Origin of the sequence: Streptomyces pseudovenezuelae (assembly GCF_029892565.1) — a bacterium.
Lineage (GTDB): Bacteria > Actinomycetota > Actinomycetes > Streptomycetales > Streptomycetaceae > Streptomyces > Streptomyces pseudovenezuelae_A.
Map to the genome: position 1 here is coordinate 1 of NZ_JARXVH010000025.1, position 57,671 is coordinate 57,671.

Consider the following 57,671-nt stretch of genomic DNA (forward strand, 5'->3'; position numbering starts at 1 on the left):
TCCACGGCCGAATGCTCACACCATCCCGAACGGCCGAATCAGCACATCGGTCACGCCCGACTAGGGCACTTCAACAAGATCGTGTTACGAGCTCTTTGGCCTGCGGCCTCATCTGCTGGAGGAGGCTGAAGAAGGCCCGATCATGATCGTGTTACGAGCTCCAAGCCGTGGCCTCGGCCATAAAAATTTCGAAGGTAAAAGATGGACGTTGTGTGGTCCATGACATCGGTGCAGTCGGCACTCTTCGATTCCACCGAAAGGCGCTCGGAACTGAGTGACCTTGTGGATGCCTTCAGGGAGCTGCGCGGCAGCGGTCGGGGGCATCTGGAAGTCAATTTGCCAGATAGTCTGTACCCCTATCTGACCCTCAGCTTCCTGGATGATCATGCAGTCGTTCATCTTTTCACCTCCGAAGACAGTGTTTCCCTTCTTGTTGGGGACGGCTCTGTTTCCCCGGAGGGACAAGTCGACGTTCCGGTCATGGATGATCTGGGAACCTTTACAGGTGACTTCGTGATGCGAGTCGATCGCGCATGGGATGTCATCGAGAATTTCGTCCGAGCGGGAACGGTCGAAGGGCTCGGAGAGTGGTATGAGCTGTAGGAGCCAGAAGGTTGCAAGGAGGAAAAGAGTCTCCTAGGTGCTCCATTGCGACGCTGGGTGGATAGCGTGGCCCGAGTCGCCAACTCACGGGATGCCTCCTACGCGCCTCGCGACGGTCCCGGGCGCCCGATTGGGAGCGCGGGATCATCGCAGGCGGTAAGGGCGGACCCGTGTCCTGTCGAGACGGTCATGTGGTGCTGGTGGGCTGGGGTGGGTAGCCGTGGGCGCGGAGGTAGGCGTCGAGGGCCAGAGCGGCGATGTCACCGTGCTGAATGGCTGTGTCGGCGTTGCAGCGGCGGATGTGTTGCTGGAGGAGCTGGAGGAGCTCGGAGGCGGCGTAGTTGAAGACCAAGGAGCAGGCCCCGGCGACCACGCCGAAGGAGAACTTGACCAGGTCGAACAGCGTGCTGTAGTCGACGCAGGGCTCGTGGTTCAGGGCCCTGGGCGCCAAGCAGGTCCCACGCGGTGAAGAACACCGTGGCGGCCGGTAGGAGGGCGGGGGAGAAGGACAGAGCGAGGACGGTGTCGAGCGGCCACAGGCGCAGGCCTCGCCACTCGGACCGGCGCCCAGGCAACTGTGGGCTCACACCTCATCAGGACGGTCCTGGGCCGCTGCCGGATGCACGGAAGCGGGGCGGTCTACTTCGGCGGTGTGTCCTACGTTCCGCGCCGTGCTGGTGCATGGTGGAGGTGGTTCCGGCCCGCCGCTCTCCCCCGTAGCGGCGGGCCGGACTTCCGTTTCAGCGGGCGAGGGCGACCTCGATGGGGCTGTTGGGGCACGGGCCGAGGATGTCGGTGAGTGCGGCCTGCTCGGACGGGTCGATCGCCAGGGACCAGCGTGTCTTCACGGCGATCCAGTCGGTGGCGTAGGTGCAGCGGTAGCCGGTGGAGGGTGGTTGCCAGGTGGCCGGGTCCTGGTCGCTCTTGGACCGGTTGCTGGCCGCGGAGACCGCGATCAGCGCGCGGCTGTCTCCGAGGTCGTTGGCGTACGCCTCGCGTTGCTTGGCGGTCCAGGCGGAGGCGCCGGAGTCCCAGGCTTCGGCGAGCGGGACCAGGTGGTCGATGTCCAGGGCGCGGGCGACGTCGAAGGAGGCGTCGTCGTAGGGCGAGTGCCAGGAGCCCCCGTTCAGCTGGCAGTTGGCGCCCTGCTCGGGGGCGGTGACGGCTTCCTCCAGGAGTACCTCCGCCCGGGTGCTGCAGCCGTCGCGGTCGGCGTCGATCCAGTGCCGGAACTTGCTGCGCTCGTACCCGGTGCGCTCTTCGTCTCGTACGGGGAGCGCGGTCAGGGCGTCGCGGACGGGCAGGGCGATCGTGTCGCCTGGGTCGGCTGCTGCGTGGGCGGTTGTAGGGGCGAGCAGGGCGGCGAGCGTGCACAGTGCGAGGGCTGCGGTCCGTACGGCGGTGGAACACGTGGAAGGCAACAAGACCCCTTCGAAGAGCACGGAAGACGAGTGATCTTCGTATCGGGCGGGGTCCGTGACGCGCCCGGTGATCGGCCGTCAGTTCACCCGCACGGTCGGTAAGTCACACCGCCGGCGGTGCGGCTGGGGTGTGGGGAGGAGCGTGCGGGGTGGTGTGAGCGCCGGTATGTGCCTGGCGTGCGCGGGGTGTGATGCAGAACACGGCGAGGGTGCGCAGGTGTGTTCGCTGCGTCCCTCGGGAGGGTTGGGCCAGGTCAAGGGCCTACGGAGAGTGACTAGCGGTGCTTGTTGAAGGTTGCACTGCGCCTTCGGACGGGCACGCCCCGTGATTTTTTCGAAGGAGCGTGAGTGTTCCGCCCTGCAAATCACTTAGCTGTTGTGCAGGCCCAACGGCCTGTCGGCGCAGGCAAGTTGGTGCCGGGTCCCCGACCGCCTCAATGGAGAGGATCTTTACTCATGTCCCCTGCCGACGGGAGCAGCGCGTGAGGTACGACGACGCTCCGGAGGGCGCCTCGCCCGCGGAGCACGGTGCCGGGCTGTCGCAGTCCATGTTCGTGCCGCTGGAGCTGCCACTGGACTTCGAGGCCTTCTACCTCGGCCACCAAGAGGTCTTCCACGCTTACGCGGAGGTCCACTTCGGTACCCGGGAGGCGGCCGAAGAAGTCATACACGAGGTCTTCCTGGAGATCCACGCCGGCTGGTCGCAGCTGCTGAGCGCGGGCAACCTCGAACAGGGGGCGTGGGCGATCGTGCGGCGCATCGTCCACAACCGCCTGGAGCAGGAGGGGCGGGCGCCGGCGTTCATCATCAACGGCCCCATCGCCCAGGCCCTGGACAAGGCCCTGGTCACGGCCCGCGACAAGCTCCACAAGATGGAGTCCAGCAGCGGCCTGTACGAGGCGATCGCCGAACTCCCCGACCGCCAGTTCGAGGTGATCGTGCTGCGCTACGTGCTGGGCTACCCCACCGCCAAAGTCGCCTGGTACATCGGCATCGACGACCGCACCGTCGGCCACCACCTGCGCCGCGCCAAGGAACGCCTGCGCATCAAGCTCGGCCTGCCAGAGGCGCCCAAGAAGCCCAAGAACAAGGGAGCAGGAGCATGACCGCCACCATCGACACCCTCCTCGCCGACGCCCGCCTACCCGCCACCCCGCGGCGCGGCACCGATGTCGCCGCCGGCCTGCGACGCCTGGCCGCCGACGCCGCCCGCCGCACCCCCACCACCGACGTCACCCACGCCGCCCAGGCCGGGCAGCGCCTGAGCGTGGTGTGCCGGTGGGTCCTCAACGAACCCGACGCCGCCGCACACGTAGCGAAGATCGCCGAAGGCCCCGACCGCGGACCGATGACCGAGGACGAACTCGACGTCGACGGCGCCCTCGTCTTCGCCTGCCTGCTCCACCTGACCGGACACCCCGAGTCCGCGCAGTTCTGGTGGCAGCTCGCCGCCGGCGCCAGCAGCCGCGCCGCCGCCTACTGCCTGCACCTGCACCACCTGTGCCTGGGCGAATCGCGCCGAGCACGGCACTGGTTCCACCAACTCACCCACTCCATGGCCGACACCGCCCCACCGGACGCCGCGTTCCTGGACGGCCTGGAAATCTTCGCCCGCTACGTGCGCGTCAACGGCTCCCGCGCACATCCGCCCACCGGCCGCCTGGAGAACGAGGTTGAGCGGCTCGCCGCCCGCGCCCACTGCTCCGTCATCGTCGCCCGGCCCGACCGCCAACTCGTCGCCCGGCTCCAAGAGTTCACCGAAGGCCGCTGACCCGCACACTCCACCCGCGATACGACGAAGGGGAGTCCATCACCGGCCACCGGTTCCGAGGCCACAGGCCGGACGGACTCCCCGTCAAGACGCCATCCAGAAAGGGACGTCTGCCATGAACCCTAGCCCCCGCACGCCCCGCACATGGCGGGAACGGCTCACCACTGTGTGGAAGTGGATCGCGCGACGCCGGCGCACCGCCCTCGCACAGGTGCTGCGCGGCGCCTGCTACGGCGCCGGTACCGGAGCCGTAGGCCTGATCTTCATGTGGGCGCAGCACTGGCTGTGAACACCACAGCTCCGTGACCAGCCGCTGCCCTCCTGCATTCCGATCTGCCTGTGGCCGGGATCCACGGGTCCGCCGCAGGCAGATCGGGGTCGAGACTCTCGGTGAGGACCTGGTCCGCGACGTTCGCCGGCGGAAGCCAAACGCGCGTTCCCTAAGTCGGAGATCGGATCAGACAGAACGGCGGCCCCGATCGGCGCCACCGTGAAGAGGTCGGCGCCTGCGGCCTGAAGCGGACGGGCCGTCAGGCAGCGCTGTGCCGTGCACATGGTGCTCATATCAAACACTAGGTAGTCGTGTAGCGGTCCGCCCGGAAAGAGATCTCCGTCGACGGCACCCGGCAGGCGAGCCTTGCGAGTTCGGCTCAGCCTGGCACCTGCATGTGGTGTGCGATCGCCAGCCGTGGGTGGCTCGCCAAGGCCGTACGCCCGACGGCCGGCAGCGACCGTCCTGGAGCCGTGAGAAAAGGAGTGTGGGCGCCAGGGTTGAGCCGTTCGAGATCGCATCGCCGATCGAGGGCTTCGGGTCAGCCGGAGGCGGGCCTGGACGTGCATCTCCTGATCACCGGGTTTTCTGTGAACGTGGAGATGGATTCAATTCAGGCCATGATCTGCCCCTGCCAAATCCGGCAGCTCGAAAGCGTTGACTTGTCCATGCCGTGTCGACTTAGATCTTCACCTTGTAAAGATCTTTTAAAGACGGGGTGGGGGCTATGGGGTGGGGTGTGTCGCGCCGTCATGTAGGCGCGCAGGGGGGACACAGCAAATACGCCGGACACGACAGATGGGGTGCAAGACGGGTCTTCTCGGCTGTGACGGTGACGGGGTTGCTGGCGGGAGTGCCGGTGTTGGGTGTGTCGGCGCCGGCCGCGCACGCGGACGCGATGTCGGAGGCGCAGGCCGCTGCGGCGCAGGCGGCCGAGTCCGGCGAGCGGGTCGAGGTGGTGGGCCAGCGCACTGAGTACTCAACGACATTTGCGAACCCTGACGGACTGACGTTCAAGCTGGTGCAGTCGGCGGTTCCCGTGCGGGCCAAGCTTGCTGACGGTTCGTGGGCGGCACCGGACGCGACGCTGGAGCGGCGAGCTGACGGTTCGATCGGGCCGAAGGCTGCGGTGCTGGGCATCTCGTTCTCGGCGGGTGGCGATGGCGCCGGTCTGGTGAAGCTGGCCGAGGACGGGTCGTCACTGTCTCTGGGCTGGCCCGGGCAGCTTCCGGAGCCGACGTTGGACGGTGCCTCCGCTCTGTATGCGAACGTGTTTCCCGGCGTGGACTTGCGAATGATTGCCACTGTCGAGGGTGTCCGGCAGGTGCTGGTGGTCAAGAGCGCGGCCGCGGCTGCCAACCCGGAGCTGAAGACGCTCGACTTCTCCATGCGCGCCGATGGCCTAACCGTGCGGGAGGGGGGGCGGTGGCCTGTCCGCGGTGGACGCCAACGGCAACACGGTGTTCCGTGCCCCGGCTGCGCAGATGTGGGACTCCGCAGGTGACGTGACCCCTTCGTCTGTGACTGCCTCGTCGGCGATCGCGTCACAGGCTTCGTTCAGAGTGGCGTCGGCGGACGATACTCCCGCGTCAACCGAGGACGGCTCCGGCGAAGCATCTACGGACCCCGCGGCAGGTCCGAGCGACGGTGACGCCTCTGTGATGTTGCCGGTATCGGCGAACGCGGATTCGGTGACAGTGGTGCCGGACACGAAGCTGTTGACCGGCGCGGACACGGTCTACCCGCTCTACATCGACCCGGATGTGTCGTGGGGTGAGTCGGAGCGCACGCTGCTGTCGTCCGACGGGGACAAGTTCTACAACTTCTCCGGCGGCGACGACGGCAAGGGCGTCGGCTACTGCGGCACGTATGTGACCGGCGGCTTGGCCTACTACTGCGGCTCGGGCTACAAGAACCGCATGTATTTCGAGTTCTCGGCGAGCAAGTTGGCGGGCAAGCAGGTCCTGGATGCCACCTTCCGGGTCACCGAGCGCTTCTCGATGTCCTGTGAGCCGACCTGGGTAGATCTGGCGCGCACCGGCAATATCTCGTCGTCCACCACGTGGCCGGGCCCGACAGCGAACTGGGACTTGATGGTCGACCGGAATGTGTCGGCCGGACGGGGTTCCGCCTGTGACCCGAGCCAGCCGGACAAGGCGATCGAGTTCAACGACAGTCCGAACGAGACCAACGAGAACCTCACCTCGACCGTGAAGAAGTTCGCGGCTGGCGACTTCTCCCGGCTCACTCTGATGCTGAAGGCACACGACGAGTCGGACCCCAACGGCTGGAAGCGGTTCGACGACGACGCGACCCTGGACGTTGACTTCGTCGGTATCCCGGCCAAGCCCACCGCGATCGGCCTGGTTACCGGTACCAGCACGCAGTGCGAGACCAAGCAGAGCGACCCGCTGATCGTCTCGGACCCCACTCCGCAGCTGTCCGCGACAGTGCAGACAGCCAAGGGCGGTGAGGACGACGCTCTGCTGCGTGCGGCCTTCGACGTCGACAAGTACACCGCCAGCAGCAATTCCTGGTCCCAGGCCGTCGCCGAGATGGAACGGCCCACCAGCGGCCACGCCACCGACAACACCAAGCTGTACGCGACCACACCGACGCTGACCGACGGCACCCTCTACCGCTACCGGGCCTGGACCCGCTCCTACTACAACAGCTACAACAGCCATCTCTCCTCGGCGTCCAACGCCGACGTCCCCGGCTGGTGCTACTTCAAGGTCGACTCGACCCGCCCGAAAGCCCCCGGGATCGCGCTGACTGACCCATACTCGCAGTGCACGTCCAACGCCTGTGACCCGGGCGGCGGGCCCGGCGTCAAGGCGACCTTCACCTTCACCCCGCACTCGGGGGACACCAACACCGCCTACCAGTACAAGCTGTCCACGGCGACTTCTTGGTCACCCGAGATCTTGGGATCGACGGTGAGCAAGGACGTCACTCCTGCGGCATCGGGCACGTACACCATCTACGTGCGAGCCAAGGACACCCTCGGCTGGGGCGCGCAGAACGCGATCGACTTCGTGGTCGCCGAGGGGCCGGGTCCGGTTGGGCAGTGGCATTTCGACGAGGCCAGCGGCGCTGCGATCGATACCTCGACCACGGTGACGGCCGACCAGGACAACGTCACCCTCTCCTCCGGTGCGTCCCGTGATGGACGTGGCCGTCGTGGTGTCATCACCAAGGACAGCAACGGCAACGACCTCACCACCCCGGTGACCGACACTGGACTGACTCTTGACGGCTCGGCCGGCTACGCGGCGACCTCTGGTGCTGTGCTGGAAACCCGGGCTTCCTACACGGTGTCGGCCTGGGCCCGCGTAGCGTCCGCCCCGGCGCACAACTACGCCGTCGTATCGCAGGTGAGCAGCGATTCCACCGCGTCCGGCCTCTCGATCTACTACTCCACCTCCTACAAGGGCTGGATCTTCAACTGGCACTGGCGAGACTCCGCCGGGACTTCGCACATCGTCCGTTCCTACGCCGACCAGACGTCGGTCCCGTTCGGGGTGTGGACTCACCTGGCCGGTGTCTACGACTCGGACACCCACACCATTCAGCTGTACGTAAACGGCAAGGCCCAGGGATCCCCGGTCGCGCTGGACACAGGACAGCCCTCCGCCGCCAACGGCAGTTTCCTGATCGGCCGGACCCTCTACACCGCCGGATCTCCCACCGACTACTTCGGCGGCCAGATCGACGAGGTCCGGGCCTGGCAGGCCAAACTCACCGATGACCAGATCTCCACGGACGCGCAGCTGAAGAATTCCAACGGGTACGCGGGAGCCGAACTGGTGGCTTCCTGGAACCCGGCGGATGCCGGCGGCACCACCCTCGCGGACAGCGATTCGGGCTACGGCCGCTCTTTGACCCTCGCCGGCGGCGCGTCCCTCGACGGTGAGGGGATCGTGCTCAACGGAACGAACGCCACGGCCACGACCTCCGGGCCGCTCGTGGACGAGACCGGCTCGTTCACCGCGACCACCGCCGTGCAACTGGACAGCGACGCACTGGCTGCCAAAAGCGTGGGCTACACGGCACAGGTGATCGGGCAGCGCAGCGCCGACGGCTCCGCCTGGGGCTTTTGGTACGAACTGAAGGGCACCGAAACCGACCCGGAGACGGACAAGACGGTCCCGGTCGGCGTGTGGCACTTTGGACGCCTCAACGCCGACGGCACCTTCACCGGTGTCACCTCCGATGAGGCGGCCACCCTGGGCAGCCCCGTCCGTATGACCGGCGTGTACGACGCCCAGTCCGGGACGATCAGCCTCTACCTCGGCCTCAACCAGAACGGTGACGACACCGCCTACACAGCCGTCGTCGGGTCCGGCGACTTCGCGGTCGGCAAGGGCTTCGCGAACTCCGCCTGGGGCCACTACCTGCCGGGATCCATCACCGACATCCGGGTCTGGGCCGGCGCCATGGCGAGCCAGGACCAGATCGCCAACACCGTCGGAGACTGACCCCGGCACACCACCACACGGGCGGCGGCGGCAGGCGCCGCCGCCCGCCCGCTCTCGGACTTTCCTGATGCTTTTTCACCTGGGGGTTGTTTCGTGCGTACCCGAATACCAGCTCGTTGGGCGCCGCTCGTGGTGGCTCTCTCGGTAGCCCTGACCGTGCCGGTCGCGTTGACGCCCGTCGCGGCTGCCGCGACGGGCGGTGGCCTGGGTAAGCCCGCAGTGGCCAAACCTCGCGTGAGCAAGGTCCAGGCGGTGACCGGCCTGGGTGCCAAGAAGGCTCGCGGCACGGTCGCCAAGGCCAAGGCGGCCAATGCCGCGCAGGCCAAGCGGGCAGCGGCGGAACAGAACGCGTCCTGGCCGACAGCGGCCGAGAGCACCGCGACGGTCCCGGGACAGGGGAAGGCGAAACTCACCGCCGGCGGACTGCCCGTGACCATCACCCAGTCCGGCGGCGACAAGGCTGTCTCGGGCCAGGCGCAGGTGCGCGTCCTGAGTCGTGAGGCCGTCAACGCTGCCGGTGTCAAGGGGGTTTTGCTCACCGCGGCTGCCGACGATCCCGGCAGAGCCGAGGTGAGCGTGGACTACTCGGCGTTCGCGTCCGCCTACGGCGGCGGCTGGTCCGGCCGCCTGCGGCTGGTCCAACTGCCCGCCTGCGCCCTGACCACGCCCGAGAAGGCGGTGTGCCGGGTCCAGACCCCGCTTCGCTCACACAATGACATCTCCGGCCAGTCCGTCTCGGCCACAGTGAGCCTCGCCTCCAGCTCGACGGCAACCTCCAACCCGTCAAGCGCTTCCCGGACCTCGGCTGCCACCACCTCCGCGGCCACCGTCCTTGCGGTGACCGCGGCCTCCGGTGAATCCGCCTCCGGCTCGGGCAACTACTCCGCCTCGCCCCTGTCGTCCTCCTCCAGCTGGGAAGCGGGCAGCTCCTCCGGCGCGTTCACCTGGTCCTACCCCCTGAGCACGCCCCCGGCCGCCGCGGGCCCCGCCCCCACCCTGTCGCTGTCGTACGACTCCGGCAGTTCGGACGGCAAGACGGCGTCCACGAACAACCAGTCCACGCAGGTCGGTGAGGGCTTCGACATCACGTCCTCCTACGTCGAACGCTCCTACGGCGCCTGCGACGACGACGGCCAGGAAACCAAATACGACCAGTGCTGGAAGTACGACAACGCCTCAATCGTCCTCAACGGCAAGTCCAGCGAACTGGTCAAAGACGACACCAAGAAGGACGACACCAAGGAGGTGTGGCGGCTCAGCAACGACGACGCCTCCACCGTCACCCATTCCACCGGCGCCGACAATGACGACGACAACGGCGAGTACTGGACGGTGATCACGGGCAACGGCACGAAGTACGTCTTCGGCCTCGACAAGCTGAGCGGCGCCGACACCGAGCGGACCAACTCCGTGTGGACGGCCCCGGTCTACGGCGACGACCCCGACGAACCTGGCTACGACAAGGGTGACTCCTTCTCCGGCCGCTCCCTCACCCAGGCCTGGCGCTGGAACCTGGACTATGTCGAGGACCCGCTCGGCAACGCGATGACCTACTGGTACACCGCCGAGACCAACCACTACGCCAAGAACGGCGCCGACACCGCCACTGCTGGGTACACCCGGGGCGGCTACCTCACCAAGATCCTTTACGGGCAGAACAAGGACACTCTGTTCAGCGGGGTCACCTCGGACAAGGTCACGTTCTCCTACGACGAGCGCTGCACCGCCTCCGACTGCTCCTCACTCACAGACTCCACCGCCGACAAATGGCCGGACGTTCCCTACGACTCCATCTGTGCCAAGGACGCGGACTGTGACGCCAAGAGCCCGGCCTTCTTCACCCGTAAGCGTCTGACGGGCATCGACACGTACGCATGGTCGGCCGCATCCAGTGCCTTCACCGCCGTCGACTCCTGGACGCTCGCCCAGACGTTCCTGGACGGCGGCGACCTTGTCGGCGACACCTCCGACCAGACACTGGCGCTGACGTCCATCAAGCACACCGGCAAAAACGGCACCGACATCGGCCTGGACCCGGTGACCTTCGGCTACCAGATGCGCGTCAACCGGGTCGACTCCAACGACGACGACATCCTCCCGCTGACCCGCCCGCGTATCGAGACGGTGACGTCCGAAACCGGCGCGATCACTACCGTCACCCTCTCCGACCCGGAATGCGTACGCGGCTCCAACATGCCGGCCGCCGAGGACAACGACACCAAGAGCTGCTATCCGACGTACTGGCATATCAACGGCGCCAGTGAATCGTCGCTCGACTGGTTCCACAAATACCGCGTGACAGCGGTCCTTTCCTCCGACCCCACCGGCCACAACGTCGGTGTCGAGCACGCCTACAGCTACTCCGCCCCTGCCTGGCATTACAACGACGACCCGATCACCCCTGCCGACGAGCGCACCTGGTCTATCTGGCGGGGCTACGGCAAGGTCACTGTCACCGCCGGAGACTCCGACGGCACCCAGTCCAAGACGGTGTCGCTCTACCTCCAGGGCATGAACGGCGACAAGCAGAAGGACGGCACGACGCGTTCCGTCTCCGTCGCCGGCATCGACTTCACCGGCCTCGACGTGGCCGACCAGACCGACAGCGACCCGTACGCAGGCCAACTGCGCGAGCAGATCACCTACAACGGCTCAACGCCCGTGACGGTCACGGTCAACGACCCCTGGCTGAAGAGGACAGCCACCCAGCACAAGTCGTACGCCGACATCGAGGCGTACTACGTCCGCACCGCGAAGACCTACACCCACACCTACCTCACCGCCACGTCGAAGTGGCGCACCAGCGCCACCTCAACCACCGACTTCGACGACTACGGCATGCCCACCACGGTCTACGACGAGGGCGACACCGCCGTCACCGGCGACGAGACCTGCACCCGCACCTGGTACGCCCGCAACGACACCCTGGGCATCAACTCCCTGGTCTCCCGCACCCGCAAGGTCGGCAGGGCCTGCTCGGTCGCCGAGACCTCCCTATCCCTGCCTGCCTCCGCCGCCACACGCGGTGACGTCCTCTCCGACACCGCGACTGTCTACGACACCGCCACCGCCACCGCTTGGACCTCTTCCCAGACCCCGACCAAGGGCGAGGTGACCTGGACCGGCCGCGCCTCCGCCTATCCGGCCACGGCCACCAGCGGCGAGCGCTCCCCAAGTTCCTGGCAGACGCTCTCCAAGCTGACGTACGACACACTCGGCCGCGTCCTCACTTCCACCGACGCCGCCAGCAACACCACGTACACGGTCTACACCCCCACCGCCGCCGGCCCCCTGACCAGGACCAAGGTCACCGATCCCAAGACCCAGATCGTCTATACCTACACCGACTACGCCCGGGGCACCCCCACCAAGGTCTACGACGCCAACAACAAGATCACCGAGAGCTCTTACGACGCCCTCGGCCGCAAGACCGCCACCTGGCTGCCCAACCGCTCCCGCTCGTTGTCGCAGAGCCCCAACTACACCTACGCCTACTTCGTCTCCAACGACGACCCGTCTTGGACGTCCACCTCGACACTCAAGGCCGACGGCACCACGTACAACACCGCATACACGATCTACGACTCCATGCTGCGTACGCTCCAGACGCAGTCCCCAACGGCAGTTGGGGGCCAGCTGCTGACGGACACCCGGTACAACAGCCGGGGCCTTGCGTACGAGACGTACGCCGACATCTTCGACTCGACGGCGACACCATCCGGCGCTTACACCCGGGCGGAATACGGCGCGGCTCCCAAGCAGACCGAGACCGTCTTCGACGGCGCCGAGCGCCCCACGACGAACACCCTCCTGGTCTACGGCGTACAGAAATGGTCCACGTCCACTAGCTACACCGGTGACTCCACCGCCACCACCGCAGTCTCCGGCGGCTCCGCGGCCCGCACCATCACCGACGCCCAGGGCCGGACGGTGGAGCGCCGCGAATACGCTGGCACGTCCCCGGCCGACACCGGCTACGGGGCCACCACGGGCGCCCCGTACACCTCCACCGCGTTCACCTACACCCGCGACGGCAAGCAGTCCACGATCACCGGCCCCGACAGCCAGTGGTCCTACACCTACGACCTCTTCGGCCGCCAGACCTCCGCCACCGATCCCGACAAGGGCACCGCCACCACCGGCTACACCAACCTCGACCAGGCCTCCTGGACCAAGGACGGAGCGAGCCGGGTCACCATCTACGCCTACGACACCCTGGGCCGGACCACCGACACCTGGAGCGCCGCAGCGACCGCCGACCTGACCTCCACGCTGGAGGAACAGGTCGACGCGAACAAGCTCACCCACTACGCCTACGACACCCTGGCCAAGGGGCAGGTGGACTCCTCCACCCGCTATGTCGGCGGAGTCTCAGGCAGCGCCTACACCAAGCAGGTCACGGCATACGACAGCCTCTACCGCGCGAACACCACGCAACTGGTCCTGCCCGCCGGCGACTCCCTGGTCACCTCCGGCGCGGTCCCGTCCCGGACTTTGTCCTTCTCGACGTACTACAACATCGACGGCACCCAGCAGTACACCTCCGAGCCCGCCGCAGGCGGCCTCAGCGCTGAAACAATCAACAACGACTACAACGGGCTGGGCCTGCCCACCGCCGTCACCGGCACCACCGGCTACCTTCTCGGCGCCAGCTACTCCGCACTCGGCCAGACCGAACAGCTCACACTGGGCACGTCCACCGCGTCAGGCACCAAGAAGGCGTACATCACCAACAAGTACGAGGAGGGCACCGACCGGCTGAAGGAGTCCTCGGTCACCGACCAGACCCACAGCTACCAACTGCAGGACCTCAACTACACCTACGACGACGCCGGCAACGTCACCGCCATCAGTGACCCCACGACCCTCGGCGGTACGGGCGCAGCCGACAACCAGTGCTACACCTACGACGGCTACCGCCGCCTGACCAACGCCTGGACCCCGTCCACGGCCGACTGCTTCACCACCGGCCGCACCACCGCCAACCTCGGCGGCGCCAGCCCGTACTGGACCTCCTACAGCTACACCGACTCCGGCCTGCGCTCGACCGAGACCAGCCACACCACCAGCGCCACCACAACGAAGACCTACTGCTACAGCGCCACCAAGGTCCACCGGCTGACCACGACCACGACCGCCAGCACCTGCACCGGAGTCACCGCCTCCTACGGCTACGACGACACAGGCAACACCACAACCCGCTTGGACGGCACCACATCCCAGTCCCTGGCCTGGGACAACGAAAGCCGCCTGGCCAAGCTGGTCGAGGGCAGCAGCACGACCGGCTACGTCTACGACGCCGACGGAAGTCTGCTCATCCGCCGCAACACGGCGGGCGAGACCGTCCTCTACCTCGGCGCCACCGAGGTCCACCTCGACACCAGCACCGCCACCGCCAAGTACTGGGCCCAGCGCTACTATTCGGCCGGCTCGGCCACCATCGCGGTCCGCAGCAACAAGCCGGGCACGCCGACGCTCTCCTACCTCGCCGCAGACCAGCACGGCACGTCCAGCCTGGCCCTGGACGCCACCACACAGGCCGTGACCAAGCGCTACACCACCCCCTTCGGCGCCTCCCGCACAGGCGGCACCGGAACCTGGCCGGACGACAAGTCCTTCCTCGGCAAGACCGCTGACCCCTCCTCCGGCCTCACCCACATCGGCGCCCGCGAATACGACCCGGTCCTCGGACGATTCATCAGCGTCGACCCACTCCTGGAAACCGACAAACCCCAGACACTCAACGGATACACCTACAGCAACAACAACCCCGCGACCTTCTTCGATCCCGCAGGCAAGGGACTCGCCTGCGGCGGCAACTTCGCCGAAGGCTGCGGCAATGGCGTCGTCACCCACGGCGACGGAAGCAAGTCCAAGAACGGCCACCCGACAGGCGGCGGAACAGCACCGGGATATGGCGGCACCGCCCCCACCAGCAGCACCGGCGACACCACCAGTACAGGGGACGACGGCGGGTTCCTCAACTTCGTGTCCGGCGTTGTAGACACCGCCATCAACTACGGCACCGCCATCCTCACCAATCCGGACGTCTTGCAGGGCGGCTTCGAGACAGCCGTCAGCATCTTCCTGATGAACGCCGGCGCTGAGATAACTGCCGGCGGAGCCCTGATCTGCACCACCATCGCCGGCTGCGTTGTCGGCGCTCCGGCAGCGGCGGGCGGCCTGGCCCTCGTAGGCGTTGGGGCGATGGGTGCCGCAGACGGCATCAACCGCATCGACAACGGCCTCAACAAGGCGCTCAACCAGGCACAGCAGAGCGGTGGCCAGTCAGCCGCGACTCCCGCTGGGGCACCCTCGTGGATTCCCAAATCTGCGACCAGCAAGGTGCCTAGCGAATTGGGACCTGGTAAGGCAACGAAGAAGGGCATAGGGTGGCGCTGGAATGATGGAAAGGGAAACGGTGTCAGGATCGACCAGGGAAACCCAAACAACTCTCAGCCGTACCAACAGGTTGATCACGTGGTGATCAATTCGGGCGGGAAGATCATAGGCCGTGACGGTAACCCCATATCCGGCGACATCAAAACCAGTGCCTATGATGCGCACATCCCGTTGAATGACTGGCTCAAGTGGAAAACATGGAACTCGCCGACATGACAGACGTCGATTTCCCTGAAATGAGGGAAAATATCCTCTCCGCCGTGCGAGCGTTGAGTGATTCAGAGTATCAGGACCGGGTTTGGGTCCGTCGTGAATATCCACAGGAAGGATATTTCGACGATTTTAGTTTGAACCTGAACATCCTCTTCGATGACACGCTTGTGCTGGAGGAACCTACATTGGCCCTGGGGAAAACTCTCAGGTCGCAAGAAGAGGTAGCCGCCATGACGGAACTCGCTGAGAGGATCGAATTGGTGCTGAAGACGGAAGGATCTGACCGGTCTGACGCCGAGTATATGGAGTCACGTCACTGGCCAGGAGTGGTTGAGTCAGCGTCCAGGGCGTACCTGATCCTCACCGAGTAGCTTGGCACTGGTCTGGTTGGGCCATGTCAGTGCTCGGTGGCTTCGAAGTCGATGTTGATGTCCGACTCAGCTCGGATTCTTCTTGGTGGTCCGCCGGTTCATCCGGCGGGCCGCTGCGGTTGCTGGTGCATATTGGCAGCCGAGTCGTCGTGATGCACCGAGTAGCCAATCAATGGAAGCCACGACAAGGAGCTCTTTGAACCACACCCAGCACGCCCGGGTGGGAGAACCATATGCAGGGCTCACCGCCTCCCGCGGAGCAGCGCAGGTCGCAGCAGCCGTCCTCACTCTGGAGTGGCGCTGAAAGAATCTCACTCTCCAGGAACGCCTGATCGCCGCTGGCTGAGGAGATGAGCGGGCTGTCTGGGGCAGGGCGCGGATGCGAGCCCCGGCGCCTGCAGGAGTTTCCCCGATGCAGAGGCGGCACAGTTCGACGGCGTTGTCACCCATGGCGACGGAAGCAAGTCCAAGAACGGCCACCCGACAGGCGGCGGAACAGCATCTGGATACGGCGGCACCGCAAGGGTCACCAGCATTGGTAGCGACCTGTCCATCCCCACATTGCCCATCCAGGATTCCCTCACCTATGGTGGTGTGCCGTACGCGAATGTCGACGACATATTTGATGAAACGAAACTCGTAAGGGCATTCGCCTGGGCGCTCGGCGGCATTCTAAATCAGCTTACAAAAGAACCAGACACTTACACATTGTGCAGGCCTGATGGATCCCACTGTGAAGAAAAGGCTCCACTCACCGGAACCTTTGCGGGCGGCGGTGGGCTTCTGGGTGGTAGTCCCAAAGCCGGATCTGGGGAGAGTGCTGGACGGGCAGCGGAAAGGTACGGTAGGGGATACGAGGTCTACCTGGAGGAGAAACTTGGTGGCGGCGGAGTATTCTCCGAGAAGGGGCGCCAGTTTGATGGCGCGTATATAGATCCCGTGACCGGAAAGGGTACATGGCACGAAGCGAAGTCGGGAGAATTCTTCGAAAACACCCTCAAGAATCCTACAAGGTTGAGTAAATTCTACTCAACCGAGGGTCAGAAATTTGGGATAGCGAATGAGCGGGGAATCGACTACAGGGTAATATCCGAGAATCCCATTCCTGAGAAAATTAGCAACTGGCTGGACAAGAAAGGAATTCCGTGGGAAGTGATGTCAAGGTGAATTTTGTAATTGAGGAAGTGAAGGCGTGACTCGATCTGTAGATATCGACTTCGCATTCAAGAGGCCGATCGATGTTTCTGTAACGCTGCGCACCCTGCTGGCGGCGGGCATGAGATCATCGGATGCAGATGGAGTGGCCTATTTGATCGACGAAGACGGTATGTTCGACTGGCAGAGGTCGAAGAATGGCGGGCTAGATGAAGTCATCACTAGGATGGCGGATGCGCGGTGGAATGATCGGGTCGTCGGAATCACGCTGCTTTTCCCGGAGACGGACCATGGGGGTGACTTTCTATTTCATCCAGGCCGTACATCTCTTTCCTGTGTGATTGGCATCAATCCGAGATACCTCCCAGGCTCATCTCGATTTTGCGACATGGGCTGGTACCTGGAGAGGCTGGTTCCCCTATTTGATCCACTGGGTCTCTCGGAGATTGAAGCGCGCGATTCCTCGTAGGCGGACTGGTGTGACTTCGAAGTGATCTGTCGATTGCGGAAAGTTATGATCTCATTTGTCGTACTCTTTCCGCGCGGTGTGGGTATCGAAGATTTCCGTGATCGACTGATCCCCCCCCGTGGGGTCTGTGCAAATTTTCGAGATGGTCGGATCGCTGTGTCGTAAGCGGGTCTGTTGTTTGGGGTGAACAGACCCTTCAGTTGGAGATCAGCAGGCCCGCTGTAGTTCGTTGATCTCCTGGCCCGGGTAATCCCTGGACATGCAGGTGAAGTTATTGGACGTCCCGGAGAGCGTGACCGACCGGGAACGGGCAGAGGAGTGGAGCGACCAGCTCGAAGAGCTGATCATGCGGGCGGGGAAGGTCTTCCCTCGGGTCGAGCTGGAACGCCGGGCGGCCCTGTGCCTGCGCGGACTGCTCGCTCCCGTCTCCCGCAAGAACGGCTGGCAGCTGTCCGAGCACGGCGGCGAGAGCACCCCGTGGGGGCAGCGGCACCTGTTGGACCGCTCAGTGTGGGACGTGGACGGGCTGCGCGACTTCACTCGCCGCTATGTCGTCGAGGGTCTGGCCGACGACGGAGAGGGCGCCGGCCCCGGGGGGTGCGGGGTGCTGGTGGTCGACGAGACCGGCTTCGCCAAACGCGGCAAGACCTCGGCAGGGGTGGCCCGCCAATATTCGGGCGCCCAGGGGGCGTGCAGACAAATAACTTGCGGGTTTTGAGACTTGACCTCGCAGGTCAGCGCGTTTTCTGTCGACGGGTTGTTCTTCTACGGCCCCAGGGCGGGGTGTTCCCCTGCCAGATCGGGGTGATGGCCGCCTGGGCCACCGGCGCCGGACAGGCCTTGATCGACCGTGAGCTGTACCTGCCCAAGGAGTAGACCGCTGATCGGCCCCGCTGCCGCGCGGCGTACGTCCCCGACACGGTCGGCTTCGCCACCAGGCCCCGCCAGGCCGAGGCAATGATTTCCCGGATCCTGCCTGACCTGCCGAAGGGACGAGTGTGGGTGGCCGCCGACGAGGTCTATGGACGCGAGGGTGCCTTCCATGGCTTCCTGGAGGAACACCGGCTGCCGTACGTGGTCAACGTGCAGGCCAACACCACAGTGCTGCCCAGGCCCGGTTGGCGTCACATCGCCCGTCTGGTGGCCCGCTGTGCGGCCGAGGGCGAATGGGTGAGTCTGCCCGCAGGGCCGAGCCAGCTCGATAGTCGTACCTGGCAGTGGTGGGTCCGCCAGATTCCCGACCCGGAGGCCGGACCAGGGGCATGGCCGCGGTGGATCATCGCGCGCCGCCGCGAGGACGAGCCCGAGGCCCGGGACTACTACCTGGGCCGGGGCCCGGTGGACACCGATGTCGAGGAGATCGTCTTGGTGCCCGGCGCACGCTGGCGGGTGGAGGAAGCGATCAAGCTGGCGAAATCGGCCTGCGGGCTGGCGGACTATGAGGTGCGGTCCTTCCACGGCTGGTACCGCCACATCACGCTCGCCCAGCTGGCGGCGGCGTTCCTGGCCGTCAGCGACGCCCGGGCTGCCCCGGAGGACGGTCCACTGGCGGCCAGCCGGTTCGGCATCCCACGTGCTGTGGGGACAGATGTGCACACAGGGGGCCCCGACGGGTCCCACCAGCCTCGTTGATCCCGTGCGGTTCACCGCGTTCGAGATCCAACGCCTGCTCGCCCTGGTGTGGCCCCTGCCCCCGCGCGAGGAACGGATCCGACGCGGGCTGGCCTGGTCTCTGTGGGGACGCCTCCACCAGGCCGTCGCCCGGGCCTGTCATCGGCGCAGACCCGCCGCTACCCGGCCGACGGGACACCCTCTGCCTCATCGGCCGGACGCCGAACTACAGCGGGCCTGCTGATCTCCAACTGAAGGGTCAGACGTGATCGCACGGCCAAAGAATGTCGTACGGGTACGGATTGAACTTGTATGGGTGGTTGTCGGCGGGGATCCATCCCTTCGTATTTCCGTCATTGCTCACGAAAAACGCGCGCACCCCGCCGGTCTGGTGGTTGGTAGCACCGCCAGCGTCAATGAAGTTACCCAGCGTCCGTCCGTCGCAATAGTAGAGCTGGAAAACGGTGTGCAGGCCGTCGCCCTGTCCAACTGAGATGCATAGATATCTGAGCGGACAGTTGTTCAGATAGTAGCTCCGCTGGGCGTCGGTCTGATTTCTGAAAACGTATTCTGCGGGCTGTGAGCTGGCGGTGAAGAGCGGAGACACCGTGGGTGTCCAGGCGGCGACCCCGACGTCACTCGCAGGCGACGGCGCCGCTTCTGCCCCTGCGGCTGTTGACGGCTGGGCCATCAACGTCATCGCAGCGAGCAGAAGCATCGCAGCGACTAGCGCCAGCACCCCCTTTCGCGCAAGACGGTGTCTCCCCGTGAGAACAGTCATCTCTATCGCTCCTCTATTGACTCGCCCAACCGGTCATGTGCCGACATTCGCCGGGCGCCTTTTGGCCCCGATCGCCCCCTGCCGGGGCGTGTCGCTCCTTGGGAGAGTGCGCGTCGTAGCTGCCCTTGTCCTTACACGAGAACGCACAGTTCTTTAGTCTCAGTGCACTGTGTGACTGCGCTGGCGGAACTGGCGTGGAGATAAGCCATAGGCGCTGCGGAAAGCCTGGCTGAAATACGCGGGGCTGGCAAACCCCCACCGGGCCGCGATCGCATGGATCGAGCGGGCGGCCAACCGGGGGTCGGCGAGGTCGCGTCGGCACTGTTCCAGGCGGCGTTCGCGGATCCAGCCGGCGACGGTGTGGCCTTCCTGCTGGAACAGTTTGTGCAGGTAGCGGAGGGAGATGTGGTGGGCTGCGGCGATCGTGTCCGGGGTCAGGTGCGCATCGTCCAGGTGGTGTTGGATGAAGGCATGGATCTGGGCCATGAGTGCGCGCTGCCTGGTGTGGGGTGCCACCGTGCTCGGGGTGTCCAGTGCGTCGGCGAGTGCCGTGGTGAGCACGTCGAGGGTGAGGGTGGACAGCCGGGCGGTATCGGACGCGCTGAGTTCGTGCATGTGCCGGGCGAGCTGCAGCAGGAACTGTGACGAGAGCGCACCGATGCCCTGCGCGCCGGGGATGCGAACCCCGTTCAGACGCCGCAGGTCCCGGTCGGGCAACTGCAGCAGTGCGCGCGGGAAGCGCAGAAGCAGCAGCTGGCTCGTCGGGATATTCGGCGCGTGCCTGCCCAGGAAGGGACGCGAGGTGTCGAACAGCATCAGGTCGCCGACCCCCAGATCCGCGCGCTGGCCGTCTTGCGTCACCGTGGCACCACCGCGCACGATGCAGCCCACCTTGAGCACTTCGGGATCGGCCTGGCGAATGAGCTTGGGCGAGCGGTGGACCGAGTGCGGCATCGTGGTCAACAGCGTCGCCTGCATCGCGCCGAAATCGCTGATACCGACGTGAGCCCTAAATCCGTTTTCCACCTGCGGGTCGCAGCGTAAGTCGTACGGTACCCAGAGCTTCGTGCTCACCTCGCGCCAGAAAGCGAACCGCTCTCCCGCCGGGACCTCGGCGGTGCTGACCACGTCCATGAGCCCAGTGTTGTCGCGGCGGGAGCGGACCGGCATCGCCCGAACAAGCCGAACGCAACCAGCCGCCGTCGCCGTACCCCTCTGAGGACTCTCTATCGCCGGCTCTGTGGCCCTCGTCAGATCAGCAACCTGTGGTCAGTGGGCGGCCTTGTACTTCTCGATGACTTCGCGAGGCACACGACCACGGGCGTTGACCTCGATGCCTTGAGCCTTGGCCCACTCGCGAACCTTGATGGGATCCGGCCCGCCAGCTTGCTTGCTGTTACCACGCCGACGAGAGCTGCTGCCAGATTTGCGGCCTACTTCGAGGAAGGGAGCCAGAGCGTCCAGTAGCTGCTGGTGGCCGTCGGAGTTGAGGTCAATTTCGTAGCTGACACCGTCGAGACTGAACGTGTGTGCGGCGATGTCTTCACCCTCGGAGCCCGTCAAGTCGTCGGTGAAGATGGTTACGGTGCGCTGAACCATGGACACATTCTCTCTTCTGTCGTAGTGGCACGAGTCTAGTGCTCTGACCGCGTACCTTCGCCGGGTTGGGTGGGTGTGGGGCCATTAATGCCAGCTACCTGACCGAGGCATCCGCCTATGCTCGGCTCGTGCAGCCGCTTTCCGACAGCAGCAATCCGTTGATCACGGCGTTCCCAGCCGAGCTTGCAAGCGATGCCGAGGCAGTCCTGGCGGTGATGCCTGATTCTCGGCTCCAGCCGCATGCCTCGTTCTCGGTCGCTGTCGAGGGCCAGCAGGTTTTGATCCCCGGGCGCCTCTACAACGACGAGCCGCCAACTGCCAGGGTGGCGTCGCTTTCGTCGCGCCAACAACAGCTTCTGCACTGCCTGTACTCAAGGCACTGCGACGGCATGGTCAGGCAGCGCCACCTGGAGAAGGTCGTTGGTTCCACGGACCCATGGGTCGTCCCCTTCGTCGTGCAGCTGGTTGGCGAGTACGTCTTGGAGATCCTGGTCGTCATCTGCGATGAGCTCCGTGATCTCGCCACGCCCGGCACCTGCGGCCACCTCGCTTACGGGCAGTTCATCGTGGACAACCCGGCCTTCTTCGCGCGCACTCAACGGCGGGTCGTGAGCTACTGGAGCTGCTACTACCGGGGCACCTACGCGAGTTTTCGGGGCTACCCGGGGTGCACGATTCTTGACCTCCTACGGTCCGCTGCCTCCGACAGAGCAGGACATCCCTGGCCCAACCTCGCTCCAGCCGGCGTCAGGGTGGACGGCTACTGCTAGGACCCGGCCGGGCAAGGTCGCCGAGCCGTCAAGCGGCATCGGCGAGGGGACGTCCACCCCAACGGATGCCCTTCTCGCTGCGGATGCGAGCGCGCTCGCGGCGCTGGGCTGCCAGCACGTCGGGGTGACGGGCATTCGCGTTGCGCCAGCGCAGATAGGCGTGCAGGGCCCGGGTCTGCACGGTGTGGTTGCGGTGGTTGGAGTTGGCGATGGTGAACTGCCGCAGCGGCCCGAAGTGCGCCTCGATCGGGTTGGCCCAGGACGCGTATGTCGGCGTGAAGCACAGCTCGACGCGGTTCTTCTTCGCCCAGCGGCGGATCGTCTCGCCCTTGTGGGCGGACAGGTTGTCCAGGATGACGTAGATGGGGGCGCCGTCCGGTCGGGCGGCCCGGACCGATCTGAGCGCGGCCAGCGTGTTCGCGGCGCTCTTCTTGCGGCGGTTGACGCCCCAGAGCGTGTCGTCACCGACCGAATAGCAGCCGTGGAAGTACCTGACGCCATGCGTGCGGTGGTAGGTCGCCGGGTGCCGCTCGGGGTGACTGGCGGGGGCCCAGCCCGCACCGCCGGTGGGGCGGATGCCGAGCGGGCCGAACTCGTCGAACGCGAAGACCCGGTCCGGGAAGCGGTCCAGGACCTCCTCGATCCGGTCCAGCTTTGCCTCGCGGTCGGGGTCCGGGGACTCTTTCCAGGTCTTGGTGCGCTGGAAGGTGATGCCGCGGCGGGCGAGCAGACGGCGTAACGCCTCGCGGCCGATGCGGATGACCCGCCCATGGACTTTCCGCAGGTGGGCCAGCAGTTTGCGGATGGACCAGCGAGTGAAGGGCTGGCCGAGCTTGGTCGGGCGGGTGGTGGCCGCCTGGACGACGAAGTCCTCGTCGTCAGGACTGAGCAGGCGGGGACGGCCTCCCGCCCACCGAGGGTCCAGACAGGCCAGGCCGATCTCGTTGAACCGGTGGATCACATCCCGGACGGTGTCCTCGTCGGCCTGCACCAGCTGGGCGATCACCGGGACCCGGTTCCCGCCGGCCGACGCCAGCAGCATCATCGCGCGTCGGAAGCGGACCGAACTGGTGCTGCCCCGGCGCACGATCTGCTGCAGCTTCTGCCCCTCCTGGTCGGTCAACCTGCGCACGCGGACAGGCTCAGCCACCGCACCCCCAGCACTCGGATCGGACGTCACGCAACATCCAACCGCCCCGACCACCAACCCGGCGAACCAATGTGGTCAGAGCACTAGCCGATCAACCTTCGGTGGCACAAGCTCAGGGTTCGATGACACAGGACAGCCACGAGGCTGTGAGTCGCGAGTGCGCACTGTTGTCCCGTCTCGAAGGATCTGGTCTCCGTCTCAAGTGGCCTGGTCTGATGGGTCGTTGATCTCAGTTGATCTGGTTCGTCCTCCAGATCACTGCACTACTCTGTCGAGCCATGAACGCGGACCGCTGGTTGGCAGACACCCGGACCTCCTACGACACAGTCGCGGCTAGCTATGCCGACCAACTACGCGAGGCTCTGGCCGGGGCGCCGTATCTTCGGGCGGCTCTGGCGCTATTCGCCGACTTGGTGCACGCCGCTGGCGGTGGGCCGGTGGCGGATGTGGGCTGCGGACCTGGACACGTCACCGCTCACCTGCACGAGCTGGATGTGGACGCTTTCGGCATCGATCTTTCATCCGTGATGATCGACGTGGCTCGGCGCGGCCACCCCCGCCTGCGGTTCGAGGCGGGCTCGATGACCGACCTCGACCTCGCCGATGCTTCAGTCGTCGGCCTGCTCGCATTTTGGTCGTTGATTCACGTCCCCGACGAAGCAGTGCCCACGGTCTTCGGCCACTTCCGGCGGGTGTTGCGTCCCGGCGGACCACTGCTGCTCGGCTTTCACGTCGGCGACGGGTCGAGGCTGAAGACGCAGGGCTACGGCGGCCACCCGATGAACGTCCACGTTCACCGCCGCCAGCCTGACCAAGTGGCGGCCTGGCTACGCGATGCCGGGTTCACCGTCGAGGCCCAAATGCTGATCGACCCCGACGAGAGCGTTCCAGGTGCGGTCCTCTTCGCGCGCCGTCAGTCCTAGCCACGCCAGCGGTCCGATTGCGGCCGACGGCACAGCGAAGTCGGACCACATCAACTGAGCCCATCGGATCCCCTGCGGCGACGCCCGTTCCGGGCGGAAAATGGGTGTGGTTGCTGCCTGTTGACGCCGTTTCGTCTGTGACCTTCGAGGTCGTAACTGAGCCGGGCGCGGGGAGCCAGTCACCGGGCGCCTTCAGTGTCGCTTCGAGCACGCGGATGAGATTCCTCCACCAGCCCTTTGGCTCCCACAGGTGGCAGCCGCCCGGGAGCCGAGGGAGGGCCGTGGTGCTGGAAGAGACGCAGCCGGGCAGGATGCGGGCGGTAGGAAGCTGCCGTCGAATGCGTGGATGGCGCTGCGGCGCCTGGGCTGGACCACCGCACCCGACGAGGGCGTGAAGGTCAACGACCGGATCGTCCGCATGGCCCAGGAGCAGGCCGGGCGCGCTTTGCGCTCGGTGAAGTGGCGGGCCGGCGTGGTGGACGGTGTGCTGGCCGCATGGCCTGCCGACCCGAACAAGCGCACCCCCAAGGAGTGGGAGCAGGTGCGGGCCGCGATACTGGGCGGTGAGTACCTGCCGTCCAGCATCATCCGTTCCCGCACCCGCCAGATCACTGCCTTCGAGCGTGAGCACGGGCGTGTGGCAGCCGGCCTCTTCGAGTTGGAGCCCACCCCGCGTGTGCCACGCATGTTGCTGCTCGCCGCGTGCGACGGGCAGCAGGCCACCATCGAGCGCTTGGCGAGTGAGCCGACGAAAGCCCTCCTGCGGCTGCAACTCCCCACCCGGCCCGACCCGCAGAAGTACGCGGACTGGACGTGGGTTCAGTGCCCAATCGCGCTGCCGCCCACGGTTGCGGGATGCGCAGTGATCCACCTGCCGACGCTGCGCATCGCGCGCGGCCACGTACGCGCCGACCTCGCCTACACCCACCCCGTCCCCAAGACTCAGCGCACCGGGCACACGGTCGCGCTCGGCGTGGACTGGGGACTGAACACCCTCCTCGGCGCGGGCGCGGCCCGACTCCACGACGACGGCCGTGCCACCGCCCTCGGCTCTGGAGCCCAGCTCCGGGCCGCTGGGGTGCTGGCCAAGCAGTACCGGCTGCGCCGCGCTCACCCCCCCCGGGTCGGCAAGACCATGCTGTCCGTCGCGCTCGGGCGGGTGGCCCTGCCCATGCTCGCCCGTCCTCCCGGCGGCGCACCAAGGCCGCCTGCGCAGACACCCCGAGGTCGCCAGCGCTGTGACGATCACCCGGCTCTACCTCGGAGACGATGGGCGACGTAGCGTTCGGCTCGTTGGGCGGTCCGACGACGGCCGGATCACAGGCTTCATTCGGCCAGTGCATCGCATGCAGAGGCGTCTTGGGTGACTGACGTGTTCCTGAAGTGTGGCTGCTGCTGGTGCGTCGGTTGCAGGCGCTTCGCTGTGCGGTCGCGCAGCAGCAGCCACTGACTCACGTCGGCGCCGCCTGAGCGCGCGGCCGGTCCATGCAGCAGCACGGCGTAAGCCGTCCTCTCCGCCTTGCTGGGGGCGAAGGGCGCTACCACCAGGTCACCGGACGTCAGCCCGGCCACCTCCGAACCGACCTCCTCGACCACGCCGAGGAACTCGTGGTCCATCCGGCGGCCCTCCTCGGTGGCGGGCATCGAGCGGTAGCGGGTCCGTGGCTCAGCGGGTGCTGCTGCGCGCTGCGTTGTACTCCTCGTCCGAGACCTTTTCGAGCCACTCGGTCTCGGGGCTGCCGTCGCCCGTGCCCTCCGACATCGCGAGGTGGGTCATGAAGTGATCGGGGGCCGCACCGTGCCAGTGCTCCTCGCCCGGCGGTGTGTGGACCGTGTCGCCGGGAACGCAGGGCAGATGACCAATCCAAGTCGCCAAGCGGCTCGGCGCGGGCCGTGACCGGGCCCGGCTGGCGACCCTGCGGGGATCGGCGCCGACGCGACCGTCGCGCTCACCGACGACGCCGAGGCCACCGCGGCGGCGCTGGCCGAGACGGCCGCCGAGGTCGACCCGGTCGTGGACTACCTCTGGGGCAGGCCCGCCGGTGACGCGATCATGGCGCTGCTGCGGGCCCGCGCCGACCGCAGCCGCGCGCTGAACTGGATCCAGATCGGCTCCATGGCCGGCCCGACCATCGAACTGCCCTCCGTGGCACTGCGTTCGGCGAACTTCCGGTTGCAGGGCAACGGCCAGGGCGCCGTGTCCACCAGGGCGTATCTGGCCGAACTGCCGTCCCTCATCGAGGAGATCGACGGCGGCGGCATCGCGGTCACCGCCAGGACGATGCCCCTGGCCGACGTCGGGACCGCGTGGACCGAGCCCGAGGTACCGGGCGTACGCACCGTACTGACGCCCTGAACCGCCGTGGTCAGCCGGGCAGTTGGAGAGTGAAGACCGTCTCGGTTCCGGGGGAGCTGGTGACGCTGAGGCTGCCGCCGTGGGCCTCGGTGAACCGGCGGGCGATGGAGAGGCCGAGGCCGCTGCCGCCGGTGTGCCGGTTGCGGGACTTCTCGGCGCGCCAGAACCGGTCGAAGACATGCGGCAGGTCCTCCGGGCCGATGCCGGAACCGGTGTCGCTGACCTGGATCAGGACGGTGTTCCCGGTCCGGCGGGACCGCACGGTGACACTGCCGCCGGGGGGAGTGTGGCGTACGGCGTTGGACACCAGGTTGCCGACGGCCTGGCGCAGCCGCATGGGGTCCGCGTACAGCTCGGTGTCACCGTCGGTGCGGACGTCCAGGGTGATGCGGGCGCTCTGGGCCTGGCCGCCGTGGGCGGTGGCGACGTGGTGCAGGAGGTCGCCCGCGTCCAGGAGCTCACGGTGCAGCTGGAGCGTGCCGGCCTCGGCCGCCGCCAGGTCCCGGAGGTCGTCGATGATGTGCTGGAGCAGCAGGGTCTCCTCCAGCAGCACCGAGGTCACGTCGTCGTCCGGGGTGAGCACACCGTCCTGGGTGGCTTCCAGCCAGCTGCGGATGGTGCTGAGCGGTGTCCGCAGTTCGTGGGCGATGTCGCTGACCATGGCCTTGCGCTGCGCTTCGGTGCGTTCCCGGTGCTCGGAGAGGTCGTTGAAGGCGGCGGTGAGGCGGCCGATCTCGTCGCCGGTGGTCACCGGGACGCGGAGCTGCGGGCGGCCCGGGTTCCGTACGGCGCTGGTGAGCGCGCGCAGCGGTCTGACCAGGCGGACGCCTATCACCACGGTCACGGTCATGGTGAGCACGAGGACGAGGGCGACGACCCCGATGATGCGGATGGTGTTGGCCTGCGACAGGTCGAAGCCCGGAACCGCCGATCCGGCCGGTTCACTGACGAACAGCTGCGCCGCAGGGGCCACATAAGCGGTGAGCTGTTCGCGGCGGCTGGAGTTGACGCAGTCCCGCGCGGCTCGGGTGTCGACGGTGGCCGGTTTAGGGGACAGCGTGAGGTCGAGTACCACGGCAGGCAGGCCCTGATGCGCCAGGCAGGTCTTGATGAGCTTGTTGAGGCTGTGGATAGCTTTCGATTCGCCTGGTGTCACGAGTGCGAGTTGGAGCGTGGATTTGCAATTGACCAGGCCCACGGCTGCCTTGGTGCCGTCATCGGTGTCGATGCTGGGGTGACCGCTGAGCGAAACGGAGACCGTGGCAGGGAAGCCGGATTTGATCATACAGTCCCTGAGTGTCTTCGCCGCGCTGAGGAGATCCTGGCGTTGCTCGACCGAAAGCCGGAACGGGCCGAGAGCACGCGGGTCGATACGGTCGGCGCCGGCGTCGGGGAACAGTGTGGGATCGACCTGGAGGGGGTCGATGACCGCGAATGCCTGGTCGGGCAGCGGCGATGTGCCGGGCGCGGAGTCCGCGATCGTCCGGCGGCCGTGGTCCTGGGCGGTGAGGGTGATACGCCGGTTGGTCCGGTCGGCGAGCTGGCTGATCGTCCGTGTGACTCCGTCCCAACTCGGGTGGACGGCGGCGTAGTCGGTGAGCGTCTTGTAGATGTCCGTGTCGTCGGAGAGGACCTGCCCCTGTTCCTGGCGGATCGCGCTGGTGGTGGTCCGTACCGCAAGCCAAGCGGTGGCGGTGATCGCGCAGAGGGCGACGAGAAGCGAGGAAGCCAGCAGCCTGACCAGCAGACTCCTGCGCAGCGGCACCCTGGCCTCGGGGGTCTCGGACTGTGCGGGCTCAGTACGCACGGGGGTCCGCTTCCGGGTGGAACCCGGGGCCGTCAGCCATCTTGTAGCCGACCCCGAAGACGGTCAGCAGGAGGACCGGCTGCTTCGGGTCGGCTTCGAGCTTCTTGCGCAGGTTCAGGATGTGCACGTCGATGGAGCGCTCGGTGATGAAGCGGTCGGACCCGCGGGTCCGGGTCAGCAACTGCCGCCGGGTGAAGACCCGTTCGGGCTCGGCGGCCATGACCGCCAGGACCTCGAACTCCCCGGGGGTGCATTCCACCTGCCGCCCGCCGAGGTGGACGGTGTGCCGGACCGGATCCACCGAGAGGGCGCCGGCCCGCAGGACCGGGTCGGTCGGCCGGCGGTCGTCCGGGACGGCGGCGCCGCCGGTACGCCGGCTGCGCCTCAGCAGGGTGCGGATACGGGCCATCAGCTCACGGGGGCTGTAGGGCTTGGTCATGTAGTCGTCGGCGCCGAGGTCGAGGCCGAGCAGCAGGTCCTCCTCGGTGGCGCGGGCGGTCAGCATCAGCACCGGGAGGCCGGACGACTCCCCCCGCAGAATGCGGCAGACGTCCAGGCCGTCGACCACCGGCATCATCACGTCGAGGACGAGCAGATCGGGCGGTCGGCGGCGGGCCTCGTCGATCGCGGCACGTCCGTCGTGCACCACAAGGGCGGTGTGGCCCTCGCGTTCCAGATAGCGCCGGATCACCGTGGCCTGTCTGATGTCGTCCTCGGCCACCAGGACATGTGCGCACATGCTGCCGACCATAGGGCGGGGCGCTGCGATTCAGACAGGTTATTGATGGCAGCCTGACAAGATCCTCATATCGCTCGGCCATGGTGGCCGCCGTGCCGAACATCCATGACCGGCCAGGCCTTGGTGCTGTGGCCACAGACGTGTCCCGGGTCCGTCCGGTAGCCGGTTCGTCCTCAATCGCCGCCGGACGGCCCCTGTGCCTTGTCCTCAATCGCCGGACGGGCTGCAATCAGCCCGTCCGGCGATTGAGGACACAGCCGGGCCGAAGGCTGCGCAACCCGGCGAACCAATGCGGCCACAGCACCAGGTCCCGATCCGTCGCGTTGGCCGCCCTCGGGGTGGTGGCGATTTCCGCGCTCACCGCGTGCGGTGGCGGATCCTCCGGTGCGGGCAAGACCGGTGACACCGACGTGGCCTCGATCTCCGGCCCGGCCGCGAGCGCCGGATCGGCCGGGCCGAGCGCCGCCCCCGACTCCGGCCGCCCCCAACTGCGCCTGGACGGCAGCGAGGAGGAACACCGGAAGCTCAACAACGCCTGGGTGTCCTGCCTTCAGGACCACGGAGTGAAGACGTACACCAAAGGCTCGGCGGGCGCCGAATGGATCTTCCCGGGCGTGAGCGCTTCGGACTTTCCCGCATCGGCGAAGGTCTGCGCCTTGAAGCAACCGCTTCAGCCTGTGGAGACGGACCCGAAGAAGAACCCGCATTACGCGGATGACTTCCGCGAATGGATCAGGTGCATGAACTCCAAGGGGCTCAAGGTTGTCGGGCTGCCCGACAACGCGGGCTGGAACTACGCCTCCAACTACCAGCCGGCCAATTCGGATGAAATCGAGAGCAGTTGCCGGCTGGAGGCATTCAGTGCGAAGAAGTGAGCACGCTCAGGCCGACGAGCCGCCCGGCAGCGCGGCGCCGGGGAAAGCGCGGAAACGGGTCGTCATCGCGGTGGCCGCACTGCTCACGGCAGGCGTGGTGGGGGTCAGCGTGGCCGGGGTGAGGAGTGGTGGGAAGCCGTCGGGCGCCGCGGCGAGCGGTGCGCCCCGGATGAGCACCGTCGCGGTGGTCAGGACCGACCTGTCCAGCACCCTTTCGCTGAACGGAACCCTGGGCTACGGCAGGACCGTATCGGTGAAGGGTGGCAAGGACGGTCTGGTCACCCAGCTGCCGGCGGTGGGGGCCAAGGTGTCCAGGGGCAGGTCCCTGTACCGGGTGGACGATCGTCCGGTGCCGGTGTTCTACGGGACCACACCGTTGTTCCGCCCCCTGGACACCAGGGGTCTCATGGGCAGGGACGTCAAGGTGGTCGCGGACAACCTCAGGGCGCTCGGCTACGACATCGGTGCCCAGCCGGCGTCGGGCAGTTGGGTCGCGCAGCGGCCGGAGCCGACCGGCGCCGCAAGCGCCTCGCCGTCCCCGTCGCCGTCCTACGTCCGGGTCAAGCCCGGCGAGGGGGTGCTCACCGCCTCCCTGATCGCGGCGGTCGGGCGGTGGCAGACCCAGGTCGGTATGCCCTCCACCGGGGTCCTCGGCGCCGGCGACGTGGCGGTGCTGCCGGGCGAGGTACGGGTCGGTGCCGTACAGGCGCAGCCCGGCGACCCGGCCACCGGAACGCTGATGTCGGTCACCGGTACCGCCAAGTCGGTGTCGGTGCCGCTGGACGCGACCGACGTCGACTCGATCCAGCAGGGCGACAAGGCGACCGTGACGCTGCCCGACAACTCCGAGGCCCATGGCACCGTCTCGGCCATCAGCACGGATGCCCAGGCCTCCGACCAGGCAGGCGGTGACTCCGGCGGCACACCGCAGCTGGTGGTGACCGTCTCGCTGGACAGCACGGCGGCGCTGCGCCGCCTCAACTCCGCACCCGTACAAGTGCAGTTCACCGGGCAGACCAAGAAGGGCGTGCTGGCCGTGCCGGTCGGCGCGCTGCTCGCGCTGAGCGGCGGCGGTTACGCGCTCCAGCTCCCCGGCGGCCGTCTGCTGGCCGTCGAGACGGGGATGTTCGCCAAGGGACTGGTGGAAGTGAGCGGCACCGGCATCACCGCGGGCACCAAGGTGGCAACGGCCTCATGACCGACCGCACACGTCCGGTACTCACCGTCCGCAACGCGAGCATGGCGTATCCCGGCGGGGTCAACGCGCTGGACGATGTCTCGCTGGCCATCGGGACCGGTGAACTGCTGGCCATCGTCGGACCTTCCGGGTCCGGCAAGTCCACTCTGCTGAACATCATGGGCACCCTGGACCGGCCGACGAGCGGCACCGTGGAGATCGGCGGCCGGGACGTTTCCTCGCTCTCCGACCGGCGGTTGTCCGCGCTGCGTGGCCGCTGGCTCGGCTTCGTCTTCCAGCAGTTCCATCTCACCGAGGGGCTGACCGCAGCCGAGAACGTCGCCACCGGTCTGCTCTACGCGGGTGTGCCGCGCGGCCGGCGCCGTCCGCTGGCGCTGGAGGCGCTGGCCCGGGTCGGCCTGGGCCACCGGGCCGGACACCTCTCGCACCAGCTCTCCGGCGGTGAACGCCAGCGCGTCGCCATCGCCCGGGCTCTGGTCAACAACCCCGCGCTGGTGCTCGCCGACGAGCCCACCGGCGCGCTGGACACCGCCAACGGACGGGCCGTCCTTGAACTGCTGACCGAGCTGAACGACGAGGGCACCACCATCGCGATCATCACCCACGACCGGGACATCGCCGAGCGGCTGCCCCGCCGGGTGGAGATCCTCGACGGGCGCCTCGTCGCCGACACGGATGAGGGGTCATGAACACCACCGTCACCGAGGCGAACAGCAGGCCGGTACGGCTGGCCCCGCTGGATCTTCTGGGGCTGGGTCTGCTCGGCATCCGTACCCGGAAGATGCGGGCCGCGCTGTCGGCCCTTGGCATCTCGATCGGCATCGCCACCATGATCGTCGTCACCGGGATCCCGGCCTCCAGCCAGAAGGCGCTGCTGAACGAGCTCTCGGCGATGGGCACCAACATGCTCCAGGCGCAGCCGGTCCCCAATCCGAACTCACCGGTGCTGCTCCCGCCGGAATCGGTGGACATGGTCCGCCGTATCGGTCCGGTCACCATGGCCAGTGCCGTCGCCAACACCCATGCCACCGTGCACCGTTCGGACCGCGTCGACCCCAGCGACTACGCCGGACTCACCATCCTGGCCAGCAAGGTCAACCTGCTCCCGGCCATCAACGCCGAGGTGCGGTCGGGCCGCTTCCTCAACGCCGCCACCGAGAGATTCCCCACCGCGGTGCTCGGTTCGGTCGCCGCCACCCGGCTCGGCCTCGCGAAGCTGAACGACCGGGGACCCGCCCCGCAGATCTACATCAACGACCGCTGGTTCACGGTCATCGGCATCCTCGCCCGGACCCCGCTCTCCCCCGACATCGACCGCTCGGTACTCGTCGGATGGGACGCCGCCCGCGCCCAGTTGAAGTTCGACGGACACCCCACGGTGATCTACATCAAGGCCAGGGAATCCGCCATGGAGGCGGTCCGGGGCGTGTTGCCCGCCACGGTCTACCCGCAACTGCCCGGCATGGTCCAGATCAGCCGCCCGTCCGACGCGCTGGCCGCGAAGCGCGCCACCCAGACCACCTTCTCCGCCCTCTTCCTGGGACTCGCCGGAGTCGCGCTGCTGGTCGGCGGTATCGGAGTGGCCAACACCATGGTTATCTCGGTCCTCGAACGCCGCCGTGAGATCGGCCTGCGCCGCGCGCTGGGCGCCAACCGGGGCCAGATCCGCGGCCAGTTCCTCACCGAGTCCGTCGTACTGTCCGCGCTCGGCGGCGTGGCCGGTACGGTCCTCGGCGTCCTGGCCACCGTCGGCTACGCCACCTACCAGCACTGGCCGCCGGTCGTCCCGCTCACCTCGGTGGCCGAAGGATTCGGCGGCGCCGTACTCGTCGGCATGATCGCCGGTGTCTACCCGTCCATCAGGGCCGCCCGCCTCACCCCCACCGAGGCCCTCGCGTCAGCATGAACGACATGGACGACATGGACGAAGGGCGTTGGGCCGTTGGACGGCCCAACGCCCTTGCGTATGCGCCTACTTCTGGAAGGCTTTCACCTGGCAGGCGGTTTCGATCTCCTCGAAGTGCGGAGGATTCGGCTGGCTCGGGTCGAAGGAGTAATCGGAGTCGCCGACCATGGTGGCCCTGACGCCGTGGGCGTTCAGGCACTTCACCAAGACCCGCAGGTCGTCGGAGTAGTCCGGATTCTTGGCCGGGTCCAGCTCCGGCGGCGTTATCGGCTCCTTCGACGCACAAGCCTTGGCACCGGCCTTCTCGGCCGGGGTGGTCGGTGCCCCCTTCAGCGGCCCGCCCTTCGCCTTCAGGCAGGCGTGCCAGCTGTCCCACATCCGGTCGTTCTCCTCGGCGGAGCTGTCCAGCCGGATAACGGGGCGGCCGGCGTCGGGGTCCGTTGTCCGCGTCGGTGTCCCAACTGCCTTGCCCGGGCTCGCGATCGAGGCGACATCGCTGTCGCCGGCACTGCTTCTGTCACTCCCGCTGCCCGAGCCGCCGCCACCACACGCGGTGAGGACGACAAGGCCCGTTGCGCCGATGGCGGTGAATAAGGCTGCCCGCGCGGAGCGGCCGGGAACCGGCCAGCTGCGATGAGAGGGGTTCGTCATGGCGGCCACTGTGGCCGAACGATATGAGGATCCTGTCAGGTTCCTGACAAGGGCCTGTCTGCAACCGGCCGGGCAGCCGGCCCCGGGCCTCCGTACGAATAGTCGGTTGCCGACAGGCAAGGCGCCCGGCAACGGCGTAGCCACCGCGATCGGGCATGGGCCGCCCACGACCGATGGGACAAAACTGATGTTGGCTTTCGCGGCGGCTGTGCTCTTGGGCATCGCCTTCATCATCGGGGCTCTCCTTTGTGGATACCCCCGGCTTCAGCCGGGGGAGGAAACGAAGCTCCTGCGAAGCAGGGCAGGGAAAGCCGGTTCGCCGCCCGGGCGGGCCGGCGTGCGTCGTCCACCGGCCGAAACCTGTCGATCACACGGGAGCTGATAGAACGTGAGGTATGGCGCGGCAGGTCAAGCGGGCGTTCAAGTACCGCTTTTACCCCACAGGCGAGCAGGCGGCGGAGCTGTCGCGCACGTTCGGCTGCGTCCGCCTGGTCTACAACAAGGCGCTGGAAGAACGCACACGGGCCTGGTACACAGAGCAGCGCCGTCTGTCCTACGTGCAGTCCTCCGCCGCACTCAAGCAGTGGAAGAAGACCGGGGAGCTCGCCTTCCTGACCGAGGTGTCCTCGGTCCCGCTCCAGCAGGCGCTGCGCCATCTGCAGACGGCGTTCGGGAACTTCTTCGCCCAGCGCGCGCAGTACCCGCGCTTCAAGTCCCGCAAGAAATCCCGTGCGTCGGCCGAGTACACCCGCTCGGCCTTCACATGGCGCGAGGGCCGCCTGACGCTGGCCAGGATGGCCGGTGCGCTGGACATCCGCTGGTCGCGTCCACTGCCCCAGGGCCAGGAGCCGACCACGGCGACCGTCTCCCGTGACAGTGCGGGACGCTGGTTCGTGTCGCTGCTGTGCGAGGACTGCATCACCCCGGCTCCGGCCACGAAGAACGCGGTTGGCATCGACGCCGGGATCACCTCCCTGGTGACGCTGTCCACCGGCGAGAAGGTCGCCAACCCCCGGCACGAGCGCCGTGACCGTGCTCGTCTGGCCGGGGCGCAGCGTGAGCTGTCGCGGAAGGCGAAGGGCTCGGCGAACCGGGAGAAGGCCCGCGAGCGGGTTGCCCGCGTGTATGCGCGGATCGCTGACCGGCGCCGCGACCACCTGCACAAGCTGTCGACCCGGCTCGTCCGTGAGAATCAAACGGTCGTGATCGAGGACCTCACCGTCCGCAACCTGCTGAACAACCACACGTTGGCGCGGGCGATCTCGGATGTGTCGTGGAGGCATCTGAGGTCGATGCTGGAGTACAAGTGCGCTTGGTATGGGCGTGAACTCGTCGTGGTCGACCGCTTCTTCCCCAGCAGCAAGCTGTGCGGGAACTGCGGCACGGTCGCGGCGAAGATGGCGCTGAATGTCCGCGTGTGGACGTGCGACACCTGTGGTGTCGTGCATGACCGCGACATCAACGCGGCCCGCACCATCAAGGCGGCCGGGCTGGCCGTCTCGGCCTGTGGAGCCGGTGTAAGACCTCACGGGAGCACTCCTGGCGGGCAGCCGGCGTCGAAGCAGGAACCCCTACAGCGCGAGCCGTAGGAATCCCCCTCCTTCAGGAGGGGGAGGAAGTCAAGGACTGATCGTAAGACCCGCCCCGCCGTGGTCAGCAGACCGACCGCTGGGGCCGAGCCACTCACATCCCGGGGCAGCCGAGACCATGATCGACCGGACAAGTCCTAGCCGTGGAACAGGGACCGGAGAAGGCCGTAACAGGGCATCCAGGCGACCGCGCGGCTGTGCCGCGAGATGCCGGCTCATGTTGGCAGGCGACCTTGCTATGCCGGCTGACTCCGAGATGTGGGATCGCCGTGTCCGGGAAAGACATCCTGAGTACGGTCGGTGCCGGAGATCCCGCAGCAGACGCCCAAGGGGGAGCGGTGGCACCGCGTATCGGCCTTTATTTTCCGTACGTTCACATCCGGGACGCCGCGTGGGTCAAGGCCACCGCGCTGTACTGGCCGGCGCTGGCGCGCGTCGCCGCGGCCGAGTATCCGGTCCACGACTCCGACACCGTCCGTGCTCTCGCGGACGGGCTCGACTTCATCCAGCAGCTGCCTCCAGGTCCTGCAGCCGAAGCGGTCGCCCCACACTTCATCAACGTCGTCCGCGAGCACCACGCCGAGCTGCACCGCTACTTTGGCGTGTCCCCCGAGGACATCGACGAAAGCGACCCGAGCGATCCGGAGTGGCGATCGGTGAACCGCTACAGTCTCCCGGGGGAGATCTGGCGGCCGCGTGACGAGCGAACGTCCCTGGTCGAAGTGCACTGGGATGAGTTTGCTCCTGCCCTGCGCCAGGTGCTGCTCGATTCCCAGTTGGGCCTGAACACCCGCCGCCCCACCCTCCTGTCCGGCGACGAGGAGTACGACTGGATGTCGGTAGACCCGAAGCTCGCCTGGGCCTACAAGTTGGCGCTGACGGAAGAGTTGGCCCGGCAACACGGGCTGACGCCGATCACCGACAACCCCGTCTCCCAGCACCAGGCGCAGGACTGGGATGAGGCACGGATCTTCGCTGAACTCTTCGATCACCATCCGCACGACCCAAACCCAGTATCTGTGGTCGGCATGCTGACCGCACAGCTCCCGCTGCCCGAGGGAATCGCGGACGTACCCGTCGACGACATCATCAAGCTGCGCACCAACTACCGAGCCGAGTTCGACCGCTTCGTCGACGCCCTCGACGCGGCCGCCGCCGAGCTGACCAGCTCCCTCCTGGAAGAACAGGATCCGCAGATCGTCGCCCTCCACGTGGCGCATATCCGTCGGACGCACTTCGAGCAGCCACTCAACGACCTCAAGGCCGCGATCAAAGGGCTCAAGCTCGGCACGGGACTCGGGTTGATGAACCTGCAGACGCAACTGCCCGCCTTGGGAGCCATCGGCGGCGCGGCAGCGCACTGGCCGGCCGTCACCGCCACATCGATCGGCTTCGGCCTGGTCGGGCTCCACCACGTCACGGCCAAAGAACGCGACCGCATCCGGTCCGACTCGCCCGTCACCTACCTGCTGCAGGCCGAGAAGGTGGCCGACCCGTCCTCCTTTGTCAACCGATGGACGATCGCAGGCGCCCGCGGTCTCGGCATCAACATCTAGTCCGCTCCCGCTGCTACTCGTAGCGGCAGGTCCGATACACGCTTAGCACTTCCGTCTGCCATAGCGCCTGTGCTTCGCTGCTGTCCCGCGGCATCGTGCGGCCGACGGCAGCGGCGACCCACCGATACAGCTTTGTGGCGCTGGATGGTGCGTGTGGCGCGGCGAAGGGGACCCAGCAGGCTCGGCGGTGCGGGAAGTTCCGTACGGCGATGCGCAGCGCCACCGCCGCCCCGTGCCCCCGGTGGTGCGGCCATTCCCCGTCGGTACTGCACCTCTGGATCAGGTGACGGTCCAGTCGCGCAGCTGGCGGGCGAGTCGGGCGACGCCGAGCACGCCGGAGGCGGCGTCCCGCACGAGCGCGACGGCCGCCTTGGGCGGGTAGTCAAGTTCGCGCGCGTGCAGGATCAGATAGGCCTCGGTCGCATGCCAGGCGAAGGCTTCGTTGGAGTGCTCCAGGCACGGCAGTTTCGCCAGGGTCTGCAGCAGCGCGCCGGCCTTGAGATACAGAGATCCGTAGATGTCGCGTTCCATTGACCGGGCGTTGACCCGGGCGACCGCGGCGTACAGCGGTCCGAGGTCGTCGACCTGCGGATCACCATCGAGCAACTCGGCGGCGCGCAGCAGGAACGTGACGTCGAGCGGGCGGAGCGGCGGTTCCGGCTGCGTCACGCGGCGTGGCCTCGCTGTTGGTGCTGCTCAAGGTCGCGGCGCGCTTCCTGCTCCGCCGCCCGCTGCTCGGCGCTGGGATCCACACTGCTGGGCTCGGCCGCGAAAGCCGCGCTGCTGCGGGCCATGGACGCCTGGAAGCCGTCCAGGAACTGCCTCTCCACGGCGGTCGCACGGTCGTAGGCGGCAGAGAGGATGAACTCCTGCATGCTGACTCCTGCCTGCTTGGCCGCTGCCGCGATCGCGGCCCGCTGCCCGGGGTCGGGGAAGCGTAGATTCATCGCTGTTTTGGTGTCCGGCATGGTATCCACGGTACCAGTGGTACCACGCGCGTGTCGCGGGCTCGACGCGAACTACCCCAGCCCAGGCCTTAGCCGGGGAATCATCCGCCGAACCGCCCAGAGGGGGCTTCTCGCGCGCCTGCCCCACATCACCCGGTGGTGGTCTGTTCGCACGGCATACGGATCCACGTCTCCAGGAAGGGGGCGAGGCGGACCGTGAGGCTCTCGGTGAAAGCAACAACCCCGCCCGCCGCCGCCAGCTCTCCAGTTGGCTCACCGTCACCACTACCGTGCGCAGGGCGGGTTCACGGACCACCTGCAGATCAGCCGGACTCGGCGCTCCTCGTGCCATGCCCACCATTGCAACCCCGAGAAGTGCCGACTCCGCCCCAATTGGTGACTCGCGCGAAGACGACCTGGGTGCCTTGCGTGAAAGTGGCCGTAGCAAACGTTATCTGACCTGCGGGCATGGCATATCAGGCCTTTTAGAGAGCCCGGCGGTAGGTGTCGGTTGCTCCGCAGGTGCCACAGGAGGCCTCCGCGGCCCGGGGCCCGGCCCCGGTACGCCTCGGACATGAACGATGAGGAGTGGGCCCTCACAGGCGCGTCACTGAATTCGTAAGCTCCTATTCTGATGGCCCGCCAACGCGAGCTATGCTGTCCGCTGATGACTGAGGTTGCGCAGCAGCCAGTGTTCTGGACCGACGACTCGCCGGTCTGCGAGCCCATGGCGCACGGTGAGGACATCGCCGCGCACTTCCATGACTACGGCCAGCTGAGGTACGCCGCCTCCGGGGCGCTCGTCACGACGACCAGGGTCGGCACCTGGGTGGCGCCGGCGAACCGCATCACGTGGGTGCCGCCCTTCTATGTCCACAGCAGTCGCTCCTACGGCGAGACCGATGTCCGCGTGCTCCCGGTTCCGGCAGCGCTGTCCGAGGAACTACCGCCCGAGCCCTCGGTCTTCGTGGCCAGTGCGCTGCTGCGCGAGGCATACCTGGCGATGAGCAGCGAGCAAGAGCCTGCCGCCGGTGAGCGTGGCCGTCTGCTGCTCGCAGTGATCGGCGCGGAGCTGATCCGCGCCCCGCAGGAGCCACTACGGCTGCCGGAGCCTAGCGATTCTCGCCTCAAGGCCGTCACCGACCTGCTGCACGCCGACCCGGCCATTTCGGCGACGCTGGCGGAGCTGGGGCACCGAACCGGTTCGAGCGAACGGACTCTCAGTCGGCTGTTCGGCAGCGAACTGTCGATGAGCTTCCACCAGTGGCGCACGCTGCTGCGGATTCAGCGAGCGCTGCTCGAACTCTGTGAAGGTACTTCGGTCACCGAGACGGCGATGCGACTTGGCTGGGCGAACCCCGGCAGCTTCATCAACGCCTTCACCGATCTCGTCGGTCAGACGCCCGGTCGTTACCGCTCCACTGCGGGTGCAGCTCACCGCTGAGCACTGCCTCCGCCGGTCTGGCGGGTTATCCGAAATTTGAGGCGGAACTTCGGTGGCGCGCCCGCCCGCTCGGCGGCCACGCTTTGAGGCATGGCACACCACCTTCCAGGTCACGGCGCTGTGGCTTCGGCAGCCGCCACGACGGCATCCTCCGGAGTCACGCTAGGTGACCTGATCATGCAGGCGCTCAGCCGGCACAGCTCGTCCGAGGCCTTCGTGGCCGGCGACCGGCGACTGACCTATGCACACGTCAGGGACCTTCTCTCGCAGTACGTTTCCGCGCTGGCCCGTCGGGGCGTGGGGCTCGGCGCGGGGGTCACGATGCTCAGTCCGAACATGCCTGAATCGTGGATCGTCCAGGCCGCGACGTATCTCTTGGGCGGCCGCTTCACCGGGCTGCAGACGCTGGCCTCGGTCACGGACCACATCACCGTCTGCGAGGACGCGGAGGCCATGGTGCTGGTGGTGACCGCGCCCCTGGAGGAGCATGGACGCCAGGTCCTCGCCGAGGTCGACTCCCTGCGACACCTGATGGTGATCCCCGCCGCCGGTGGCCTGCCCGAGGGCGAGCCCTCGGCGGTTCGATCGCTCGACCGTGGTCCGGCGACGGAGACGGATGTCGCCTGGCTGCAGTACACCGGGGGGACGACCGGCAGACCCAAGGGCGTGATGCAGCCTCATCGGTCGATGGTGCAGATGGTCCATGTGTACATGGCCGACTTCGAGCAGCCACACCTCCCGCGGTACCTGGCAGCGGCCCCGCTCACCCACGCGGCCGGGCTGGCCGTCATCCCGGCACTGTTGCGTGGCGGCACGGTCGTGATCGAGCAGGGCTTCGAACCCAGCCGGTTCCTCGATGTCATCGAGGCCGAGCACATCAACTGTGTGAGCGGCCTTCCGACGATGATCTACACCTTGCTGGATCAGGAGCGTCCGGAGACCAGAGACCTCTCCAGCCTTGAGGTCATCTGGTACGCCACCGGACCGATGTCGCCGGTGCGCCTGGCGGAGGCTCGCGAGCGGATCGGTCCGGTCTTCTCCCAGATCTACGGGCAGACGGAGTCGGCCGGCATCGGGACGGTCCTGACCAAGGCCGCACACGACACCGCGAGCCTTGAGCAACTCGCCTCCTGTGGCCGTTCCGTGGTCGGCAACCGCATCAGGCTCATCGACGACCACGGCCACGACGTTCCTCCGGGCGAGGTGGGAGAGATCGTCATGCAGAGCCGCGGGGTGATGCAGGGCTACAAGAACCTCCCCGACGAGACAGAAGCGGCACTCAAGGGGGGATGGCTCCACACCGGAGACCTCGCCCGCCAGGACGCCGAGGGCCTGATCTACATCGTGGACCGCAAGAAGGACATGATCATCTCGGGCGGTTTCAACATCTACGCCAGCGAAGTCGAGGCCGTTCTGACAGCGCACCCTTCGGTGGGCTCAGCCGCCGTCATCGGCGCGCCGGACAGCCGCTGGGGCGAGATCGTCACCGCGTTCGTGGTCCCGCGACCGGGGCGACAGATCGACATTCCCGCGCTCCAGTCCTACGTGAAGCAGGTCAAGGGCCCGATGTACGCGCCCAAGAAGGTCGTCGTCGTGGACTCACTTCCCGCCACGCCGGTGGGAAAGATCGACAAGAAGCGCCTGCGCGCGCCGTTCTGGGGCGACTCGAACCGCAATGTCCACTGACCATCCCGATGCCCTTCCCACGGCCATTCCGAAAGGCACTCAGCGTGAACGTACCGCCGGCCCGACTGATCGACTTCCACTCCCACTGGGGCACAGAGCGAGGATGGAAGGGAAGCCCGTACGAGACCGCCGAGGACCGCGAGGCCCTGCGAGGCTACTTCAAGTGGGACATGAGCTTCGTCAGCGACGAGGAGCAGGCCGTCCAGTTCCGCCGCGCCAACGTCAAGGCGATGCTCGACTTCGCGTTCACCTACACCATGGACGCCGGTGCACTGCGCGACCAGCATGACTACGCCTTCGACTATGCGCGCAAGCACCCCGACGTCGTACTGGGCAACTGGATCGGTATCGATCCCACGCAACCAGCTCATGTCAGGGAACTTGAGCGTTGCCTGAGCGAGGGGATGGGACTCGTCGGACTGACGGTCCACTCCTTCACACCGGCCGGGACACCCGACCAGCCGGAATGGGAGACCTGTCTGAACATGTGCATCGAGGCCAACCGTCCCATCCTGGTCCATGTCGGCATGTCGGCCACCGGGGCCGGCACCCGCGGAGGCATGGGCATCACCCTGGAGGGCTGCCACCCCCGTTACGTCGACCGCGTCGCGGCCAAGTATCCCGATCTGAACGTGATCGCGGCTCGGGTGGCGTGGCCCTGGCAGTCGGAGATGATCGCGGTCGCACTGCACAAGGCGAACGTGTGGATGGAGCTCCACGGTTGGTCACCGCGCTACTTCCCCGACGAGCTCAAGCGCGAGATCGGTAAGCGCCTGCGCAAGAAGGTCTTCTTCGGAGCCGACTACCCGATGCTCACCCACGAGAGGCTGGTCGAGGAGTGGCGCGAGGAGGGCTTCTCCTCCGACGTCCTCGATGACGTGTTCTCCGGCAACGCCGAGACCTTCCTCACCTCGATCGGAGTTCAGTGATGGACGTCGGACTGACCGGCAAGGTCGCCATCGTCGGCGGCGGCAGCGACGGCCTCGGATACGCCATCGCCGATCGTCTTCTGAAGGAAGGCGCCAATGTCACCTTCTTCGCGCGACGCGCGGAGAAGGTCACAGCCGCCGCGCAACGGCTTGCCGGCGCCTACGGCGAGGAGAAAGTCCTCGGGCTGGCCGCCGACTGCTCAGCCGACACCGACATCGAGCGTGTCACCGCCTCGACCCTTGAGCGGTTCGGTCCAGCCGTTCACGTTCTGGTCACCAACGACGGCGGACCACCGATCCGGCGCATCTCCGAGCTCACCGACGAGGTGTGGCTGAAGGCCTTCGAGCGCCACTTCTTCTACGTCGTCAGATCCGTGCGAGCCACCTTGCCGTACATGACCGCCGAAGGCGGCAGCATCCTCAACGTGGTCTCCGGCGTCGTCGAACGCCCGGCCGTCGGCATGGCGGCGCCCGTCAGCGTGTGGTCGGCGGTGATCGGCTACGCCAGGACCCTCGCCCTGGAGGTCGCCAGGCAGGACATCAACGTCAACACTCTGCTGTCCGGATTCTTCGACACCGCCCTGCTGGGCGGAATGCTGGAACGGCAGCCGGAGCTGTCCAAAGCCGGCCTCGGGAACGGGGTACCGATGGGACGCATCGGGGAGCCCCGTGAGTTCGCCGACCTGGTCGGTGCGCTCGTGTCACCCAACTTGCGATTCGTCACCGGCGCGGTGATCCCGGTCGACGGCGGCGCCAGCATCGGCATGGGCGCGAGCTTCGACTCGCCGACTTCGAAGTGAGGCACTGTTCATGAAGCGGACCATGAAGATCTCGACGATGCTCACCTACGGCACCGCCCCGCGCGAGGCCGCTGACCACATCGCTCGACTTGAGGCCGCCGGGCTCGACACCGTCTGGGTCGCCGAAGGGTACGGCTACGACTCGCCGACCCTGATGGGCTACCTGGCCGCCCGCACCTCAAGCGTGGAGATCGGGGCAGCCATCCTCAACGTCTACTCCCGCACCCCGACCATGCTCGCATCGACCGCGGCCGGCCTCGACAGCGTGTCCGGCGGTCGCGCCATCATCGGCCTCGGCGCCTCCAACCCGAAGATCATCGAGGGGTGGCACGGCATGCCCTTCGTACAGTCGACCGGCCGTTCCAAGGAGACCGTCGAGATCATCCGCGCGGCGCTGCGGCGCGAGGCGGTCGACTACAGCGGCCGCTCCTTCGAGATCCCGCTCCCCGCCGGTCAGGGCACCGGTGTTGGCGAGCCGCTGAAGATCATGACCAGGCCGCTACGCCCCTCGGTTCCGCTCTACCTCGCCGCGCTGGGACCGAAATCAGTCGAAGGCGCGGCGGAGTACGCCGACGGCTGGCTGCCTTTCCTGTATTCCCCCGAGGGCGCCGCCGGGGTATGGGGCGACGCGCTTGCCGCGGGAACCGCGAAGCGCTCCGAGAACCTCGCGCCCCTGGAGGTCGTCGCCGGTGGCATCGTCGCTGTCGGCGAGGACGTGAAGGAGATACTCGACCTCGCGCGGCCGGTACTCGCGCTCTACATCGGAGGCATGGGTGCCCGCGGCAAGAACTTCTTCAACGACCTCGTCCGACGCTACGGCTACGAAGCCGAGGCCAAGGAGATCCAGGACCTCTACCTCGACGGCAAGAAGAAGGAAGCCGAGGCCAAGGTCCCATTCCAACTCCTTGAACAGATCAACCTCGTCGGCCCAGCCTCTTACGTCCGGGAGCGGATCGAAGCGTTCCGCGAGTCCGGCGTCACCAATCTCCAGGTGACCCCGACCGGCGACGACCCCGCCGGGCTCGTGCGCCAACTCAAGGAGTGGGTGGCCTGACTTCCGCTTCTGCCCGGGCAACACCCCTTGCAGCGCTTGACGGCCAAGGGCCCCGAGGCGGTGGCCTCCCGGCCTCGGGATCGCTAAAGCGACTCGCCCCGTCCAGTCCCGCCGAAGTCGAGCAAGCGGTCAAGGCCCTGGCCCCAGAGACGGACCCCCATCGCGTCTGCGACCGACCGGCAGATGCCCGTACCTGCTGCCCGCCATTCCGCCCCGTTCGAGGTCGATCCGCGGTCCCCGCACTGCGCTGGGTACTGACGTTGTTGCTGTGGTGTCGTCAAGGACGGGACGGGACGGGGCCGGCCGGGTTCTGCGAGGCATCTGCGATCACGGTCGTGGATCACGAGGGCTCGTCGGCACTGCCGCGATCCTGAACGGCTCCCCGAGATGAGCGAATCGATTATCACAGCCATGGGCAAATGGGGCAGTGTCGGCTTCAGGGCGAGCCTGTCGTGGGTTGTTGGCCGCGGAGAGTCCGACGCGTAGAGGCAGTCCGTCGGCGTAGGGCAGGACATGCATCCTGGAACCCGACTTAGACCGTCCTAGGACGCCTTCACGCGAGTCACCAGTCCCCGTGTCCTCGCGGGCGAACGCGGATGATCGTCTTTCCCCTGCGTCGTTCGGTCGGATTGAGGGCGGCGACGGCATCGTCGAGGGTCGAGACGTTGTCGATGTTCGTCCGCAGCCGTCCGTCCCGCACCCGCTGCACGATCTCACCCAGTTCGGCACGATCGGCCTCGACAACAAAGTCCACGGCCAGGCCAGCAGCGGGCCGTGCCTCGACCGGGCCGACGATGGATACCAGCGTTCCTCCAGCCTTGATCAGGGCAGCGGACCGCTTTTGAACGTCGCCACCGATGACATCGAAGACCAGATCGACGCAGCCGACATCTTCCAGCGCGTTGTTCTCGAGGTCGACGAACTCATGCGCGCCGAATTCGAGTGCCTTCTCACGGTCGGCGGCGCGTCCGGTGCCAATGACATAGGCGCCGGCCTCGCGTGCGAGCTGGGTCACCATCGTCCCAACTGCCCCGGCCGCGCCATGGGCAAGGACAGTCTGGCCCGCCTGAAGGCGGCCGTGCTGGAATAGCCCCTGCCACGCGGTCAGACCTGAGATTGGTAGGGACGCGCCTACCGTGAAGTCGACGTCGCCGGGCAGCGGTGCGAGTTTGCGTGCTTCGATCGCCACGTACTCCGCCAGGGTGCCGTCACGGTGCCAGTCGGCAAGACCGAACACCCGCTGCCCGACCGACAGCCCCGTCGTGCCATAGCCGAGGGCGGTGACCACCCCGGCCAGCTCGTGGCCGGGGATCGACGGTGTCTTGTCACGGCCGGCGCGATCGGTCCAGGTCGATGGCCACTCCATCTCAGTCGGGACGAATCCCGACGCATGAATCTGAACGACAACATCGTTTATCGCTGCCTGCGGCTCGGGTCGCTCCACCAGAGTCATCCCGGCCGTTCCCGCAGCCTGGTCCTTCACCACGATCGCTTTCATGTGAATCGCCTCCTCGGTCATTTGTCTCTTTGGCGTAATTCTTGTAGGGACGGAAAGTCCGTTCGGCATCACTTCGGCGGGGCTGACAGGACGCGGCCAGCGTTGGCCGGGCTGCTATTCGCTCGTCGTCATAGCTTCGACCTTAGGAGCGGAGTAGCCCAGGAGTGTGGTCCATTTCGGTGGTAGATTCATGGGCCACTTTGGGGTTCGGTCTGCATGTCGAGCCGACCGGGCCAGGTCCGCGCAAAGCGCTGGCGGAGGTCCTACAGGAAGTCGACGTCGCCCGCCCAGTCCGGGTCGACGTCCGGTTCGTCGTCCAGCGTCTGGGCTTCGAAACCTGCCAGGTCGAGTTCCTGCGCGGTCAGTGGCACATCATCCGCGACGCCCGCCGACGCTCACCCCCGCGGCCGTTACACCTATGCCGCACGCAAGGGTGACTGCGGCAACGTCCTCGCCGCCATCAACTTCCTGAACTGGCTCGGCACCCAGCACCTGAGTCTCTCCCAGCTCCAGCAGCGGCATCTGGACACCTGGGCGATCGAGCGGCCAACCCTGCGCTCCCGTTCCATCCCCTTCCTCCGCTGGAGCACTGCACGACGCCTCTGCCCGCCGGATCTGGTCATCGGGGCTCTCCTTTGTGGATACCCCCGGCTTCAGCCGGGGGAGGAAACGAAGCTCCTGCGAAGCAGGGCAGGGAAAGCCGGTTCGCCGTCCGGGCGGACCGGCGTGCGTCGTCCACCGGCCGAGAACTGTCGATCACACGGGAGCTGATAGAACGTGAGGTATGGCGCGGCAGGTCAAGCGGGCGTTCAAGTACCGCTTTTACCCCACAGGCGAGCAGGCGGCGGAGTTGTCGCGCACGTTCGGCTGCGTGCGTCTCGTCTACAACAAGGCGCTGGAGGAACGCACCCGGGCCTGGTACGGCGAACAGCGCCGCATCTCCTACGTGCAGTCCTCGGCCGCACTCACGCAGTGGAAGAAGACCGGGGAGCTCGCCTTCCTGACCGAGGTGTCCTCGGTCCCGCTCCAGCAGGCGCTGCGCCATCTGCAGACGGCGTTTGGGAACTTCTTCGCCCAGCGTGCGAAGTACCCGCGTTTCAAGTCCCGCAAGAAATCCCGTGCGTCGGCCGAGTACACGCGCAGTGCCTTTACGTGGCGTGAGGGACGGCTGACGTTGGCGAAGATGGCCGCCCCCCTGGACATCCGCTGGTCGCGTCCACTGCCCCAGGGCCAGGAGCCGACCACGGCGACCGTGTCGCGTGACGCGGCGGGACGCTGGTTCGTGTCGCTGCTGTGCGAGGACTGCATTACCCCGGCTCCGGCCACGAAGAACGCGGTTGGCATCGACGCCGGGATCACCTCCCTGGTGACGCTGTCCACCGGCGAGAAGGTCGCCAACCCCCGGCACGAGCGGCGTGACCGTGCTCGTCTGGTCCGTGCGCAGCGGGAGTTGTCGCGGAAGGCGAAGGGCTCGGCGAACCGGGAGAAGGCCCGCGAGCGGGTTGCCCGCGTGCATGCGCGGATCGCTGACCGGCGCCGCGACCACCTGCACAAGCTGTCGACTCGGCTCGTCCGTGAGAACCAAACGGTCGTGATCGAGGACCTCACCGTCCGCAACCTGCTGAAGAACGGCGGGCTCGCGCGGGCGATCTCGGATGTGTCGTGGAGGCAGCTGAGGTCGATGCTGGAGTACAAGTGCGCTTGGTATGGGCGTGAACTCGTCGTGATCGACCGCTTCTTCCCCAGCAGCAAGCTGTGCGGGAACTGCGGCACGGTCCGCGAGAAGCTGCCGCTGAATGTCCGCGCGTGGACGTGCGACACCTGTGGTGTCGTGCATGACCGCGACATCAACGCGGCCCGCACCATCAAGGCGGCCGGGCTGGCCGTCTCGGCCTGTGGAGCCGGTGTAAGACCTCACGGGAGCACTCCTGGCGGGCAGCCGGCGTTGAAGCAGGAACCCCTACAGCGCGAGCCGTAGGAACCCCCCTCCTTCAGGACTTTGTTGGCGGATCCGGTGACTGCTCTTGGTGATCTTGTTTGGTCGGGCAGTCTGGTGGGGTTCGGTTCCATCGCGCGGGGAGGCAAGGAGGGGCTGCGATGTCGCTGCGCCCTGTGCCTGCTCCGTCCGTCCCGGAGGCCACCGCGCGGGTGGCGCGGGCAGCGTTCCGCAAGGGCTGTCTGGCCATGCGGATCCGGGATGAACTCGGGCCGTTGTTCGAGGACGCGCAGTTCGCTTCGGCGTTTCCGCGTCGGGGTGGTCCGGCGTGGTCGCCGGGACAGCTGGCGATGGTCAGTGTGCTGCAGTTCGCTGAGGGGCTGACGGACCGGCAGGCCGCGGACGCGGTTCGCGGGCGGATCGACGTCAAGTACGCGCTGGGGCTGGAGCTGGATGATCCCGGGTTCGACTTCTCGGTGCTCAGCGAGTTCCGGGACCGGCTGATCGCGCACGGCCTGGAGAAGCTGGTCCTTGACCGGGTGCTGGAACGGGTCGATGAGTTGGGTCTGCTGAGGGCGGGAGGCCGCCAGCGCACCGACTCCACGCACGTGCTGGCCCAGGTGCGGACGCTGAACCGGATGGAGTTCGTGGGCGAGACCCTGCGCGCTGCTTTGGAGACGCTGGCCGCCGCAGCGCCTGCCTGGCTGCGGCAGACCGTCGCGCCGGAGTGGTTCGAACGCTACGGCAAGCGCATCGACTCCTTCCGCTTCCCCAAGGGAGCCGACGCCCGCCAGCGATGGGCACTGACCGTGGGACGGGACGGATTTACGCTGCTTCAGGCCCTCTACGCGCCTGGCACAGCGGCCTGGCTGCGTCACGTCGAGGCGGTGCAGGTCCTGCGGACCGCGTGGGTGCAGCAGTACCACCGTGACGAGAAGGGGGTGCGCTGGCGGGAGGGCAAGGACCTCCCGCCGGGCAGGCTGAGGCTGTCCAGCCCCTACGACATCGACACCCGCTACAGCGTCAAGCGCGGCGCGGGCTGGGACGGCTACAAGGTTCACTTCACCGAGACGTGCGAGCCAGGCGCCCCGCATCTGATCACGAACGTGGTCACCACCGACGCCACTGTTCCCGACGTGGAGATCACGGCGCCCGTCCACGACGCGCTGGCCGCACGCCGCCTGCTGGCCGCCGTCCATCTGGTCGACTCCGGATATACCTCCGCTGCGCTGCTGGTGGCCGCCGCCGGGCAGAACATCGAGCTGATGGGACCGGTCCGCGGCGATACCGCGGCCCAGGGTCGGGCCGGGGACGGCCTGGGGCAGGACGCCTTCACCGTCGACTGGCCGGCCCGCACCGGCACCTGTCCCCGCGGGCAGCGCAGTATCAGCTGGTCCGCTCAGCGCAAGCCCACCGGCACCGAGATCATCCGGGTCCACTTCGCCAGGACCGACTGCGACGCCTGCCCGGTACGCGCGGCGTGCACCCGTGCCAAGAGCAAGTGGGGCCGCAGCCTGACCTTGCTCACCCAGCCCCAGCAGCAAGCTCTCGACCAACGCCGACGCGAGCAGAAGACCGACGAGTGGCAGGCCGCCTACGGCACCCGCGCCGGAGTCGAGGGCACCATCTCCCAGGCCGTCAGGGTGACACGGACACGCACCACCCCCTACCACGGGCTGCGCAAGACCCACCTCGGGCACGCCCTGATCGCCGCCGGACTCAACCTCCACCGCCTCGACGCCTGGTGGACCGGCACCCCCATCGGCACCACCCATATCAGCCGATTCGCCCGCCTCGGCCTCGAACTGGTCGCCTGAGCAAGCGGATCCGCCAACAAAGTCCTTCAGGAGGGGGAGGAAGTCAACGAGCGCTCAGTCGCCCAACTCCCGGGCCACTTCCAGACCGAGGAGGAGCCCCGAAAAGAGTTGCTGCGCTGCCTGTACGACACTGTGTTGCCCCTGGAGGTCTGCGTCGCGGCTGCTCTCGTCCGCCTCTACGCCCTCCCCCTGACCCGCATCGTCGAACTCACCGACGACCACATTCGCCGCGACCAGGGGCATACCTAGCTGACGGTCAACCACCACCCCTTCGTGCTCCCGCCGAAGCTCGCCCGCCTCATCGACGATCAGCTGCAGTACAGCCCCCGGCACAGCAACGCGGCCGGGTGGAGATACCTCTTGCCAGGTCACAGCCCTGGACGCCCGCGCAACCTCCTCGGTCTCGCCGACACCTTGAGACACCACGGTCTGCCCGCCCGCGCAGCACGGAACACCGCCATGATGGACGCCCTGGTAGACCTGCCGCCCATGGTCATCGCCGACCTGATCGGAATCCACCCCAAGGCAGCCGAACGCTGGGCCACCCTCGCCGGCGGGAACTGGTCCGAATATTTGGCCGCGCGACGGGCCGCCCCGCAGGGCTAGGCAGTTGAGCAGGGCAGTGTTCCGAGTCTGCGCTATTGGGGGATGGTGACCAGGATGCGGCCGTGGCCACCGCCGGCGTCGACGTGGTCGTGGGCCTTGGCGATGTCGTCCAGCGCGTAGCGGTCGCCGGCGGCGACTGTGAGGGCGCCGACGGCGGCGGCGGAGGTGAGGTCGCGGGCGGCCTGGCGCTTGGCCTCGGCGGGGAAGTCGTCGCTGCCGAGCAGCCGTAGGGTGACGTTGTTGAACAGCAGAGGCCAGAAGGGGATCTCAGTGCGTTCCGCGCGGGTGGCGTAGGCGGCGATGACGGCCCCCTGGGCGGCGACGGCGTTGTCGAGATCGGCGTTGTCGGACAGCGCGACCTCGATGATCCGGTCGACGCCCCGCGGCGCGTACGAGCGGATGGCAGCGGCGGGCTCGCCAGTGTCCAGGGCGATGGCGTGGGCGACGGCCGGGTCGACGCGGTCGAGGTCCGCGGTTCGGCGGACGGTGGCGATCACGGTGGCGCCGGCCCAGTGGGCGAGCTGGGCGGCCAGGGAGCCGACGCCGCCGAGAACTCCGTGGACCAGGACCAGTTGGCCGTCGACCGGGCCGTCGGCGAAGACGGTGCGGTGGGCGGTGATGCCGGGGATGCCGAGGCTCGCGCCCAGCTCGTCACTGAGGTGATCGGGCAGGGGTGCGGCCTGGTGGTCGGGTACGACGGTGTACTGGGCGGCGGTGCCGAAGGGGCGGTAGGACTGGGCGCCGTATACCCAGACCCGTTGTCCGACGCGGTGGACGTCGACTTGGGCGCCCACGGCGTCGATGACTCCGGCGCTGTCGCTGTGCGGGATCACCCGCGGGAAGGGCATGGACGAGCCGAGCCAGCCGCGCCGTTTCTTGGTGTCGCCGGGGTTGACGCCCGAGACGGTGACGCGGACGCGGACCTCGCCGGGGCCGGGGACGGGATCAGGGAGTTCACCGACGTGCAGGACATCGGCGGCGGGTCCCTGGTCGTCGTACCAGGATGCAAGCATGGGGGTACCTCCGTGGACAGTCAGCTCGCGGGAGCGGCGGGCGCATGCGGATCGCTGTCGGTGCATCCGGTGTCGAATACGGGCGGTTCCTCCCCGAGGGTCTCGCGCAGCCAGGTCCGTTCGGCGCGGCTGGTGGCGCGGGCGGTGAGCAGCATGCCCCGCCGGTAGGGGTCGGCGACCTCCTCGGCACGCAGGGGCCGCTCGTTGTCGTAGAAGAAGCTCGCCGGTTCTTCCAGGAACTCCAGCCGTCTGCGCAGCACCGCGTGCCGTTCGGCCACGTCGGGCAGGTGGGAGAGGAATGCCAGGACGACGTAGAAGCGGGTGAAGTCGGTGATCTCGTGGTCGGCGGGCTTGCGCAGGCGCTGAAGCATTTCGGCCCGCCCGGCCGCGGTCAGGCTGAGCACGTACCGGGCCGCCCCCGCGGCCGGGTCGGCGCGCCGCTCGATCAAGCCCGCCCTGGTCAGGCGATTGATCGCCGGATACAGGCTGCCGTCGCTGACCGGCCGTGTATAGCCGGTCAGCTGTGAGATGCGGCGGCGCAGCTCGTGTCCAGGCAGTGGTCCCTCGGCGAGGAAGCCGAGTATCGCGAGTTCCAGCATGAGTCCATCTTCGCACGCGGACATCGAATCGATGTAAACATCGATTCGATGTTACGCTCGCAGGTACCCGCCCAAACGTCTCCGGAAGAGGCACAGCACGATGCCATCGCAGTCCACCGAGTCAGTGATGAACCGTTTCGTCGAGTTCATCAACACGGGCAACGAGGATCTCGCCCGCGAGGTCATTTCTGCGGACGCGGTGTTCCACGCGCCAAGCCACCCGGAACCACTGCGGGGGCCCGATGGGTACTTGGAAGTCATCGGGATGATGCGCAGCGCCTTCCCCGACGTCCGATGGACGCTGGAGGAGACGGTCACCGAAGGCGACACCGTGGCCGCGCGGTTCACCATGCGGGGAACCCACGACGGTGAATTCTTCGGGATCCCGGCGAGCGGCAACAAGATCTCGGTGCAGGCCATGAACTTCTACTACCTGGCCGACGGCCGGATCGTCGGCGAACGGGGCCAGCCCGATCTCCTCGGGGTGATGCAGCAGATCGGTGCCCTACCGGCGCCGTGAACCTCGTAGCGCCGGGTGAGCCTTCTGCCGCGCGGGATTGCCGCTGCCGGGAGGGGGCCGTATGGCGCGGTGGCAGAGGGCGAAGGCCCGCACCGGAGCGCGGGCGCTGGCGCGGGTTCACCGCAAGAGGCCGGTCTTCTTCTTGCTCCGGCGTCTTCGCGCAGACAGCGCCCGTTCGGCGAGAGCTTTACACCTTGTCACCGCTGACGTGACCGAGCCGGGTAGGGAACTGCTCGCTCTACGGCGAATACTGCAACCCTCGAATACCGACGGTCCACCAGTGAGCCTGGAGCTCCTGAGAGAGAACCGGCAGCTTCCACACTTCCGCACGTGGCGTTCGGCGGTCGCGGGCCGGATGGGAGCCGACACGCGCCCCCTGACGTCCCTGGTTCCGATGCGGGGTGCCGGGCTTGATCTGCTGGCCCTGATGGGCGATGTGCCTTCTGTGGACCACGCCGTGGACAACCTGCTGCACGCCCCGGTGTCCCGGCTGCGACGCGAGTTCGAAGGTCTCCACTTCCACCCCGGACACCTGCCATGGGTCAAACGGGTGTCCGAGGGCGACCGTGGTGCGCGAGGTCGACGCGATGGCCCGGTTCGCGCCGGCCGAGCACGAGTTCGCCGTCACCACGGTCGCCCGGCGCAAGGTCTTCGGCCTCGCCACCGCAGGCGTCCGTCTCGCTTGATCTCTTGTGCGTCAGTCCGGCAGCCAGTGCAGCTCGTGCGCCAGGGTTTTGGCGACGGCACGGATGCGGCGGTGTAGTGGCGACTGCTCGCGTGGCAGGACCAGGTGGATCGTCAGGCTGGGCGCGCCTCGCAGTGGTCGCCAGGTGAGACCGGCCGGTTGTGACGTGACCGCGGCTTCTCCGGCCGGGGCGAGGGTGACCCCGTCGCGCAGGTCGCGCTGAGACATGTCGAAAGAGACTGCGGGCGTGTGGAATCGGGGGTGTGGTCGGGTGTCTCGGAACAGTGCGGACAGCTGATCGTGGATCACGGGGTTGGCCGCACGGTCGGGGAGTCGCAGCGGATACGCGGCGGCGTCGGCGATCTCGATCTCCGGGTGTTCGGCCAGCGGATGGTGCTGCGCCAACTGGACCCCGACGCGCTGACGCCGCAGCAGGAACCGGCGCACGCCACGGCCCGGCTGTTCACCGCGGGTGATCCCGGCGTCGATGCGGCCGTCGGCGACCGCGGGGGAGATCTCCGGTGTCGCCATCGGGACCGCGCCGACCTCGAGTGCGCTGGTGCCGCGAATCAGCCTGTCCACCAGGGCCGGTGCCGTCTCGGCCCCGGTGCTGAGGCTGTATCCGATGCGCAGCGTGCCCAGTTCACCGGCCGCCGCGCTCCGGGCGGTGTCCCATGCCCGGTCCAGCGCCGCCAGCGCGGGCGGCGCGGACTCCACCAAAGCCGCGCCGGCCGTGGTCAATACGACGCTACGCGTGTTGCGGACCAGCAGGGCCGTACCGAGTTCCGCCTCCAATCGGCGCATCCGGGCGCTGAGTGCGGGCTGTGCGATACCGATCCGTGCGGCCGCGCGGGTGAAGTTCAACTCCTGCGCCAGCACCAGGAAGTACCGCAGGCTCACCGTGTCCGGCGCCAACGTGCCCTCCCTGCCGATTGATAACGATCCGTTCTGAGTCTATCCCGTACCGGTCTTTCCCTCGACCGCACATCAAGCCCTAACCTGCGCATATGACGATTCCACTGACCGCAGTACTGGACATCGCACTCACGCACACCGCCGATTTCGAGTCCGCCCTCACGGCTCTCGCGAAGGCCGCGGCCACCGAGCCCGGTGTGCTCGACTATGGATTCTGGAGCGACCCGACCCACCCGGGCCCTCCCCGATGTCGTAGCCTTCGTCGGCGACCTCCCGCTGTGGCTGGCCACCGACTCCCACGCGGTCCTCGAAACCACCTCCGTCCTCACCCAGATCCCGATGCTCCGCACCTGGCGAGGCCGGCGGCAGTTCTTAACAGGAGCTCCCAGGTCACCCGGAGCGTTACGGTCTCGTCTCTGGACGGAGGTCGTCATGCATAAGTTGGTGGTCCTGTATTCCAAGCCCGCCGACCCTGACCACTTCCGCGATTACTACGTGACCAACCACCTTCCACTGGTCATGAATTGGCCCGGCCTGCTTGCGTGGCGCTACAGCTTCGACGTGGCGGCGACCAAGGGAGAAGCGCCGTATTTCGCGGTCTTCGAAGGCGACTTCGCTGACGCCGCCGTCATGGCCGCGGCGCGGGCGTCGCCGCACGGCCAGCGGGTGGCCGCCGATGTCGCCAACTACGCCACCGGCGGCGCGGTCATCATCCACTATCCCGTGCAGGACGGCACCGGCTGAGGCAGGCCGGTACGCTCCGGGACGCGTTCGGTCGGCCGTTGCGGCCAGGTCCGGCTATCGGCGGACGCCGTTCGCGGTTGCCGGTTCGTTGAGCGTCAAAGGTGGACCGATGTCCTGGCCGGATGTCACGGTGGTTGATGCGTGCGTGCGGCGCGACGGCCGGGGCGGTAGCCCCACGTCCGTCACCGACGACGACCCGGCGGCGACGGACGCGGACCGGCGTGAGGTCGCTGCTGCGGCCGGCACCTCGCACGCGGCGTTCCTCGGCCCGGGGCGGACGCCGGACGGTGGCTGGCCGGTCCGGTTCTTCACCGCCACCGCCGAACTGTCCGGCTGCGGCCACGGCACCGTTGCCGCGCAGGCCGTCCGGTTGACCCGCACCGCGCTGGGCGAGCTGAACGACCGCCAACACACCGGCGGGCGCACGTTCGACACCGTCGCGATCCGCCACCCCGCCGGCATCGAGGTGTGGTTCGACCAGGGCCTCGTCGCGCTGCGTCACCCGGCACCGGACGAGCGCGCCGCGATCGTCGCCGCGCTCGGGCTCACCGCGGACGACCCGCATCCGACCGACGCGCCACGGATCGCCGCGCCCGGCGCACCACGCATGCTGGTACCGGTCCGCGACCGGTCGGCGCTGCTCCGAGTCCACCCACACCTCGGCAGGCTGACAGCGGCGTGCCGGCGGTACGGGCTCCTCGGCTGTTTCGTGTACGTACCGCCGCTGGGCGACCGACCGGGTGCGGCGCGGATGTTCGCGCCCGCGATCGGTGTCGACGAGGACGTCGCCAACGCCAACAGCACCGGCTGCCTGGCCGCCCACCTGCTCGACACGACAGGGGCGCAGACGGTCGCGATCGAGGTGGAGCAGGGCGACACCCTCGGTCGACCGGCCAGCGTGCTCGCTTCGGCCCGACGCGGGCCGGCGGGCATCACGACCCGGGTCGGCGGGTTTGCGGTGGTCCGCGACGGACACTGAGGCGACGACTGGACCGTCCTCTTCTGCGATCCGCGCATGGGGCTGGGGCTGTCCGCTGCGCTCAAGCGTTGGCACCCGGTGGCGGGCGTCAGCGGGACGCGGTGTCGAGGGCGCGGCTGAGTGGTCCGGGAGATGACCGAGGCGATGCTGATGGAACTGGACACACGGAACTGCTGGACGCTCGCAAGGCCCTCGACCACCGCGGGCCGCACCTGCTCTCCCTCGCCGCCGTCGACCATGATCTGGCCCGGGATCGGATCGCGGCCTGGACATCCGATGAACTCGCCGATCCCGACGCGGTGTTGATCGTGGACGAGACCGGGGACGAGAAGTCCTCCACGGACTGCGTCGGCGCGGCCCGCCAATACTCCGGAGCGTTGGGCGGTATCGGTCTGCGCCAGGTCACCGTCCGCCTCACCTACACCAGCCGGCACGGCCACGCCCCGATCGACCGGGCCCTGTACCTCGGCGCCGAGTGGGCCGCCGACGAGGAACGACGCCTGCGGCCGATCGCCTGGATGTCGCACCAGTAGGGGCTGGTTCCGTTCTCGTAGCGGAGAGAGATCGTGCCCGAGATGTCGGGGCCCAACAGGATCCAGGCGACCGCGATGGTGACCCTTGGGCCGGATCCGCCCGGGCGAGGTCGTGACCGGACCCTTCTGTGGGGAGCCAGGGGCCGACGCCGCCGACCTGGACCGGGAAGCCTTCGGCGTGGTCGGACCGGCGGACGGTGTCACGGAGCTTGTGGAGGTCGCGGACGGGGACGCCGAGGACGGCTTGCGCTGTCAGCGGGGCGAGATTCGTGCCCCTGCTTGCGGAGGCCAGTGTTACCAAGCGGCTAGGGGCCCCGAGTCGGAGCACCTTCACCTCTCATGTGTCGCTGCGGCAGCAGCCTGGCAGGTGCGTCACCCGTGCCCAACCTTCGGGTGACGCACATCGGTTCACCAAGGGTCTCCAGGGATTCAGCCCCCGTGCCGCTGCGGGCACCTATCGGCTGGGAGGCGCCCGCCTACGAAGACTGCCGGCATGCCATGGGGGCTCGCCCGTCAGCCGACCGGCTTGAACGTCCACATCAGGTTGGTGCTCTGCCTCCACGACCACTGCTTGGCCACGGACCCTGCGGGGACCACGCCGCCGCCGTCGAGGACCAGTCCCGTGCCGCGGTTGGCGATCGAGTACTGGCCGTTGCCGCGGTCGGTGATCTGCCACTGCTGGTTGGTGCCGCTGTTCCAGGTACCCTGCCGGGCCGGGTCGCCGTTGCTGGTGGCGCCCCACCCGTCGGCGGCCAGGCCGTTGGTGCGATTGACGAGCCTGTAGTAACCGTTCCCGAGTTCGATCGCCTGCCACTGGACATTGGCGTTGTCCACCGGCTCCCACTGCTTCAGGTTCGAGCCGCTGCTGAAACTGCCGCCGCTGTCCAGCACCAGGCCGCTCGTGGCGTTGCCGAGACGGAAGTACGTGACCGGGTTGAACGTCACCTTCAGCGAGGCGATGGCGTCGTTGTTACCGGTCGTCCGGAGGTCGGCGGCGTTCGAGGTGAACGTCCAGCCGGTGCCGGTGAAGTTGTCGCCGGAGTAGCCCGTCACCTGGTAGCCGTTGGGCACCAGGATGGAGGAGGCCTGGGCGGGCCCCAGACCGGCGGCGGACAGCTGGGCGGAGGTGTAGCTGCCCAGCGGCAGAGCGGCGCGGGTGCCTTGGTAGCCGACGTTCTGGAACACCGTCGGGGAGACCCTCGTGGGCATGCCCTGGACCTCGACGCACACCACGGAGAGGTCGGCGTTCGGCGCGGTGGCTGGCACGCTGACGTTGATCTGGTCGGTGACGGTGTACGAGAGCGAGACCGAAGGGTTGTTCAGCAGATAGACGCGGCTGATCGTGTTGTCGATCATCGGGATCTGCAGCTGGCCGTTCGTGGGCCAGGTGAGGACATGGGCGAAGAGCTTGCCGCTCTTCTTGGTGACCACCCCCCATGCGGGGTCGCTGAGGAACGGGCTGCCGCTGGTGCCGTGAACGCTGTCGCTGTACGTCGCCATCCATGAGGCCAGGCCGTTCAGGACGGTCTGGGAACCGGCAGTGACGGAGCCATCGCCCTTGGGGCCGATGTTCAGCAGGAGGTTGCCGTCCCGGGACACCACCGTGACGAGCTCCTGGAGGACGTCCTTGACGGATCTGTAAGTGTTCTCCTTCGACGCGTTGTAGCCCCAGGCGTCGTTCACGGAGGCGCACCGCTCCCACTGTCGGCCCATCGGCTCGGCGGGCACCCCGAACTCCGCGACGTCGTAGTCGGCGAGACGGTGACCGCGCTTGACCCGCTCGTTGACGATGAGGCCGGGCTTACGGGAGATCAGCCAGCTGTAGAGGTCGGCGCCGTCCGCTTCCAGCCACCAGTCCTGCAGGGTGGCGCTGGGCGGCTCGTTGAACCAGTCGCCGTCGAACCACAGCAGTGCCGGATCGTAGCGGTCCAGCAGCTCCTGAAGCTGCGCCTTCATGTCGGCGATGTAGCCCGTGCGGGCGGCCTGCGACGACATCGTCGTGAGGCCGTTGTCGTGGCGGTCGGTCTGGGAGGGGTGGTTCCAGTCGAGGATCGAGTAGTACAGGCAGAACTTGATCCCGCGGCTCTCACACTCGGTCTTCAGCTGCATGAGCGGGTCGGCCTGGAAGCCCTTGAAGTCGTGCAGGTTGTACAGCTTGGTGCCGGTGGTGTCGGTGAAGCCGGGAACGTTGGAGTCCCACATCGCGTAGCCCTCGTGGTGCTTGGCGGTGATCACGAGGTACTTCATGCCGGCGTTCTTGGCCAGCTCGGCGATCTGGGCGGCGTTGAACTGGGTCGG

The 57,671-nt window shown here is 67.4% G+C and carries 51 protein-coding genes and 3 pseudogenes (1 of these 54 running past the window's edge); 35 read left to right on the forward strand and 19 right to left on the reverse strand.

Going from position 1 to position 57,671, the window contains the following annotated elements; all coding sequences use genetic code 11:
- The first annotated feature begins 219 nt into the window (after positions 1 to 219).
- Complete coding sequence (locus M2283_RS44920) at positions 220 to 603, forward strand: hypothetical protein (RefSeq protein ID WP_280882378.1); 384 nt, start codon at positions 220 to 222, stop codon at positions 601 to 603.
- Positions 604 to 790: 187 nt separating this feature from the next.
- On the opposite strand, the gene M2283_RS44925 is transcribed toward M2283_RS44920, so the two are convergent.
- On the reverse strand, positions 791 to 1,054 hold the full coding sequence (locus M2283_RS44925) for a hypothetical protein (RefSeq protein WP_280882380.1): 264 nt from the start codon (positions 1,052 to 1,054) through the stop codon (positions 791 to 793).
- A 289-nt stretch (positions 1,055 to 1,343) separates the two neighbouring features.
- Positions 1,344 to 2,024: an HNH endonuclease family protein gene (locus tag M2283_RS44930; RefSeq protein ID WP_280882381.1), complete on the reverse strand. Its 681-nt coding sequence runs from the start codon at positions 2,022 to 2,024 to the stop codon at positions 1,344 to 1,346.
- A gap of 482 nt (positions 2,025 to 2,506) precedes the next feature.
- Between M2283_RS44930 and M2283_RS44935 the strand changes: the two genes are divergently transcribed.
- The 11 genes and pseudogenes from M2283_RS44935 to M2283_RS44980 all read left to right on the forward strand — a co-directional run.
- Positions 2,507 to 3,130 carry an RNA polymerase sigma factor gene (locus M2283_RS44935; protein ID WP_280882383.1) on the forward strand — a complete coding sequence of 208 codons (624 nt, stop codon included), beginning with the start codon at positions 2,507 to 2,509 and terminating at the stop codon, positions 3,128 to 3,130.
- Positions 3,127 to 3,795 (forward strand): hypothetical protein, encoded by a 669-nt coding sequence (locus M2283_RS44940; RefSeq protein WP_280882384.1) that lies wholly within the window; start codon positions 3,127 to 3,129, stop codon positions 3,793 to 3,795. Before M2283_RS44935 ends, M2283_RS44940 begins: the two co-directional genes overlap by 4 nt.
- A 115-nt stretch (positions 3,796 to 3,910) precedes the next feature.
- Positions 3,911 to 4,084, forward strand: a complete 174-nt coding sequence (locus tag M2283_RS44945; RefSeq protein ID WP_280882385.1) for a hypothetical protein — start codon at positions 3,911 to 3,913, stop codon at positions 4,082 to 4,084.
- Positions 4,085 to 4,892: 808 nt separating this feature from the next.
- Positions 4,893 to 5,570 carry a hypothetical protein gene (locus M2283_RS51800; RefSeq protein ID WP_348538977.1) on the forward strand — a complete coding sequence of 226 codons (678 nt, stop codon included), beginning with the start codon at positions 4,893 to 4,895 and terminating at the stop codon, positions 5,568 to 5,570.
- A 196-nt stretch (positions 5,571 to 5,766) separates the two neighbouring features.
- Positions 5,767 to 8,547 (forward strand): LamG domain-containing protein, encoded by a 2,781-nt coding sequence (locus tag M2283_RS44950; protein ID WP_348538978.1) that lies wholly within the window; start codon positions 5,767 to 5,769, stop codon positions 8,545 to 8,547.
- A gap of 156 nt (positions 8,548 to 8,703) precedes the next feature.
- Positions 8,704 to 15,165 (forward strand): RHS repeat-associated core domain-containing protein, encoded by a 6,462-nt coding sequence (locus M2283_RS44955; protein ID WP_280882461.1) that lies wholly within the window; start codon positions 8,704 to 8,706, stop codon positions 15,163 to 15,165.
- Complete coding sequence (locus M2283_RS44960; RefSeq protein ID WP_280882386.1) at positions 15,147 to 15,533, forward strand: SCO4402 family protein; 387 nt, start codon at positions 15,147 to 15,149, stop codon at positions 15,531 to 15,533. The genes M2283_RS44955 and M2283_RS44960 overlap by 19 nt, the downstream gene beginning before the upstream one ends.
- A gap of 561 nt (positions 15,534 to 16,094) precedes the next feature.
- Positions 16,095 to 16,700 carry a hypothetical protein gene (locus tag M2283_RS44965; protein ID WP_280882387.1) on the forward strand — a complete coding sequence of 202 codons (606 nt, stop codon included), beginning with the start codon at positions 16,095 to 16,097 and terminating at the stop codon, positions 16,698 to 16,700.
- Between the two features lie 25 nt (positions 16,701 to 16,725).
- Entirely contained in the window at positions 16,726 to 17,157 is a 432-nt protein-coding gene (locus tag M2283_RS44970; RefSeq protein WP_280882388.1) for a hypothetical protein, read from the forward strand.
- Between the two features lie 259 nt (positions 17,158 to 17,416).
- A complete protein-coding gene (locus tag M2283_RS44975) occupies positions 17,417 to 17,875 on the forward strand; it encodes a transposase (RefSeq protein WP_280882389.1) in 459 nt (152 codons plus the stop codon).
- Positions 17,876 to 18,045: 170 nt separating this feature from the next.
- Positions 18,046 to 18,789: pseudogene (locus M2283_RS44980) on the forward strand (IS701 family transposase); the annotation flags it as partial.
- 238 nt (positions 18,790 to 19,027) lie between these two features.
- Here M2283_RS44980 and M2283_RS44985 read toward each other — a convergent pair.
- From M2283_RS44985 to M2283_RS44995, 3 genes are all read right to left on the reverse strand, one after another.
- Positions 19,028 to 19,549, reverse strand: a complete 522-nt coding sequence (locus M2283_RS44985; protein ID WP_280882390.1) for a hypothetical protein — start codon at positions 19,547 to 19,549, stop codon at positions 19,028 to 19,030.
- Positions 19,550 to 19,708: 159 nt separating this feature from the next.
- Positions 19,709 to 20,683, reverse strand: coding sequence for a helix-turn-helix domain-containing protein (locus tag M2283_RS44990; RefSeq protein WP_280882391.1), 975 nt, complete (start codon positions 20,681 to 20,683; stop codon positions 19,709 to 19,711).
- Between the two features lie 135 nt (positions 20,684 to 20,818).
- The gene (locus M2283_RS44995; RefSeq protein ID WP_280882392.1) at positions 20,819 to 21,148 is read right to left on the reverse strand and encodes a histone-like nucleoid-structuring protein Lsr2; all 330 of its coding nucleotides are present in this window, start codon (positions 21,146 to 21,148) and stop codon (positions 20,819 to 20,821) included.
- Positions 21,149 to 21,276: 128 nt separating this feature from the next.
- Here M2283_RS44995 and M2283_RS45000 point away from each other — a divergent pair, with 128 nt between their 5' ends.
- Entirely contained in the window at positions 21,277 to 21,918 is a 642-nt protein-coding gene (locus tag M2283_RS45000; protein WP_280882393.1) for a hypothetical protein, read from the forward strand.
- 28 nt (positions 21,919 to 21,946) lie between these two features.
- Here M2283_RS45000 and M2283_RS45005 read toward each other — a convergent pair whose 3' ends face one another.
- On the reverse strand, positions 21,947 to 23,068 hold the full coding sequence (locus M2283_RS45005) for an IS630 family transposase (protein ID WP_348538979.1): 1,122 nt from the start codon (positions 23,066 to 23,068) through the stop codon (positions 21,947 to 21,949).
- Positions 23,069 to 23,346: 278 nt separating this feature from the next.
- Here M2283_RS45005 and M2283_RS45010 point away from each other — a divergent pair, with 278 nt between their 5' ends.
- Positions 23,347 to 23,991, forward strand: a complete 645-nt coding sequence (locus tag M2283_RS45010; protein ID WP_280882395.1) for a class I SAM-dependent methyltransferase — start codon at positions 23,347 to 23,349, stop codon at positions 23,989 to 23,991.
- Between the two features lie 346 nt (positions 23,992 to 24,337).
- Positions 24,338 to 25,273, forward strand: coding sequence for a hypothetical protein (locus M2283_RS45015; RefSeq protein WP_280882396.1), 936 nt, complete (start codon positions 24,338 to 24,340; stop codon positions 25,271 to 25,273).
- 245 nt (positions 25,274 to 25,518) lie between these two features.
- On the opposite strand, the pseudogene M2283_RS45020 reads toward M2283_RS45015, so the two are convergent.
- Positions 25,519 to 25,614: pseudogene (locus M2283_RS45020) on the reverse strand (alcohol dehydrogenase catalytic domain-containing protein); the annotation flags it as partial.
- A gap of 43 nt (positions 25,615 to 25,657) precedes the next feature.
- Positions 25,658 to 25,867, reverse strand: coding sequence for a hypothetical protein (locus tag M2283_RS45025; protein WP_432423223.1), 210 nt, complete (start codon positions 25,865 to 25,867; stop codon positions 25,658 to 25,660).
- A 138-nt stretch (positions 25,868 to 26,005) separates the two neighbouring features.
- Between M2283_RS45025 and M2283_RS45030 the strand changes: the two genes are divergently transcribed.
- Entirely contained in the window at positions 26,006 to 26,347 is a 342-nt protein-coding gene (locus M2283_RS45030) for a hypothetical protein (RefSeq protein WP_280882397.1), read from the forward strand.
- Positions 26,348 to 26,357: 10 nt separating this feature from the next.
- On the opposite strand, the gene M2283_RS45035 is transcribed toward M2283_RS45030, so the two are convergent.
- Positions 26,358 to 28,154, reverse strand: coding sequence for a sensor histidine kinase (locus tag M2283_RS45035; RefSeq protein ID WP_280882398.1), 1,797 nt, complete (start codon positions 28,152 to 28,154; stop codon positions 26,358 to 26,360).
- Positions 28,144 to 28,893, reverse strand: coding sequence for a response regulator transcription factor (locus tag M2283_RS45040; RefSeq protein ID WP_280882399.1), 750 nt, complete (start codon positions 28,891 to 28,893; stop codon positions 28,144 to 28,146). The genes M2283_RS45035 and M2283_RS45040 overlap by 11 nt, the downstream gene beginning before the upstream one ends.
- 80 nt (positions 28,894 to 28,973) lie before the next feature.
- Here M2283_RS45040 and M2283_RS45045 point away from each other — a divergent pair, with 80 nt between their 5' ends.
- Positions 28,974 to 29,768, forward strand: a complete 795-nt coding sequence (locus M2283_RS45045) for a hypothetical protein (RefSeq protein ID WP_280882400.1) — start codon at positions 28,974 to 28,976, stop codon at positions 29,766 to 29,768.
- Positions 29,769 to 29,774: 6 nt separating this feature from the next.
- Here M2283_RS45045 and M2283_RS45050 read toward each other — a convergent pair whose 3' ends face one another.
- The gene (locus tag M2283_RS45050) at positions 29,775 to 29,945 is read right to left on the reverse strand and encodes a hypothetical protein (RefSeq protein ID WP_280882401.1); all 171 of its coding nucleotides are present in this window, start codon (positions 29,943 to 29,945) and stop codon (positions 29,775 to 29,777) included.
- Here M2283_RS45050 and M2283_RS45055 point away from each other — a divergent pair.
- Genes M2283_RS45055 through M2283_RS45065 form a run of 3 tightly spaced genes read left to right on the forward strand, consistent with a single transcriptional unit; the run spans position 29,938 to position 32,872 of the window.
- Positions 29,938 to 30,966 carry a hypothetical protein gene (locus M2283_RS45055; protein WP_280882402.1) on the forward strand — a complete coding sequence of 343 codons (1,029 nt, stop codon included), beginning with the start codon at positions 29,938 to 29,940 and terminating at the stop codon, positions 30,964 to 30,966. The two genes, M2283_RS45050 and M2283_RS45055, sit on opposite strands and share 8 nt — an antisense overlap.
- The gene (locus tag M2283_RS45060; RefSeq protein WP_280882404.1) at positions 30,963 to 31,655 is read left to right on the forward strand and encodes an ABC transporter ATP-binding protein; all 693 of its coding nucleotides are present in this window, start codon (positions 30,963 to 30,965) and stop codon (positions 31,653 to 31,655) included. Before M2283_RS45055 ends, M2283_RS45060 begins: the two co-directional genes overlap by 4 nt.
- Entirely contained in the window at positions 31,652 to 32,872 is a 1,221-nt protein-coding gene (locus M2283_RS45065) for an ABC transporter permease (protein ID WP_280882406.1), read from the forward strand. The genes M2283_RS45060 and M2283_RS45065 overlap by 4 nt, the downstream gene beginning before the upstream one ends.
- Before the next feature lie 66 nt (positions 32,873 to 32,938).
- Here M2283_RS45065 and M2283_RS45070 read toward each other — a convergent pair whose 3' ends face one another.
- The gene (locus M2283_RS45070; RefSeq protein WP_280882407.1) at positions 32,939 to 33,523 is read right to left on the reverse strand and encodes a hypothetical protein; all 585 of its coding nucleotides are present in this window, start codon (positions 33,521 to 33,523) and stop codon (positions 32,939 to 32,941) included.
- Positions 33,524 to 33,918: 395 nt separating this feature from the next.
- On the opposite strand from M2283_RS45070, the gene M2283_RS45075 reads away from it, so the two are divergent.
- Positions 33,919 to 35,112, forward strand: coding sequence for an RNA-guided endonuclease InsQ/TnpB family protein (locus tag M2283_RS45075; protein WP_280882408.1), 1,194 nt, complete (start codon positions 33,919 to 33,921; stop codon positions 35,110 to 35,112).
- A gap of 143 nt (positions 35,113 to 35,255) precedes the next feature.
- Positions 35,256 to 36,668, forward strand: a complete 1,413-nt coding sequence (locus M2283_RS45080) for a DUF6236 family protein (RefSeq protein WP_280882409.1) — start codon at positions 35,256 to 35,258, stop codon at positions 36,666 to 36,668.
- A gap of 279 nt (positions 36,669 to 36,947) precedes the next feature.
- Here the strand turns inward: M2283_RS45080 and M2283_RS45085 are convergent, their stop codons facing one another.
- Complete coding sequence (locus tag M2283_RS45085) at positions 36,948 to 37,337, reverse strand: fic family toxin-antitoxin system, toxin component (protein ID WP_280882410.1); 390 nt, start codon at positions 37,335 to 37,337, stop codon at positions 36,948 to 36,950.
- On the reverse strand, positions 37,334 to 37,636 hold the full coding sequence (locus tag M2283_RS45090; RefSeq protein WP_280882411.1) for a DUF1778 domain-containing protein: 303 nt from the start codon (positions 37,634 to 37,636) through the stop codon (positions 37,334 to 37,336). Before M2283_RS45090 ends, M2283_RS45085 begins: the two co-directional genes overlap by 4 nt.
- Positions 37,637 to 38,342: 706 nt before the next feature.
- On the opposite strand from M2283_RS45090, the gene M2283_RS45095 reads away from it, so the two are divergent.
- The 5 genes from M2283_RS45095 to M2283_RS45115 all read left to right on the forward strand — a co-directional run bounded on the left by M2283_RS45095 (position 38,343) and on the right by M2283_RS45115 (position 43,528).
- Entirely contained in the window at positions 38,343 to 39,059 is a 717-nt protein-coding gene (locus tag M2283_RS45095; RefSeq protein WP_432423225.1) for an AraC family transcriptional regulator, read from the forward strand.
- Positions 39,060 to 39,236: 177 nt separating this feature from the next.
- A complete protein-coding gene (locus M2283_RS45100) occupies positions 39,237 to 40,745 on the forward strand; it encodes an AMP-binding protein (RefSeq protein WP_280882412.1) in 1,509 nt (502 codons plus the stop codon).
- A gap of 44 nt (positions 40,746 to 40,789) precedes the next feature.
- On the forward strand, positions 40,790 to 41,674 hold the full coding sequence (locus M2283_RS45105; protein ID WP_280882413.1) for an amidohydrolase family protein: 885 nt from the start codon (positions 40,790 to 40,792) through the stop codon (positions 41,672 to 41,674).
- Complete coding sequence (locus M2283_RS45110; RefSeq protein WP_280882414.1) at positions 41,674 to 42,474, forward strand: SDR family NAD(P)-dependent oxidoreductase; 801 nt, start codon at positions 41,674 to 41,676, stop codon at positions 42,472 to 42,474. Before M2283_RS45105 ends, M2283_RS45110 begins: the two co-directional genes overlap by 1 nt.
- Positions 42,475 to 42,496: 22 nt before the next feature.
- Positions 42,497 to 43,528, forward strand: a complete 1,032-nt coding sequence (locus M2283_RS45115) for an LLM class F420-dependent oxidoreductase (protein ID WP_280882415.1) — start codon at positions 42,497 to 42,499, stop codon at positions 43,526 to 43,528.
- Between the two features lie 562 nt (positions 43,529 to 44,090).
- Here M2283_RS45115 and M2283_RS45120 read toward each other — a convergent pair.
- A complete protein-coding gene (locus M2283_RS45120; protein WP_280882463.1) occupies positions 44,091 to 45,026 on the reverse strand; it encodes an NADP-dependent oxidoreductase in 936 nt (311 codons plus the stop codon).
- A gap of 784 nt (positions 45,027 to 45,810) precedes the next feature.
- On the opposite strand from M2283_RS45120, the gene M2283_RS45125 reads away from it, so the two are divergent.
- The 4 genes from M2283_RS45125 (at position 45,811) to M2283_RS45140 (ending at position 49,385) form a co-directional block, all read left to right on the forward strand.
- Positions 45,811 to 47,004 (forward strand): RNA-guided endonuclease InsQ/TnpB family protein, encoded by a 1,194-nt coding sequence (locus M2283_RS45125; RefSeq protein ID WP_280882416.1) that lies wholly within the window; start codon positions 45,811 to 45,813, stop codon positions 47,002 to 47,004.
- Positions 47,005 to 47,123: 119 nt separating this feature from the next.
- The gene (locus M2283_RS45130; protein WP_280882417.1) at positions 47,124 to 48,779 is read left to right on the forward strand and encodes an IS1182 family transposase; all 1,656 of its coding nucleotides are present in this window, start codon (positions 47,124 to 47,126) and stop codon (positions 48,777 to 48,779) included.
- A gap of 108 nt (positions 48,780 to 48,887) precedes the next feature.
- Positions 48,888 to 49,028 carry a hypothetical protein gene (locus M2283_RS45135; protein WP_280882418.1) on the forward strand — a complete coding sequence of 47 codons (141 nt, stop codon included), beginning with the start codon at positions 48,888 to 48,890 and terminating at the stop codon, positions 49,026 to 49,028.
- Between the two features lie 24 nt (positions 49,029 to 49,052).
- Entirely contained in the window at positions 49,053 to 49,385 is a 333-nt protein-coding gene (locus M2283_RS45140) for a hypothetical protein (RefSeq protein ID WP_280882419.1), read from the forward strand.
- 32 nt (positions 49,386 to 49,417) lie between these two features.
- On the opposite strand, the gene M2283_RS45145 is transcribed toward M2283_RS45140, so the two are convergent.
- Both M2283_RS45145 and M2283_RS45150 read right to left on the reverse strand, forming a co-directional pair.
- Positions 49,418 to 50,398 carry an NADPH:quinone reductase gene (locus M2283_RS45145; protein WP_280882420.1) on the reverse strand — a complete coding sequence of 327 codons (981 nt, stop codon included), beginning with the start codon at positions 50,396 to 50,398 and terminating at the stop codon, positions 49,418 to 49,420.
- Positions 50,399 to 50,418: 20 nt separating this feature from the next.
- Positions 50,419 to 50,997 (reverse strand): PadR family transcriptional regulator, encoded by a 579-nt coding sequence (locus M2283_RS45150; RefSeq protein WP_280882421.1) that lies wholly within the window; start codon positions 50,995 to 50,997, stop codon positions 50,419 to 50,421.
- Between the two features lie 127 nt (positions 50,998 to 51,124).
- Here M2283_RS45150 and M2283_RS45155 point away from each other — a divergent pair, with 127 nt between their 5' ends.
- Entirely contained in the window at positions 51,125 to 51,517 is a 393-nt protein-coding gene (locus tag M2283_RS45155) for an ester cyclase (RefSeq protein WP_280882422.1), read from the forward strand.
- A gap of 697 nt (positions 51,518 to 52,214) precedes the next feature.
- Here the strand turns inward: M2283_RS45155 and M2283_RS45160 are convergent.
- Positions 52,215 to 53,117, reverse strand: coding sequence for a LysR family transcriptional regulator (locus tag M2283_RS45160; RefSeq protein ID WP_280882423.1), 903 nt, complete (start codon positions 53,115 to 53,117; stop codon positions 52,215 to 52,217).
- 432 nt (positions 53,118 to 53,549) lie between these two features.
- On the opposite strand from M2283_RS45160, the gene M2283_RS45165 reads away from it, so the two are divergent.
- The 3 genes and pseudogenes from M2283_RS45165 to M2283_RS45175 all read left to right on the forward strand — a co-directional run.
- On the forward strand, positions 53,550 to 53,861 hold the full coding sequence (locus tag M2283_RS45165) for an EthD family reductase (RefSeq protein WP_280882424.1): 312 nt from the start codon (positions 53,550 to 53,552) through the stop codon (positions 53,859 to 53,861).
- A 109-nt stretch (positions 53,862 to 53,970) separates the two neighbouring features.
- Positions 53,971 to 54,840, forward strand: coding sequence for a PhzF family phenazine biosynthesis protein (locus M2283_RS45170; RefSeq protein WP_280882425.1), 870 nt, complete (start codon positions 53,971 to 53,973; stop codon positions 54,838 to 54,840).
- Between the two features lie 129 nt (positions 54,841 to 54,969).
- A pseudogene (locus M2283_RS45175) lies at positions 54,970 to 55,340 on the forward strand (transposase); the annotation flags it as partial.
- A 546-nt stretch (positions 55,341 to 55,886) separates the two neighbouring features.
- Here the strand turns inward: M2283_RS45175 and M2283_RS45180 are convergent.
- Positions 55,887 to 57,671, reverse strand: partial view of an alpha-L-fucosidase gene (locus M2283_RS45180; protein WP_280882427.1) — the 3' portion only. It continues 270 nt past the right edge of the window; only the last 1,785 of its 2,055 coding nucleotides appear in the window; its start codon lies off the right edge, out of view; its stop codon occupies positions 55,887 to 55,889.

Bases quoted from the DNA above. Each gene is read 5' to 3' on its own strand.
- M2283_RS45015 (WP_280882396.1), top strand. From the start codon at position 24,338: ATGGCGCTGCGGCGCCTGGGCTGGACCACCGCACCCGACGAGGGCGTG.
- M2283_RS45165 (WP_280882424.1), top strand. From the start codon at position 53,550: ATGCATAAGTTGGTGGTCCTGTATTCCAAGCCCGCCGACCCTGACCAC.
- M2283_RS45120 (WP_280882463.1), bottom strand. From the start codon at position 45,026: ATGAAAGCGATCGTGGTGAAGGACCAGGCTGCGGGAACGGCCGGGATG.
- M2283_RS45125 (WP_280882416.1), top strand. From the start codon at position 45,811: ATGGCGCGGCAGGTCAAGCGGGCGTTCAAGTACCGCTTTTACCCCACA.
- M2283_RS45145 (WP_280882420.1), bottom strand. From the start codon at position 50,398: ATGCTTGCATCCTGGTACGACGACCAGGGACCCGCCGCCGATGTCCTG.
- M2283_RS44975 (WP_280882389.1), top strand. From the start codon at position 17,417: ATGCAGGTGAAGTTATTGGACGTCCCGGAGAGCGTGACCGACCGGGAA.
- M2283_RS45170 (WP_280882425.1), top strand. From the start codon at position 53,971: ATGTCCTGGCCGGATGTCACGGTGGTTGATGCGTGCGTGCGGCGCGAC.
- M2283_RS44940 (WP_280882384.1), top strand. From the start codon at position 3,127: ATGACCGCCACCATCGACACCCTCCTCGCCGACGCCCGCCTACCCGCC.
- M2283_RS45065 (WP_280882406.1), top strand. From the start codon at position 31,652: ATGAACACCACCGTCACCGAGGCGAACAGCAGGCCGGTACGGCTGGCC.
- M2283_RS45110 (WP_280882414.1), top strand. From the start codon at position 41,674: ATGGACGTCGGACTGACCGGCAAGGTCGCCATCGTCGGCGGCGGCAGC.
- M2283_RS44990 (WP_280882391.1), bottom strand. From the start codon at position 20,683: ATGGACGTGGTCAGCACCGCCGAGGTCCCGGCGGGAGAGCGGTTCGCT.
- M2283_RS44995 (WP_280882392.1), bottom strand. From the start codon at position 21,148: ATGGTTCAGCGCACCGTAACCATCTTCACCGACGACTTGACGGGCTCC.
- M2283_RS44945 (WP_280882385.1), top strand. From the start codon at position 3,911: ATGAACCCTAGCCCCCGCACGCCCCGCACATGGCGGGAACGGCTCACC.
- M2283_RS45090 (WP_280882411.1), bottom strand. From the start codon at position 37,636: ATGCCGGACACCAAAACAGCGATGAATCTACGCTTCCCCGACCCCGGG.
- M2283_RS45150 (WP_280882421.1), bottom strand. From the start codon at position 50,997: ATGCTGGAACTCGCGATACTCGGCTTCCTCGCCGAGGGACCACTGCCT.
- M2283_RS44920 (WP_280882378.1), top strand. From the start codon at position 220: ATGACATCGGTGCAGTCGGCACTCTTCGATTCCACCGAAAGGCGCTCG.
- M2283_RS45100 (WP_280882412.1), top strand. From the start codon at position 39,237: ATGCAGGCGCTCAGCCGGCACAGCTCGTCCGAGGCCTTCGTGGCCGGC.
- M2283_RS45070 (WP_280882407.1), bottom strand. From the start codon at position 33,523: ATGACGAACCCCTCTCATCGCAGCTGGCCGGTTCCCGGCCGCTCCGCG.
- M2283_RS45155 (WP_280882422.1), top strand. From the start codon at position 51,125: ATGAACCGTTTCGTCGAGTTCATCAACACGGGCAACGAGGATCTCGCC.
- M2283_RS45075 (WP_280882408.1), top strand. From the start codon at position 33,919: ATGGCGCGGCAGGTCAAGCGGGCGTTCAAGTACCGCTTTTACCCCACA.
- M2283_RS45115 (WP_280882415.1), top strand. From the start codon at position 42,497: ATGAAGATCTCGACGATGCTCACCTACGGCACCGCCCCGCGCGAGGCC.
- M2283_RS45010 (WP_280882395.1), top strand. From the start codon at position 23,347: ATGAACGCGGACCGCTGGTTGGCAGACACCCGGACCTCCTACGACACA.
- M2283_RS45130 (WP_280882417.1), top strand. From the start codon at position 47,124: ATGTCGCTGCGCCCTGTGCCTGCTCCGTCCGTCCCGGAGGCCACCGCG.
- M2283_RS44960 (WP_280882386.1), top strand. From the start codon at position 15,147: ATGGAACTCGCCGACATGACAGACGTCGATTTCCCTGAAATGAGGGAA.
- M2283_RS45040 (WP_280882399.1), bottom strand. From the start codon at position 28,893: ATGTGCGCACATGTCCTGGTGGCCGAGGACGACATCAGACAGGCCACG.
- M2283_RS45060 (WP_280882404.1), top strand. From the start codon at position 30,963: ATGACCGACCGCACACGTCCGGTACTCACCGTCCGCAACGCGAGCATG.
- M2283_RS44985 (WP_280882390.1), bottom strand. From the start codon at position 19,549: ATGACTGTTCTCACGGGGAGACACCGTCTTGCGCGAAAGGGGGTGCTG.
- M2283_RS45055 (WP_280882402.1), top strand. From the start codon at position 29,938: ATGAGCACCGTCGCGGTGGTCAGGACCGACCTGTCCAGCACCCTTTCG.
- M2283_RS45095 (WP_432423225.1), top strand. From the start codon at position 38,343: ATGGCGCACGGTGAGGACATCGCCGCGCACTTCCATGACTACGGCCAG.
- M2283_RS45045 (WP_280882400.1), top strand. From the start codon at position 28,974: ATGGTGGCCGCCGTGCCGAACATCCATGACCGGCCAGGCCTTGGTGCT.